This is a genomic window from Pseudomonas crudilactis (assembly GCF_013433315.1).
GTDB lineage: Bacteria > Pseudomonadota > Gammaproteobacteria > Pseudomonadales > Pseudomonadaceae > Aquipseudomonas > Aquipseudomonas crudilactis.
The window spans coordinates 114,831-172,501 of sequence record NZ_WXVV01000011.1; the positions used below are offsets into that span (position 1 = coordinate 114,831).

Below are 57,671 nucleotides of genomic sequence, written 5' to 3' on the forward strand. Positions count from 1 at the left end.
TGACAGGCGCGAATTTCGAGGCTGTTTTTCAATTCCCGGCGATTAAATGCGCTCCTTTATAGGCCGTGCTCTGTCAGCCCCTTGACAGCATCGGCTATGATAGCGGCTTTGTTTTGTCTGGCCCCCTCTGCGGCCGCGCACATGTAAGTCAAGGATCCTATGAGCAAGCCCACTGTCGACCCTACCTCGAATGCCAAGTCCGGCCCTGCCGTGCCGGTCAATTTCCTGCGGCCGATCATCCAGGCAGACCTGGACTCGGGCAAGCACACCCAGATCGTCACCCGTTTCCCGCCTGAGCCCAACGGCTACCTGCACATCGGCCACGCCAAGTCGATCTGCGTGAACTTCGGCCTGGCCCAGGAGTTCGGCGGCGTCACGCACCTGCGTTTCGACGACACCAACCCGGCCAAGGAAGACCAGGAATACATCGACGCGATCGAGAGCGACGTCAAATGGCTGGGCTTCGAGTGGTCCGGCGAAGTGCGCTACGCCTCGCAGTATTTCGACCAGTTGCACGACTGGGCCGTCGAGCTGATCAAGGCCGGCAAGGCCTACGTCGACGACCTGACCCCAGAGCAGGCCAAGGAATACCGTGGCAGCCTGACCGAGCCGGGCAAGAACAGCCCGTTCCGTGACCGTTCGGTAGAAGAGAACCTCGACTGGTTTGCGCGCATGCGTGCCGGTGAATTCCCGGACGGCGCCCGCGTGCTGCGAGCGAAGATCGACATGGCCTCGCCGAACATGAACCTGCGCGACCCGATCATGTATCGCATCCGCCACGCGCATCACCACCAGACCGGTGACAAGTGGTGCATTTACCCGAACTACGATTTCACCCACGGTCAGTCGGACGCCATCGAAGGCATCACCCACTCGATCTGCACCCTCGAATTCGAAAGCCATCGTCCGCTGTACGAGTGGTTCCTCGACGCACTGCCAGTGCCGGCGCACCCGCGTCAGTACGAGTTCAGCCGTCTGAACCTCAACTACACCATCACCAGCAAGCGCAAGCTCAAGCAACTGGTCGATGAAAAGCACGTGCATGGCTGGGACGACCCGCGCATGTCCACGCTGTCGGGCTTTCGCCGCCGTGGCTACACGCCGAAATCGATCCGCAACTTCTGCGAAATGATCGGCACCAACCGTTCCGACGGCGTGGTCGACTTCGGCATGCTCGAATTCAGCATCCGTGACGACCTCGACCACACCGCGCCGCGCGCGATGTGCGTGCTGCGTCCGCTGAGAGTCGTCATCACCAACTACCCGGAAGGTCAGGTCGAAAACCTCGAACTGCCGCGCCACCCGAAAGAAGACATGGGCGTACGCGCACTGCCATTCGCCCGGGAAATCTACATCGACCGTGACGACTTCATGGAAGAGCCGCCAAAGGGCTACAAGCGCCTGGAACCGGCCGGAGAAGTGCGTCTGCGCGGCAGCTACGTGATCCGTGCCGACGAAGCGATCAAGGACGCCGATGGCAACATCGTCGAACTGCGTTGCTCGTACGACCCGGAAACCCTGGGTAAAAACCCTGAAGGCCGCAAGGTCAAAGGCGTGATCCACTGGGTGCCGGCAGCCGCCAGCGTCGAGTGCGAAGTGCGTCTGTACGATCGCCTGTTCCGTTCGGCCAACCCTGAGAAGGCCGAAGACAGCGCGAGTTTCCTCGACAACATCAACCCGGATTCGCTGCAGGTACTCACCGGTTGTCGTGCTGAGCCATCGCTTGGCAATGCACAGCCGGAAGACCGTTTCCAGTTCGAGCGCGAAGGCTACTTCGTTGCTGATATGAAGGACTCGAAACCAGGTCAGCCGGTATTCAACCGTACCGTGACCCTGCGTGATTCGTGGGGCCAGTGATTCAGCGTCAAGGGAAATAACGTGCTAACGATCTACAACACGCTCACCAAGAGCAAAGAAGTCTTCAAGCCGCTCGATGGCAACAAGGTGCGCATGTACGTCTGCGGGATGACCGTGTACGACTACTGCCACCTTGGCCACGGCCGCAGCATGGTCGCGTTCGACCTGGTGACCCGCTGGTTGCGGTTCAGCGGTTACGACCTGACCTACGTGCGCAACATCACCGACATCGACGACAAGATCATCAACCGCGCCAACGAGAACGGTGAATCGTTCGAAGCGTTGACCGAACGCATGATCGCCGCGATGCACGAAGACGAAGCGCGCCTGAACATCAAGAAGCCGGACATGGAACCGCGTGCCACCGATCACATTCCGGGCATGCACGCGATGATCCAGACCTTGATCGACAAGGGTTACGCCTACGCCCCGGGCAACGGCGACGTGTACTACCGCGTCGCCAAGTTCATGGGCTACGGCAAGCTGTCGCGCAAGAAAATCGAAGACCTGCGCATTGGCGCGCGCATCGAAGTCGACGAGTCGAAACAGGACCCGCTGGACTTCGTACTGTGGAAAGCCGCCAAACCGGGCGAGCCGAGCTGGGAATCGCCATGGGGCGCCGGGCGTCCGGGCTGGCACATCGAGTGCTCGGTGATGTCCACCTGCTGCCTCGGCGAGACCTTCGACATTCATGGCGGCGGCAGCGATCTGGAATTCCCGCACCACGAAAACGAAATCGCCCAGAGCGAAGCAGCCACGGGCAAGACCTACGCCAACGCGTGGATGCATTGCGGGATGATTCGCATCAATGGCGAGAAGATGTCCAAGTCCTTGAACAACTTCTTCACCATCCGCGACGTGCTGGAAAAGTACCACCCGGAAGTCGTGCGTTACCTGCTGGTGTCGAGCCACTACCGCAGCGCGATCAACTACTCGGAAGACAACCTCAAGGACGCCAAAGGCGCACTCGAGCGTTTCTACCACGCGTTGAAAGGTTTGCCGACTGTGGCGCCGGCCGGCGGCGAAGCGTTTGTCGAGCGTTTCACCACGGTGATGAACGACGACTTCGGTACGCCGGAAGCCTGCGCGGTGCTGTTCGAGATGGTGCGTGAGATCAACCGTCTGCGTGAGAGCGATCTTGATGCGGCGGCCGGTCTGGCGGCGCGTCTGAAAGAGCTGGCCAGCGTGTTGGGTGTGTTGCAGCTCGAAGCGGATGACTTCTTGCAGGCGGGCGCTGAAGGGCGTGTCGATGCGGCTGAGGTTGATGCGCTGATTGCGGCGCGTCTGGCGGCGCGGGCGGGGAAGGATTGGGCTGAGTCCGATCGTATTCGTGATCAGCTCACGGCGATGGGGGTTGTGCTGGAAGACGGCAAGGGTGGGACTACCTGGCGTCTGGCTGACTGAGAGCCGTACCTGTTACAGACAAAACCCGCCTTGTGCGGGTTTTTGTTTGGCTGCGAGAAAAGCCCCTCACCCTAACCCTCTCCCAGAGGGAGAGGGGACCGAATGGGGGATGCTCAAGTAATACGCCGACCTGAACGTGCTGCACCGAATCCATAATCGACTGGTTCTTTCAGGTCGCTGCATCACGTCAGACACCTCGGTCAGCTCCCTCTTCCTCCGGGAGAGGGCTGGGGTGAGGGGAATGGTTTCAAGGAGATCCACCAACCTCAACGCTCCGTACTAAATCTATAATCGACTGGTGTTTTCAGGTCGCTGCATCACGTCAGACACCTCGGTCAGCGCCCTCTCCCTCCGGGAGAGGGCTGGGGTGAGGGTTGCTTTTGACGTTCGCGTAGGTCTTGATGTCGGCAACGCGTTCAGCCGGATGCTGAGCGGCGACGATTATCGAAGGGAAACACCATGGCCAATCACTACCGCGAACTGCTAACGACCCCCGGTGCCACCGGGCTAGTGCTCGCGAGTTCCATCGCACGCTTGCCGCAAGCAATGATCGGCATCGGCATCATCACCATGCTGGTGCAGCAAACCGGGGTTTACTGGCTGGCCGGTGCCGTCGCCGGGACGTTCACCCTGGCCAATGCGCTGCTTGGCCCGCACATCTCGAGACTGGTCGATCAACATGGCCAGAGTCGCGTACTGCCCATCGTCACCGCGTTCAGCATTGCCATGCTGCTGGCGCTGATCACCGCCGTTTACCTGAGAGCGCCCGCCGCGGTGTTCTTTGTACTGGCAGCATTGGCGGGGACGATGCCGAGCATGCCGTCGATGATCCGTGCGCGATGGACGCAGTTGTTCCGGGGCAAACCGCAGTTACACACGGCGTTCTCGCTGGACACGGTCCTCACCGAAATGGCCTACATCGTCGGCCCGCCATTGGCGATCGGTTTGAGCGTGAGTTTTTTTGCCGAGGCCGGGCCGCTGGTCGCGGTCGGGCTGCTGGCCGTCGGGGTCACGGCGTTTCTGCTACAACGCCAGACTGAGCCGAAGGTTGTCGCTGGCCACGCCAGCGATGGCGGCTCAACCCTGCTGATTCCCGGCGTGCGCACCATTGTTCTGGCGTTGTTGGCGATGGGTGTCATTGGTGGAGCAATCGATGTGGCTGTTGTGGCTTTCGCCAATGCACAAGACTGGCCAGCGTCGGCGACTTTCATCCTTGCTGCCTATGCGTTCGGTTCACTGGTGGCGGGCCTGACGTTCGGTGCGATGAGGGTTTCGCTGGCGATCGAAAAACAGTTCCTGATCGGGATATTGGTCACGGCGTTCACCGGTGTGTTGCCGATTTTTGCTACGGACGTTTATGTCCTGTCAGCGACGCTGTTTATCGCCGGGATTTCGTTTGCGCCAACGATGGTCGTGGTGATGAAGCTGGGGACGATCATCATCCCGCCATCGAGGATTACTGAAGGGCTGACGTGGATGACCACGGGTATCAGCATTGGCGTTGCGCTGGGCGGCATGCTCGCGGGGTTGGTCATTGATGGCTGGGGTGCACGGGCCGGGTTCGGCGTGGCGATTGGGGCAGGGTTGATGATGGTGGTGGTTGTGCTGGTCGGGTTGCGCACGCTCGGTGCAGCGTCAGCTGCACATGTTGAGCCAGCCTTTTCGCCCTCACCCTAGCCCTCTCCCGCAGGAGAGGGGACTGATTGGGGGATGCTCACGAGATACGCCGACCTGATCGATTTGCGCCGAATCCATAATCGCCACGATGTTTCAGGTCGATGTCCAGCGCCAGACACCTCGGTCGGCTCCCTCTACCTCTGGGAGAGGGCTGGGGTGAGGGGCGTGGGATTCACTCAACCTTCAATCTGCCGCAACCGCTTGTAGAGAGTATTGCGGCTCACCCCAAGCCTGCGTGCCAGATGAGAAATATTCCCCCCAGCCGCTTTCAACTCCCGGTTCAACGCCTCCACATCATTCAGATCAACCCCCAACGGCGCCGCGCTCTCCACCGGCTCCATCTCCAGATCAACAAAAAAATCATCCGGCAAATGCTCCAGCCTCACCGGCTGTTCCTCAGCCATCGCCAAAGCTACCTGCATCACACTACTCACCTGACGCAAATTCCCCGGCCACGGATGACGGCTGAACAGTTCCAGCACCTCTTGGCTCAACCCCGCCCACTGCGTCGGCTCACGATGCTGTTCCCACAGCCGTTTAAACAACGCCTCTTTATCACTGCGCTCTCGCAGTGGCGGCAACTCCAGCGTCAGTCCACCAATGCGGTAATACAAATCCTCACGAAACCGCCCCAATTGCACTTGTTCGCGTAAAGATCGGTTAGTCGCCGAAATAATCCGCAGATCTACCGGGAACAACTCGCTACTGCCGACCGGTTGCACGCAACGCTCCTGCAACACCCGCAGCAACCGCGCCTGCGTCGGCAACGGCATGTCGCCGATTTCATCGAGGAACAACGTGCCTTTGTCCGCCTTGCGAATCAGGCCGATGCTGCCTTTCTGGTTGGCGCCGGTGAACGCGCCTTTCTCGTAGCCGAACAGTTCTGATTCGACCAGTTCGGCGGGGATCGCCGCGCAGTTGACGGCGATAAACGCCTGTTTGCTGCGAGAGCTGGCCTGATGCAGGGCTTTGACGAACACCTCTTTGCCGACGCCGGTTTCGCCATGGATCAGCAACGGAATGTCTTTCTCCAGCAAACGCTCTGCCTGCCGCACGGCTTTCTCCACGCGACTGTCGCCGAAGTGCAGAGTGTTAAGGCTGATGGCAGTGGGCGCGGCGGTTTTCGGTTCAGCAGCAAAAACGCGCGGCTGAATCGACGCCTGCTTCGGCCGCTTCAACAAACACTGAAAACGGTTACGCCCGGAGGTCTGCAAGGCAAACGGCAACCCGTCCGGCTGGTTGATCAACTCCAGCAGCGAGACCTTGAACAGACTTTCAACGCTCACCCGCGACAAGCGCACACCGAGCAGATTGTCGGCCCGACGGTTGGCAGACAACACCTGACCGCTCTCATCGAAGATCAATAGCCCGGCCCACTGACTGTCGAGGTTGTTCAACCCGGTGTTGAAAGTCAGTTGAAAATGCTGGCCATGGAACAGGTTGAGGATCAGCCGGTTCTCCACGGTCTGGCTCATCATCTTGACCATGCCCAAGGTGTGCGAGGGCGGCAGGTAGCTGTCGCTGGACACATCAAGCACGGCAATGACCTTGCGCTCGGCATCGAAAATCGGCGCGGCAGAACCGGTCATGAAACGGTTGGCCTTGAGAAAATGTTCGTCGTGTTCGATATGCACCGCTTGCTCGCAGGCCAGCGCCGTGCCGATCGCATTGGTGCCGCTGCAGCGCTCCATCCAACTCGCCCCGGCCTGAAACCCCCGCGCCAGATTCGGCTCGATAAAGCGTTGTGTGCCCCACGAGGTCAGCACCTGGCCCTGATTGTCGGCGAGCATGATCAGGCAGTTGGAGTTGCTGAGGATGTTTTCGTAATAGGGCAGGACTTCCTGATGCGTGGTCTGCACCAGCGAGTGATGACTGTCGAGCAACTGCGCGATGCCGGCGGCAGGCAACTGATCGAAGGCGGGCGTGCTTTGGTGGTCAAGACCGAACGCGCGGCAACGTTGCCAGGAGGTCTGGACGATCGCGTCGTGGGACAGCGGCGGGGCAGGTGCGGCCATGGCAGTCAGCCTCTGATGCAGCGATTTTTATTGTTGTTATGAACCCAAATCCTGAATACAACACAGATCAACTGTGGGAGCGAGCTTGCTCGCGAAAGCCTCGTATCAGTCACCGAATCGGTTGAATGACACACCGCATTCGCGAGCAAGCTCGCTCCCACAGGATCTCCGGTGTTCACCGAAATGAGTTCATAGAGTGTTGTTCACTATTGTTCATTGTCAATCGCCCAACTGTTCAAATGTGTTCAGCAATGAACGCCCATTCCCCGCGCTTTCAGCGATTTTCACGACAAATCAACCACTTGCCATTTCTGGCACGAAACTCGCTCCCGTGCACAGGTCGCTTGACTCCAATAATAAAAAGGCCGAGCCATGTCACTCACCCTGGAGCACGTCAGCCGTACCGTCGAGGGCCAGACCTGGATCGACGATGCGTGCCTGAAATTCGAACCCGGTTCGTTCAACGTTTTGCTTGGTCGCACGCTGTCCGGCAAAACCAGCCTCATGCGTTTGATGGCCGGGCTGGACAAGCCCGACAGCGGCCGCATTCTGATGAACGGCGTCGACGTCACCCAACGCCCGGTGCGCCTGCGCAACGTGTCGATGGTCTATCAGCAGTTCATCAATTACCCAACCATGACCGTGTTCGAGAACATCGCCTCGCCGCTGCGCCAGGCCGGTGTGTCCAAAGAGATCATTCACAGCAAAGTGCAGGAAACCGCGAAGATGCTGCGCATCGAGAAGTTTCTGCAGCGCTATCCGCTGGAACTGTCCGGCGGTCAGCAGCAGCGCACGGCCATGGCTCGCGCACTGGTCAAGGACGCCGAGCTGATCCTCTTCGATGAGCCGCTGGTCAACCTCGACTACAAACTGCGCGAAGAGCTGCGTCAGGAAATGCGCGAGCTGTTCAAGGCGCGTCACACCATTGCGATCTACGCCACCACCGAACCCAACGAAGCGCTGGCACTCGGCGGCACCACGACGATTCTTCATGAAGGCCGGGTGATTCAGAGCGGCCCGTCGACTTCGGTGTATCACCAGCCGCAAACCGTGCTCGCTGCTGAGCTGTTCTCCGAACCACCGATCAACCTGATGCCCGGGCGCATTGCCGGTAACGAAGTGAGTTTTGCCAACTTCGTGCACTTCCCGTTAAACGTCGATCTGCGTCCGGTGGGCGAGGGTGAGTTCCGTTTTGGCGTGCGGCCCAGCCATATCTCGCTGGTGCCGAGCAACGATGACGATCTGGAATTAGCGGTCACCGTCGAAGTCGCCGAGATCAGCGGTTCGGAAACCTTCCTGCACGTGCGCAACGAGCATTTCCTGCTAGTGCTGCACCTGCCTGGCGTTCACGAATACGACGTCGATGCGCCGATCCGCATCTACATCCCGACCCACAAACTGTTCGTTTTCGATGCGCAGGGCCGTCTGGTGCAAGCACCGGGCCGGCGTGTCGCGAGGGTTGCCTGATGGCCGAAATCCGTTTGCAGCACCTCGCCCACAGCTACAGCAAAACCCCGAGCGGCGCGGAGGATTATGCAATCCGCGAAATGGATCACGTCTGGGAGCAGGGCGGTGCTTACGCCTTGCTCGGGCCGTCGGGTTGTGGCAAGTCGACTTTGCTCAACATCATTTCCGGCCTGCTCAGCCCCTCGCAGGGCCATGTGTTGTTCGACGGCAAAGCGGTCAACGACCTCACGCCGGAGAAGCGCAACATTGCCCAGGTTTTCCAGTTTCCGGTGGTCTACGACACCATGACCGTGTTCGATAACTTGGCTTTCCCCTTGCGCAATCAGGGCATGGCCGAGGCGAAAGTGCACAGCAAGGTGCAGGAAATTGCCGAAGTGCTCGACCTGCAAAACCTGCTGAGCAAAAAGGCACGCAACCTCACCGCCGACGAAAAACAGAAAGTCTCGATGGGCCGTGGTCTGGTCCGCGACGACGTTTCCGCAATCCTGTTCGACGAGCCGCTGACGGTGATCGACCCGCACCTGAAGTGGAAACTGCGGCGCAAGCTCAAGCAGATCCACGAGCAGTTCAACATCACCATGGTCTACGTCACCCACGATCAACTGGAGGCTTCGACCTTCGCCGACAAGATTGCGGTGATGTACGGCGGTCAGATTGTGCAGTTCGGCACGCCACGGGAATTGTTCGAACGGCCGAGCCACACCTTTGTCGGCTATTTCATCGGCAGCCCGGGGATGAACCTGATCGAGGTACAGCCGCAACCCGGCGGCGTCGGTTTCGCCTCGACGCACTTGCCGTTGTCCGACGCCATGCAGCGACATATCCAACACGGTCAGTGGAAAAATCTGAAGGTCGGCATCCGTCCGGAGTTTATTCATGTCTGGGACGAGCCGTTTGATGACGCGATGCAGGCCAGGGTCGTACACGTCGAAGACCTCGGCACCTACAAGATCATGACCCTCGACCTCGACGGCGCGCCGTTGAAAGTGCGTTTGGCCGAAGATAAACCGGTTCCCCAAGGCACGGCGTACATCAGTTTCCCGGCGCAGTGGCTGATGGTCTATGCCGATGAGTTTCTGCTCGAAGCCGACGACGAGGTGCAGCCATGAACAAGGTGCAGAACAACAAGGCCTGGTGGCTGGTGTTGCCAGTGTTCCTGCTGGTGGCGTTCAGTGCGGTGATCCCGATGATGACCGTGGTTAACTATTCGGTGCAGGACATCTTCGACCAGTCCAGCCGCTACTTCGTCGGTGCTGACTGGTACAAGCAAGTGCTGCTCGACCCGCGTCTGCACGACTCGTTGCTGCGCCAGTTCATCTATTCGGCCTGTGTGTTGCTGATCGAGATTCCGCTGGGCATCGCCGTCGCCTTGACCATGCCGACCAAGGGTCGCTGGTCATCGGTAGTGCTGATCATTCTGGCGATTCCGTTGCTGATTCCGTGGAACGTGGTCGGCACCATCTGGCAGATCTTCGGCCGCGCCGACATTGGTTTGCTCGGTTCCAGCCTTAACGCCATGGGCATCAGCTACAACTACGCGGCCAACACCATGGACGCCTGGGTGACGGTGCTGGTGATGGACGTCTGGCACTGGACTTCACTGGTGGCGCTGCTGTGCTTCTCCGGTTTGCGCGCGATTCCCGACGTGTATTACCAGGCCGCGCGCATTGACCGCGCCTCGGCCTGGGCGGTGTTCCGGCACATTCAGTTGCCCAAGTTGAAGAGCGTGCTGCTGATCGCGGTGATGCTGCGCTTCATGGACAGTTTCATGATCTACACCGAGCCATTCGTGCTCACCGGCGGCGGGCCGGGTAACGCCACGACCTTCTTGAGTCAGACGTTGACCCAGATGGCTGTAGGGCAATTCGACCTCGGTCCGGCAGCGGCGTTTTCGCTGGTGTACTTCCTGATCATCCTGTTGGTGTCCTGGCTGTTTTACACCGCCATGACGCACTCCGACGCCAACCGCTGAGGCCCGGCCATGAGCAAGAGAAAGATTATTCCGTTGCTGGTGTACATCCTGTTCCTGCTGGTGCCGATCTATTGGCTGCTGAACATGTCGTTCAAGAGCAACACCGAAATCCTTGGCGGTCTGACACTTTTCCCACAGGACTTCACGCTGGCGAACTACAAAGTGATCTTCACCGACCCGAGCTGGTACACCGGTTATCTGAACTCGCTGTATTACGTGAGTTTGAACACGGTGATCTCGCTGAGCGTGGCATTGCCGGCGGCCTATGCGTTTTCCCGCTATCGTTTTCTCGGCGACAAGCACTTGTTCTTCTGGCTGCTGACCAACCGCATGGCACCGCCGGCGGTGTTTCTGCTGCCGTTCTTTCAGCTGTATTCGTCGATCGGTCTGTTCGATACGCACATCGCCGTGGCCTTGGCGCATTGCCTGTTTAACGTGCCGCTGGCGGTGTGGATTCTCGAAGGTTTCATGTCCGGGGTGCCGAAGGAAATCGACGAAACCGCCTACATCGATGGCTACAGTTTCCCCAAGTTCTTCGTGAAGATTTTCATCCCGCTGATTGGCTCGGGCATCGGTGTCACGGCGTTTTTCTGCTTTATGTTTTCCTGGGTCGAACTGCTGCTCGCACGTACGTTGACCTCGGTAAACGCCAAGCCAATTGCGGCGGTGATGACGCGTACGGTTTCAGCATCGGGTATCGATTGGGGCGTGCTGGCGGCGGCGGGGGTGTTGACCATTCTGCCGGGCATGCTGGTGATCTGGTTTGTTCGCAACCACGTGGCCAAGGGCTTTGCCCTCGGTCGGGTCTGAGGAGCTGATGATGGAATGGATGAGCTGGACCACGCCTACCGCAGCATTCTTCATCGTCATCGGCCTGATTCTGGTCGGCATGACCACTTGGGAACTGCGTTCGCCGAGCATCCTGCGGCGAGGTTTTCTGCCGATTGCCACCACCCGTGGCGATCGCTTGTTTATCGGTCTTCTCGGCAGCGCCTACCTGCATTTGCTGGTGATCGGCGCCACCGACTGGAGCATCTGGGTGGCGTCCGCGTTGTCCCTGGTGTGGCTGTTGGCTGTGATGCGTTGGGGCTAGTCGAGTCAATCGGCAACCATGCTCCGAAATCCTAAACAGGAGGTCTCTATGTTCGACAAAAACAATAAGCTGCGACATAGCATTTCATTGGCAGCCATGCTGGCACTCAGCGGTTTGAGCGCCGCCGCGTGGGCGGATGCCTACGAAGACGCGGCGAAAAAATGGATCGGCAGTGAATTCAAACCGTCGACCCTGACGGCCGAGCAGCAACTCGAAGAATTGAAGTGGTTCATCAAGGCCGCCGAGCCGTTTCGCGGCATGGACATCAAGGTCGTTTCCGAGACCCTGACCACCCACGAATACGAGTCGAAAGTGCTCGCCAAGGCCTTCAGCGAAATCACCGGGATCAAGCTCACCCACGACCTGCTGCAGGAAGGCGACGTGGTGGAAAAAATGCAGACGGTGATGCAGTCCGACAAGAACATCTATGACGGCTGGGTCAACGACTCGGACCTGATCGGTACGCACTTTCGCTACGGCAAGACCGAATCGATCACTGACCTGATGGCCAACGAAGGCAAGAACTTCACCTCGCCGACCCTCGACATCAAGGACTTCATCGGCATCTCGTTCACCACCGCGCCGGACGGCAAGATCTATCAACTGCCCGACCAGCAATTCGCCAACCTGTACTGGTTCCGTGCTGACTGGTTTGAACGCGCCGATCTGAAAGCCAAGTTCAAGGAAAAGTACGGCTACGAATTGGGCGTGCCGGTGAACTGGTCGGCCTATGAAGACATCGCCAAATTCTTCAGCGAAGACGTCAAGGAAATCGACGGCAAACGCGTTTACGGGCACATGGACTACGGCAAGAAAGACCCGTCGCTGGGCTGGCGTTTCACCGATGCCTGGTTCTCCATGGCCGGTGGCGGCGACAAAGGTTTGCCCAACGGTTTGCCGGTGGACGAGTGGGGGATTCGTGTCGAGGATTGCCATCCAGTCGGTTCCAGCGTGACTCGCGGCGGCGACACCAATGGCCCAGCGGCGGTGTTCGCCACCACCAAGTATGTCGACTGGCTGAAGAAGTACGCGCCACCGGAAGCGGCGGGCATGACCTTCTCCGAGTCCGGTCCGGTGCCGTCGCAGGGCAACATTGCTCAGCAGATCTTCTGGTACACCGCGTTCACCGCCGACATGACCAAACCGGGCCTGCCGGTGGTCAACGCCGACGGCACGCCGAAATGGCGCATGGCGCCGTCGCCGCGTGGGCCGTATTGGGAGGAGGGCATGAAGCTCGGGTATCAGGACGTGGGTTCGTGGACGTTCATGAAATCCACGCCTGAAAAACAGAAGCTGGCGGCGTGGTTGTATGCGCAGTTCGTGACCTCGAAAACCGTGTCGCTGAAGAAAACCATCGTCGGCCTGACGCCGATTCGCGAGTCGGACATCAACTCGCAGGCGATGACTGATCTGGCGCCGAAACTCGGTGGCCTGGTCGAGTTCTACCGCAGCCCGGCCCGCGTGCAATGGACCCCGACCGGGACCAACGTGCCGGACTATCCGCGGCTGGCGCAACTGTGGTGGAGCCACATCGCCGAAGCGGCCAGCGGCGAGAAGACCCCGCAACAGGCGCTCGATGGTTTGGCCAAGGATCAGGACGCGATCATGACGCGCCTCGAACGCTCCAAGGCCCAAGCTGTTTGTGCGCCGAAGATGAATCCGGAGCGCGACGCGCAATACTGGTTCGATCAACCGGGCGCACCGAAGCCGAAACTGGCCAACGAGAAGCCGAAGGGCGAGACCGTAAGCTACAACGAACTGCTGAAATCCTGGGCGGATGCCCGCAAGTAAAAGTTGAACTGTGACAGGCGAACGGCACCGGAAGGTGCCGTTTTTGTTGGTGCCTGATTTACCGCTTTCGCGAGCAAGCTCGCTCCCACAGGTTCTGGCGGTGTCCACATATTTTGTGAATGACTACGGTCCCTGTGGGAGCGAGCTTGCTCGCGAAGGCTGAGTATCAGACAGTGCAGATTTTGCAGGACCCACCGCCATCGCGAACAGGCGAAGGCCTACAGGTTTCAGTGGTGTCCACAAACCTGAGTACCCCGCAAATCACTGTGGGAGCTTGCCTGCAAGCGAAGGGGCCGTTGGTGTCGCCGCAGGAAACCCAAGCCGGAACACGGTCATCGCCCCCGGCAAGCTCTTAACCTCCGCCACACCCTGATGTAGGCTCATGATCGAGCGCACGATCGCCAGGCCCAATCCAGTGCTGCCCTGCGAGCGTGAGCGGCTGCTGTCGACGCGGTAGAAGCGGTCAAACAGATACGGCAAATGTTGCGCTTCAATTCCGGCGCCGGGGTTGCTGACCAGCAGCGACGCCTGCGCTGCACTCTGCTCGATCAGCAACGTTACGGTTTTCCCGGCAGGGCAGTGGCGCAGCGCATTTGACAACAGATTGGAAATCGCCCGTTGAATCATCAGCCGATCCCCCAGAACCGATGCGCTGCCGAGCACATTCAAATGAATTTGCTTGTCCTGCGCCGACAGCGAAAACATCTCCGCCACCTTCGCCACTTCAACCTCCAGCGCCACCGCTTCAAACGGCGCCAGCGCCGATGGATGACTGACCTGTGCCAGAAACAGCATGTCCGAGACAATCCGCGCCACGCGCTCCAGTTCCTCGGTACACGACACCAGCACGTCCTTGTATTCCTCTGTCGTGCGCTCGCGGGACAAGGTCACCTGCGCCTTGCCCATCAGGTTGTTGATCGGCGTGCGCAGCTCATGCGCCAAGTCGTCGGAGAATTGCGACAACTGCTGCACCCCGGCATCGAGTCGATGCAGCATGAAGTTGATGCCTTGCGCCAGTTCGCTCAGTTCCTGAGGCATGTTCACCACCGACAATCGATGTTCCAGGTCCTGGGTCGAGACCATCGCCGCCACCTTGCGAAACTCACGCAGCGGCGCCAAACCACGCTGCACCGCGCCCCAAGCGGTCAGGCCGATAAACACCAGCAACAACGGCAAGGCAATCAGCGTCGAGCGCAGATACGCGCTGAGGAGGGCCTGATCGTGGGCGTTGTCCATCGACAGCAGCACCGGCACGCGATTGCCGTCCTTGAGACGAATCAGCTTCGAAGCGGTGAGGAACTTTGCGCTTTCAGCATCCAGGCTGTCGGAGTAAGTCAATTGATCTGTGGTCGCCCGCACCGCTTTCAATTCAACCCGTGGATCAGTCAAACCGCTACCGGATTTGAGCAGCGGCGAGCGCAAATTCAAACGGTCATAAATCGTCAAAGTGAGGTTGTCATGGCCCATGACCTGATCGAGCAAAATGTGCGGCTTGCCGCTGATCTCATTGGCATCGACGTACAGCGACAAGCTGTGTTCGACCTGCGCCATCTTCTTCTCGAGACTGTCGCGCGACAGCGCATTGAGCTCATGGGTCAACGCGAAATAGGCAAGGATCGCCAGAAACACCACCAGCAGCGCACCGAGAATACTCACCGTCAAACCGAGGCGCATCGACAGGCTGGCCGGCTTCATTCCCGCGCCTCCAGCACATAGCCGACACCGCGCAGGGTGTGGATCAGTTTGCTGTCGAACGGGTCGTCGATCTTCGCCCGCAAGCGGCGGATCGACACTTCGACCACGTTGGTGTCGCAGTCGAAATTCATGTCCCACACCAACGAGATGATTTGTGTGCGCGTCAGCACTTCGCCGGACTGGCGCATCAGCAGATGCAGCAGAGCGAATTCCTTGGTGGTCAGGTCGATCCGCTGTTGCCCGCGAAACGCGCGATGGCGGCCCGGATCGAGCTCCAGATCGGCCACTTTCAAAACTTGCGGCACCGGGATGTTTTCGCTGCGACGCATCAACGTACGCACCCGCGCCAGCAGTTCGGGAAACTCGAACGGCTTGACCAGATAATCGTCGGCGCCCAGATCTAGGCCACGAATCTTGTCGGCCAGGCGCCCGCGCGCGGTGAGCATCATCACCCGTGTGGCGTGGGTGCGACGCAGTTGTTCCAGCACGCCCCAACCGTCGAGTTCCGGCAGGTTCACGTCGAGAATAATCAGGTCATAGGCTTGCTGTTGCGCCAGATGCAGGCCATCGGCACCGGTGGCGGCGTGGTCAACGACATAACCACTTTCGGTCAAACCCTGATGCAAGTATTCGGCAGCTTTAAGCTCGTCCTCGACGACAAGGATTCGCATGATCTATCACCACTTTTAATTAATGGGTATCTAATTTAAAACGCCCTCACCCTCACCCTCACCCTCACCCTCACCCTAACCCTCTCCCAGAGGGAGAGGGGACTGAATGCGGGATATCTCAGAACTACGCCGACGTGAAAAAAATTTACTGAATCCATAATCGACTAGATGTAACAGGTCGATATATAACGCCAGACATGTCGGTCGGCTCCCTCTCCCCCCGGGAGAGGGCTGGGGTGAGGGGAAGTCCGGACGATAAAGGTTGTAGTGGCTATAGGGTCAACCGCCAAGCGCTTTAAAACGGTGCTCTGCGACAGTCGGTCGCATCACAAGCAACAAAATCCCCATGAGTTTGATTCCAGCAAGTGCAATTCAGCAGATAACTACCGTATTTTTGTTTCGATGTATTTCGATAAAACCATTTGCACTTCGCATCCTAGAACAAAACAACTTCCCCAAACCGTGGATAACGGATTTGTAATGTTCCAGTCACCTTGTCGATAAGTTCAAAACCCTACCGTGGCGGCATCCGAGATACTTGAATAAAGGAAGTCTTCCATTGCCCGGTTTAATAGAACTGACGGCGCGATCACGCCTGAAAAAAACCGCCAGCGGCATCCTGTTGCTGGCCTGTACCAGCCTTGCAAACGCAGCGCCCCTGACGCTGGATCAAGCCCTGCAAAGTGCCTTCGCCGGCAACCCGGAGCTGGCCGCTGCGCAGTGGGAAATCGGCATCGCCCAAGGTGATCGTCAGCAGGCTGGCCTGATCCCTAATCCCGAGATTTCCTGGGAAGCCGAAGACACTCGCCGCAATTCGCGCACAACCACGGTGATGCTCAGTCAGCCGATCGAACTGGGCGGCAAACGCGGCGCACGCATCGACGTCGCCAGCCGCGCGCAGGACGCTGCCGGCATCGAACTGGAGCGCAAGCGCAATGCCTTGCGTGCCGATGTGATTCAGGCATTCAACAGCGCGCAAACCGCGCAGCAACGTTTGCAGTTGTCGCGGCAGTCGCTGCAACTGGCCGAGCACGGTGTGCGCGTGGCGCAGGGGCGCATCGAGGCGGGTAAATCGTCGCCAGTCGAAGGCACGCGAGCGCAAGTGCAACTCTCGGAAGTGCGCCTTGAGCTGAGCCGGGCAGAGCGTGATCAGGCCACCGCGTACCAACAATTGGCGCAAGTCATGGGCGCGCCGTTGCCGACATCGACCAAGGTGCAGGCACCCACGCAAAGCATGCCGGCCGTTCCGCCACCGACAAGATTGCTCGAGCGTCTGAACGAGACCGCCGAACTGCGTCTGGCCACGTTGCAGATCGATCAGCGCGAAGCGTCATTGGGCCTGGAAAAGTCCCAGCGCATCCCCGATCTCACCGTGAGCATCGGCAGCCAGTACAGCGAAACCGAGCGCGAGCGGGTCAACGTGGTCGGGCTGTCGATGCCGATTCCGCTGTTCAATCGCAATCAAGGCAACGTGCTCGCCGCAGCGCGCCGAACCGATCAGGCGCGGGATCTGCGCAACGCCACCGAGCTGCGACTGCGCACGGAAATCCAGACCAACCTTGAGCAATGGCAGACCGCCAACGGCGAAGTCACAGCGTTCAACCAGACCATCCTGCCCGCTGCGCAAAGTGCGGTCGACAGTGCAACGCGCGGTTTCGAAATGGGCAAGTTCGGCTTCCTCGATGTGCTCGATGCGCAACGCACCTTGATCAGCGCTCGTAGCCAGTACATCCAGGCCGTCAGCGAAGCCACCGACGCCCGCGTACGCATCGAACGGATCTTCGGCGACCTCAGCGTCAGCCGTTGAATTTCACTTTTCAGACAACTGCGCGATGGCTCGGCGCAGAGGAGTTTCCATGGATAAAAAATTGATGGTGGTCGCGGTGGCGACATTGGCACTGGGCATTGGTATCGGCTCGCAGTGGGCGGGTAACGCAAGCATCGACGCCCATGCCGATGAGGCCGCTGAACACGCCGATCACGCGCAAGAAGGTGCAGCGGCTGAGCATGCCGAAGAGGGGCACATCGAGTTAAGCGCCGAGCAGATCACCGCTGCCGGCATTCAACTCACCGAAGCAAAGCCGCAAAACATCAGCCTCGGCCTGCCGTTCCCCGGCGAAGTGCGCTTCGACGAAGACCGCACCGCTCACGTGGTGCCGCGCGTCCCGGGTGTGGTCGAGTCGGTGGCAGTCAACCTCGGGCAGACAGTGAAGAAGGGCCAGTTGCTGGCGGTGATCGCCAGTCAGCAAATCTCTGATCAGCGCAGCGAGCAAGCCGCCGCGCAACGTCGTTTGGCCTTGGCGCGCACCACTTATGAACGGGAGAAAAAACTCTGGCAGGACAAGATCTCCGCCGAGCAGGATTTCCTCCAGGCGCGTCAGGCTTTGCAAGAGGCGGAAATCGCCGTGAGCAATGCCCGGCAGAAAATTAGCGTGCTCAGCGGCAGCGTGGTTGCTACCGGCGGCAATCGCTATGAATTGCGCGCGCCGTTCGATGGTGTGGTGGTGGAAAAACACCTGACGCCGGGCGAGGTGGTCGATGAAACCACGGCGGCGTTCACCCTCTCGGATTTGTCGCGAGTGTGGGTGACGTTCGGTGTGTCGCCGAAGGACTTGAACAAGGTGCAAGTGGGTAAAACGGTCACTGTCAGCGCGCCCGAACTGAACGCTGAAGTGGTCGGCAGCGTGGCTTATGTCGGCAGCTTGCTCGGCGAACAAACCCGCACTGCGACCGTTCGCGTCACCCTGGAAAACCCGCAAGGCTCATGGCGCCCCGGTCTGTTTGTCACCGCGTTGGTGGCGACCGACAGCCGTGAAGCGAAAGTCGCCGTGCCGGAAACCGCGATCCAGACCGTCGAGGACAAACCCACGGTGTTCGTGCGCACCGACGACGGTTTCGAAGCGCGCCCGGTTGAGCTGGGCAGTCGCGCAGCCGGTCACGTGGAAATCATCCAGGGCCTGGAACCGGGCGTGCAAGTCGCCAGCGCCGGCAGCTTCGTCCTCAAATCGGAACTGGGCAAAGCCTCAGCCGAACACAGCCACTGATCCGGAAGACTCCCATGTTCGAACGCCTGATCCAGTTTGCCATCGAGCAGCGCATCATCGTCCTGCTCGCCGTTCTGCTCATGGCCGGCCTCGGCATCGCCAGTTATCAAAAACTGCCGATCGACGCCGTGCCCGACATCACCAACGTCCAGGTGCAGATCAACACCGGCGCCGCCGGATTCTCGCCGCTGGAGACCGAGCAGCGCATCACCTTCCCTATTGAAACCGCGATGGCCGGGCTGCCGGCACTCGAACAGACCCGTTCGCTGTCGCGCTCGGGCCTCTCGCAAGTCACGGTGATCTTCAAGGACGGCACCGATCTGTTCTTCGCCCGCCAATTGGTCAACGAGCGTTTGCAGATCGCCAAGGAGCAATTGCCCGAAGGCGCGGAGGCGGTCATGGGGCCGATTTCCACCGGCCTCGGCGAGATTTTTCTGTGGACGGTCGAGGCGAAGGAGGGCGCGCTCAAGGACGACGGCACCGCGTACACGCCGACCGATCTGCGGGTGATTCAGGACTGGATCATCAAGCCGCAATTGCGCAACGTGCCGGGTGTCGCCGAGATCAACACCATCGGCGGTTTCGCCAAGGAATATCAGATCGCGCCGGACCCGAAACGCCTGGCCGCGTACAAGCTGACCCTCACCGATCTGGTCACCGCGCTTGAGCGTAACAACGCCAACGTCGGCGCCGGTTACATCGAGCGCAGCGGCGAGCAATTGCTGATCCGCGCACCGGGGCAGGTGGCGAGCACCGAGGACATCGCCAACATCGTCATGGCCAATGTCGACGGCACGCCGATCCGCGTGAAGAACGTCGCGACAGTGGAAATCGGCCGCGAATTGCGCAGCGGTGCGGCCACAGAAAACGGTCGCGAAGTGGTGCTCGGCACCGTGTTTATGCTGATCGGCGAGAACAGCCGCACGGTCTCCCAAGCAGTGGCCAGCAAGCTGGAGCAGATCAACAAGTCCTTACCGCAAGGCGTGATCGCGGTGCCGGTGTACGACCGTACGCATCTGGTCGACAAAGCCATTGCCACGGTGAAAAAGAACCTCATCGAAGGCGCGATTCTGGTGATCGCGATTCTGTTTCTGTTCCTCGGCAACATCCGCGCGGCACTGATTACCGCGATGGTGATTCCGCTGTCGATGCTGTTCACGTTCACCGGGATGTTCAGCAATAAAGTCAGCGCCAACCTGATGAGCCTCGGCGCGCTGGATTTCGGCATCATCGTTGACGGCGCGGTGGTCATCGTTGAAAACACCCTGCGTCGACTCGCCCATGCGCAGCAGCATCACGGGCGATTGTTGACCCGCGCCGAGCGTTTCAAGGAAGTGTTCGCGGCAGCGAAAGAGGCGCGGCGACCGTTGATTTTCGGGCAGTTGATCATCATGGTGGTGTACCTGCCGATCTTCGCGTTGAGCGGCGTCGAAGGGAAAATGTTCCACCCGATGGCGTTCACCGTGGTGATTGCGTTGCTTGGCGCGATGCTGTTGTCGGTGACCTTTGTACCGGCGGCCATTGCTTTGTTCGTGACCGGCAAGGTCAAGGAAGAAGAGGGCGCAGTGATGCGCGGCGCACGTCACGTTTATGCGCCGGCGCTGGCATGGGTGATGTCCAATCGCGCGGTGGCCGTGAGCGCGGCGTTGGGTGTGATCGTGCTTAGCGGCGTGCTCACCAGTCGTATGGGCAGCGAGTTTGTGCCCAGCCTCAGCGAAGGTGATTTTGCCCTGCAAGCGCTGCGTGTGCCGGGCACCAGCCTGACGCAATCGGTGGATATGCAGCAGCGACTGGAGACGTTGATTCTGGCGAAGGTGCCGGAAGTCGAGCGCGTGTTTGCCCGCACCGGTACCGCCGAAATCGCTTCCGATCCGATGCCGCCGAATATCTCCGACAGCTACGTGATGCTCAAGCCGAAAGAGCAGTGGCCGGATCCGGGCAAGTCCCGCGAAACCCTGATGGCCGAACTGCAAGCCGCCGCCGCGACGTTGCCGGGCAGCAACTATGAACTGTCGCAGCCGATTCAATTGCGTTTCAACGAACTGATTTCCGGCGTGCGCAGCGATGTCGCGGTGAAGGTATTCGGCGATGACATGGACGTGCTCAATGCCACCGCTGCGAAAATTGCCGCAGCGATGCAGAAGGTCAACGGCGCATCCGAGGTGAAAGTCGAACAGACCACCGGGTTGCCGGTGCTGACCATCAACATCGATCGCGATAAAGCCGCGCGTTACGGGCTCAACGTCGGGGATGTGCAGGACACCATTGCCGTTGCAGTCGGCGGGCGTAAGGCCGGGACGTTGTATGAGGGTGATCGGCGTTTCGATATGGTCGTGCGCCTGTCCGATGCCATGCGCAAGGACATCGACGGCTTGTCGGCGCTGCTGATTCCGGTGCCTGCGGTGAATGGCGCGGCCAATCAGATCGGTTTCATCGCGCTGCAAGACGTCGCCAGCCTCGATTTGGTGCTCGGGCCGAATCAGGTCAGCCGCGAGAACGGCAAGCGTCTGGTGATCGTCAGCGCCAACGTGCGCGGGCGTGATATCGGTTCATTTGTCAGCGAGGCCGGTGAGGTGATCGAGCGAGATGTGCAGGTCCCGGCCGGTTACTGGACCAGTTGGGGCGGGCAGTTCGAGCAACTGCAATCGGCCGCCAAGCGCTTGCAGATCGTGGTGCCGGTGGCGCTGCTGCTGGTGTTCGGGTTGTTGTTCATGATGTTCAACAATCTCAAGGACGGCTTGCTGGTGTTTACCGGGATTCCGTTTGCCTTGACCGGTGGGGTCATGGCGTTGTGGTTGCGCGATATTCCGTTGTCGATTTCGGCGGGTGTCGGGTTTATCGCGTTGTCCGGGGTGGCGGTGTTGAACGGGCTGGTGATGATTGCGTTTATTCGTAATTTGCGCGAGGAGGGGCGGTCGCTGTCGGACGCGATCCACGAGGGTGCGTTGACGCGTTTGCGGCCGGTGTTGATGACAGCGCTGGTGGCGTCGCTGGGGTTTATTCCGATGGCGCTGGCGACCGGCACAGGTGCGGAGGTGCAGCGGCCACTGGCGACCGTGGTGATCGGCGGGATTCTGTCTTCGACGATCCTGACGCTGCTGATCTTGCCGGCGCTCTATCAACTCGCCCATCGCCGGGATGAGGACGCTGTTCCAATTCAATAGTTAATCCCCCTGTGGGAGCGAGCTTGCTCGCGAAGGCGTTGTGTCATTCGACTAATCAGTCGACTGATACGGCCTCTTCGCGAGCAAGCTCGCTCCCACAGTAGTTTTGCGGCCATCCAGACGATTGGGCAGGCACATAACGGATATGTAATTTCCCCGCCACCGTCACGAAAGGTGCGCCTTGTTACTTTGATCCCGTCAGTTACTTAAACGAGGAATCAAAGATGAAACTTACCCGACTCAGTGCTTTCGCCGCCGCTCTGGCGATCTCTTCCGTGGCCCTGGCCGAAGGCGGCGGTGACCGCACATTCGAGCGGATGATGACCAGCAACGACCGCTCCATGGAGTTGTTCGTCGCCAAGGAAAAAGCCGCCGGCAACCCGGTTGTCGTCACTGACAAGAAAGACGAGAAGACCCGCGAACTGTAAGTCTTCTGCACCTGAACAAGCCCGTTATCGCGCATCGATGCCGGGCTTTTTTTACGCCCGGATGTGAAGGAAAGCGATATGAAAGTACTCAAGTTGATTGCATTCACTGCAGTCATGGCGATGTCTGTGAATGTGCTGGCCGAAGGCGGTGGTGACCGTACTTTTGAGCGCGCGCTGAGCGCCAATGCAAAAGCCATGGAACAGTACGCCGCCAACCAGGGCAAAGCGCCGCCGGTGATGAAGGATTACGAATACGGAATGAAGCTGGACGTGGTCAAAGTGGTGAGCGTGGTGAAGCCGCAGCCTGCGTGCAAAGTGGTGCCCACCGCGATGACTTATGAGGACTCCAAGGGACAGCTCAACACCATCAAGTACAACGTGATGGGCGTGTGTCGAAACGGCGGGAGCTGAATCCTTCACGGCGAAACGCGGTCCCGTGTAGGAGCTGCCGAAGGCTGCGATCTTTTGACTTTGATTTTTAAAGATCAAGATCAAAAGATCGCAGCCTTCGGCAGCTCCTACAGGGTCGAATCGCAATATCACGCTGCGTATTTCAATTCGTGATGTTTAAAGGTTGTGTGGGAAGTGCGGAACCTTCCCACAATGTTTTCAGGTTGTCCGTCGGACGTCCGCTCTCTAGCCTGTGTGGGTCGCTGCCAATTCAGCGATCGGGATTGGAACCCCGTGGCTTTACAGAAAGCGAAAGCACTTTTCATGACGTATGCTTGCACACCTTTGATGGTATGCAGTTCGTTATGGCAGCTGTGCGCGGGAGACTTCGAGTCTGTCGGGTTTTCTGTTCCCCGGGTTCCAACCTGCGTACAGCTGCCACCCTTTCGATTGGAACCGAATGGGCCAGCTCCACTATCAGAACAGAAGATGAACCTTATGAAAAAGCCAACCCCGAATCCCCCCGAAACAGACGCTATCCCTGACGCCACCTCAACATCCCCCTACGTCTCCATTGAGACTAGAAAACTCCACGAAGCCGCCGACCGCGCCCTCGATTTCTACCTCAAACCCTCAGCCGCCATCATGTCTGCGCCGTACGTTCCCAACCAGATGTTCCTGGTCAATCCCAAAGCCGACACCGAATCACTACTGGCCAATGCCAGCGAATCGCTGTCGTCGGCCACGGTGATGCTCGGTGACTTCGCGGCGATGCTGGAAGGCACCCACCGCAAGACGCTGTTGGGGATTGCGCAGGTCGTCATGCTTGGCGAGCTGGCGGTGAACAAAGCGCTGGATAACGTGGAGGTCACGACGTAGGCGAAGGTCCTTTGGCGGGGGGCTTTTTCTCGCAATAGGTAAACAAAACGACCGTGTATCTGAAAGCTATACGTGTGTATGCATTGGCTACACGGTCGGTATAGAATCGACTCCGAAGCCGCTCTCATGGCTTCGAACCTCAAACTTTAGATCTCACGTTCAGAGCATGGCCCAAACCTCTCCGGGCCACTCAAGGAGTCAGAAAATGAAAAATAAACAAAAGCTGATGTGCTAACGCCATAAGGAGGCTCCAGTTCCAACATCACCTACTCAGATGGGAAACAGAACAATGTCCACAACTGAAAGCGTTGAGAAATCCAAACCCGTTCCAATCAACATGAGAGCGGACGAAAAGAAACGTAATCTGATCGATTTGGCAGCCGCCATGTCTGGTCGTGATCGCACAAGTTTTATCCTGGAAGCTGCCTGCCAAAAAGCTGAAGAGGTGATTCTGGATAAACGACTGTTCCTTCTCGACGACAGCGCATTTGACGCATTCGAACAGGCTATTGAAGCCAATCCGGCTCGAGGTAACGAATGCCTGCACCAACTGCTCGCACGTCCAAAACGTTGGAGTTGACCGCCCCCGAGAAGCTCAACGACCGACACGAACTCGATGCCTTCGATTCTGGTGAGGTGACCATTGACCAATACCTGCTGAGGAAGGCGCGAAAAGCCCAATCCACCAAGCAGGCTGTTGTGTACGTCAGTTGCCTCAAAGGCACGTCGAATGTGATGGCCTATTACACGCTTTCCAGCGGATCAGTCGCCCGTGCCAGCGTCATGCCGAAAAGCAGTCAACGCAATTCGCCCAGTGTCCATCCGGTCACTCTATTGGGGCGTATGGGCGTAACACGGGAAGCTCAGGGCCAAGGTTTCGCTGTCGATTTACTGCAAGATGCGATTGAAAGAGCCCTCAACGCGTCTCAGTCGATCGGATCCAGTGCAATAATTGTTCATCCCTTGAATGATCGGCTGTCGAGCTTTTATATCAAGTACGCGGGATTCATTCCGTGCCCCGACATTTCGCCTATAACCCTGATGCTGCCTTTACGCTAAAGCTTGGCTTAATCAGCTACCCGCTAGGTTGTCTCGATAGCGGGTTGATTATGTCGCGACCGCAGAGCAAAAAAAAGCGCCCCGAAGGACGCCAAAAGATTCACCTCTTACCAAAGGAGCAAGGAGCTTCTAAAGGTGAATTTGCATCAACCGCGCAATCAAAGAATCGCCAGCGGATACTCGACAATCACCCGCACTTCATCCAGATCCGACTCGAACGCCGTGGCGCGGGTGGTGGCTTGGCGCAAACGCAGCGACAGGTCTTTCATCGAGCCGCTTTGCACCACGTATTTGACTTCGATATCGCGCTCCCAACGTTTCTGATCGGTCAGCGGATTACCCTCGGCATCGCGGCGCATGTACACCGCGTTGGCATTGGAATAATCGGCGTCGGTGCCGCGTGCGTAACGGGTCATGAATGACAGACCGGGCACGCCATAGGTCGTCATGTCGAGGTCATAACGCACCATCCACGAACGCTCTTTCGGCGAGTTGAAGTCGCTGTACTGGATGGAGTTGTCGAGGAAAATCGAGTCGGACTGGCGCAGGTAATCGAAGTCGTCATTGCCGTTGTTGCGCTGGTGGGAGAGGGCGACGGAGTGGGCGCCGAGTTTTACGCCAACGCGGCCGCTCCAGATGTTGTTGTCGAACTCGCCGAGCAGTTGTTTGCCTTCATCGACGGCCTTGTAATAGTTCAGCCCACCGAACAGTGAGAGGTCATCGGACAGCGGATACGTCCAGGCTGTACCGGCGTAATACTGATTCCACGCATCCTTGAGACGGCTGGAATACAAGCTGAAACTGAGGTTTTTGTTCAGCACGTAATCGCCGCCGCCATACGCGATCCACGGCGAATTGACCGGGCCTGCGTAGAAGGTCGCGAAGTTCTCGCGCATGTCGCTGGACACCGGTTGGCTCATTGCATGCAACCGGCCACCCTGCACCGACAGACCTTCGATGCTGGTGTTGGTCGCCGTCACGCCGCGAAAACTTTCCGGCAGCAAGCGCGAATCACCGGCCGCGACCATCGGGTTGGCCGGGAACACATCACCGACCCTGACCACCGTATCGAACGCCCGGATTTTCGCAGCGCCACCGACCTTGGTGTATTCGTCCCGCGCCTCGCCGTCACTGTTGACCGGCAACACATCAAACGAACTGCGCCCACCGTTGCGCCCGTCACCGGTATCGAGTTTCAGCCCGATCATCGCAAACGCATCGACACCGACGCCGACGGTGCCCTGGGTGAAACCGGATTCGAACTTGCTGATCACGGCATGCGCCCAGGCTTCGGAATAACCGTTGCCGGTGGGGCTGGACTGGCCATTGCGATGATCACGATTGAAGTAGAAATTGCGGTTTAGCACCGTCAGGCTGCTGCCTTCGACAAAGCCTTCGGGCTTGTCTTCTGCAAACACCACGGACGGCCCTGAGCCGACCACCACCGCTAAAGCGGCCATCGATATTTTTCTAGGGTTAACCATCAAACACTCCTTGGGTTCGGCAGAACGGGAACGTGCTTCGGCGTGGGTTTTGTTGTGCGACAGGCAAGGGCCCGCCGGCATTGGTCGCCGGGTCACATCGTTGCAAGCTGCGGATAACGCCAAGGTGATGAGGGAATTACAATTTCGTCATGTGCGTGAAGCGCCAGGGGCCGCGCACCTTTGTAGGAGTGAGCCTGCTCGCGATGGCGCAGTGGCAGCCACGGAAGATGCTGATTGTGTCGACGCTTTCGCGGTCAGTCTCGCTTTCAGGGGGATTTTTTCGAGAACGCAATGAAGCTGCCTGTCGATCGATTTGGATTGCCTGGGGCGCCCGCATCCATAAACAAGAAACCCGATCGGCTCAACACACCCAGCGCAGTAGAGTCCCCGCCGTCCAGATTAAACGACTCGCCTGGTACTTTATTCAAACGGTCGATTCTGGCCATGACGTCTGACCACTCTGGCATGGTGAATCCGGAAGAATCATCTTTGCGACGGGAGTCGCCGATTCCAATCACCAGTCGTGTGCGGTCTTTGACTTCGCTTTCTTTGTTCAGAAGGCTGATTGCCGAGCGATTGTTGGGTTGATCGGCGTGCCCAAGCTCACCTGGAAGATTGGCCTTTGCATTGAATTTGAATCTGGCCTCTTGAAGACGCATCTCGGTAAATTGCGCTTCACCGTTTTTGGCAAGCAAGGGGGCCGTCTGAATGAGCGAGCCATTGCTCATTTTCAAATCGACATACGTGTCAGCGTAGGCAGCAGGAAGGGGCAGTGATGGTCGGTATTGCCCATCGACGAAGCTGGTACCAATCGAAGCCCATTTAGGTGCTTGCCTGGAAGCTCGCTGCTGGAGATTGTAAAAACCGCCATTGAGGTAGGCGCTCCACCTGGCGTCCGCTTTGTTGATCGCCGCATTCAAATGGCTAGCTGATCCCGATTTCAGGCGCACAGGCTGGTCGCCACCCGCTATTTTGCCTTCGTAACTCGAATCGATCGAAAGATACATAAGTGTCCTCTTGCCGATGAATCTGCGAGATTGGTCAAATCCCCTCGCTTGGAAATAATCGGCGTCTCCCTCAAGAGAGACAGCGATAATGCCGGGAACCATTGTGACGATGTCTCGCTTCTCATTGACAACACTGTGGCGGAGTAACCGCCATAGATCTTGCGCTCTTTCTGAATTCAGTCCGTCAGGGTCAATATTCATGACCGGATTGCCGTCGACAAAGCGAAAGTAATTCAACCCGGCGGCGTCTGCGGCGGGATCAGGATTTAACCACCGCTGCAGCCACGCCACGTAATACCTGAACCCATAGTAATAAAGCCCCGTCGCATCCCGCTCCTTGCCCGAATAGCGGAGGATTTTGTAACTCGCCTCGATCTCTTCGCGCCCGGCAAACCACGCGGTGGTGCCAAACGGGTGATAGCGCTCATGACTGATTACCAGGCCCTCCCTGTCGAGTTCCAGCGCGCAGGAACCCAAATGGTCGCTGAGGCTGTAACGCAGTTGATCGTTGTTGATGTCGTTGGGCGGTTCGGATTCCCAGTGCAACACCTGCACGCTGCTGCGCCCGGCCTGAACGCTGATGATCTGCAACGTTTCGCCCGTGCCGCTGTGGGTGCGGATTTGCAGGTTAGGCAGATAACGGGTTTCGGCGATCAGCGTCCGGACATTGGTTTGCGTTTGCCGGGTTTTGCGCAGGCGCATGCCGTCGGCGCCGTAGTCGTAGCGCTCGCTGTCGTCAGCCGCGCCGTCACGCTCAACCGCTCTGACTTCGCGCAACTGGTTGCGCAGATCCCAGTGCAAAGATTGGCCGGGTTGCAGGGCGAGCAGATTGCCGTTGGCATCGAAGCCTTTGCGAAAATCTTCCTCGTCCGGCTCCACGTCATTCAACACGGGTAGACAGCGGTTGCTTTGGGCGTCGGCGAGCAGGCGATGGCCGTGTTTTTGCGCGCCTTCGTGAGTCAGTTCCAGGAGATTGCCAGCGCGATCATAGCGATAGGTCTGGGTGTACCGGGTGACTGCGGCCGGATCGTTGAATGCCGAAAACGACGGGCCCTGATTGGCGCCACCAGCCTCCCATCCCGTTGCTTTGACCAACTGATAGAGGCTGTCATACCCATAGCGGTTGATCGGCTCGATGCGCTGGTTGGCGAAATAACGGATCGGCAGCGCGGCGTCTTCGATGCTGATGACATTGCCGACCGGGTCATAGGCATAGTGCAAGTCTTGCAGGCGTTCGTCGTTGCGTCTGGCTTGCAGTCGGGTCAGGCGACTATCCTCGGGCGCATAGTGCAGTGCGGTGATGACGCCGTTGCCGGCGGTTTCCTGTTCGGTCTGGCCGTGGGCGTTGTACTGGATGGCGTGGACCAGAGTTTTCGGCTGGGGTTGTTTATCCAGTTGCAGGCGTACTTCGTGCAACTGTCCGGCGAGGTTCTGTGCGAAGAACTGGCGGTGACCTTTGGCGTCAGTCTGTTCAATGGTTTCGCCCAGGGCATTGAACACCGAGCGGCTCATAGCCCCGGCGCCGGTTTCGAGCAATACGTCGCGGTCGGGCAGCGGTTCGGGCCAGTCGGGGGATTCGAGGGAGTGCAGAAAATGTCGAGTCTGCTGCATGACGCCACCGCTCAACCCGAACTGTTCGAACAACTGCGTGCCGGCCGGATCATCATGGCGAATCAGTTGCCCGCACTGGTTGCGCGTGGCAAATGCCGGCTCGCTGCTGCCATAACCATAACGTTCCGTGCACAACGGCTCGCCATCCACCGCCTGCTCGAAGAGCGCAAGCGGTCGTATCAGTTTGTCGTATTCCATCCGCCGCTCACTGCCTCGGCCATCCCGGTTCAGTACCGATTGATGCGCCTCACCCAACAGGCTGACACGCCATCCGGCATCGACGCTGCTGGTGCTCAACACCTGACCGGACAGCGAATAAAGCGTGGTGAGGTTGGCAGGCGTCAGCTGGCGTGGATCACGCTGTGCGCGCAACCGTCCGGCAGCGTCATGCAACTGACGGGTGATTCGAGCCTCGGTCTCGACAGCCTCGCGCCAGTACGCAACCTGCCGCACCGGCAGGCCACGGCCGTCGATGGCGGACAAGCGCGGGGTGTCAGTCGTCATGTTTGCGGGCTCTTCCACCAGTTGCTTCGTCGTTGTTCTGGCGGTGGCTCAAACAGGTCGTTTTCGTCGAACGCTACATTGCACCAGATCCAGTACCACACCTGGCGTCGCAACGGTTTGAGTTGCGGCGGATCGCCTTGCAGCATTTTTCTGGCCAGCACCGTTTCGCTCGGACGGCCCGCCGCGTCGTAGAACTGTTGATCGAAAATGGCATGCTGACGCATCGACCGATCATTGATGTAACGCGGCTGATCGGCAAAGTAGGGACGATAAATCCGTACTGTTTTGCCCTTGTTGTTGTATTCCACCGGTTCGCTGACGCGCCAGCGTCGCGGTACTTCGGACTCCTCCGGGGTGCCATCGGAGTTGAGGATCAGCTCACCGTTTGCATCGACCCGCCAGGATTTGCCCGGCTCGACTTCCTGTTTGGTTTGCAGTGTGCGGCCGAAGCCGTCCCAGCAGACGATGCTGATCCGTACTTGCATCGCTTCGTCGCCGGGATAGCGGTCGGCCAGCAGGGCCGCTGAAAACACCGGCTCACGCTGTGCCGCGTCGATCTGCTGTTTGAGCAGGGCCTCGTCAGGGGTAAGGTTTTCCAGCCCGGCCAGGTGCTGCCGCGCTCGGTCGCAGAGGTGCCCGTCGGGCAGCACAAACCCTTCGCCCCTGGCCCACGCCAGCCATGCCGGGGCGGGGGGCGAGGTGCGGGAAATCCGTCCCATCCAGCTGAACGGGTCGCTGAAACCGACGCTGGCAAAGTTGCCGATGGCTTTTTTCGGATCGGCAATGGCGATGGCCGGGTCGCGATCCGGTGGCGGGACATAGGTGTCCAACCTGTCAAACCCCACGGGTTGCCCTAGCTCGGTGCCTTGGAAACTGATCACCAGCGGCTCGCCGAAGGCGTTACACCGTGCCTCGTGGACATTACGATTGGCATCCTCGACGGCCGCCGGCAGGAAGGTCCGGTAATCGACCCCAAGGATGCGTGTGGTGCAACCGTCGGGCAACGTCACGGCGGTGGTCAGGCAAGCGTAGGCGTCGTAGGTGATCTGTGTCTCGCCGTGACTGCGGGTTTCCCGGTACTTGCAGACGTTATAAAACCCGTCGAGCTGGTAGATGGGGAACCCTCGGTGTACCGACCACAGGTAGTTCTTCGCGTCGCCCGCGTCCTTAATCACTTGCCCGGCCGCCTCGGGCAAAAACAGCGCCATGATGTGGTAGCCCACCTCAGGCGATTCGAGTTTGTCTTTAAGGTTGAACGGCATGTTGCCATGCTCATCCTTGAGTTTGTCATAAGCGCTCAGGGCGACTTCATCCAGTTCCGCTATTTCGACATGAGCGGGCAGGCCTTCGAAGCTCGCCTGACCCGGAGCAAGTGGGGTTTCGCCGTCCTTGGGGTTCATGTAGTGCTGCAAGGACAGCCCTGTCAGCACCGATTGTGCTGCCCACTCGCCGTCGTCCTTGCTCTGTTCAAGGAAATGCGCGTAATTGATCGTGGCCGGGGTCAGTGCCTGCTTCGGCAGAACCAGGGCGTTGCTGCGAATCTGGAAGGGCAGGTTCAAACGCCACGCCTCGCGATCCGGCAAATGCAGCGGCAGGGTTTTGGTTTGCGTCAGGTACCAGTTTTGTTGTGCGTCGTCATGGGCGTCCCTCCACCAGGTCTTCTGATGATCGTCACTGAAGGGCGGCGTATCCTCGACGGTTTTGCGCCGAGCGTAGTGCACAGTGAACTCGTGGAGACACATGCCGAATTCGTCCCACTCAAGTTTGATCTGATGCTGGCAAGACGGGTCGTCATCAATCGAGGGCTCGTACTGGTAGCTGATCGACTCGAGGTCCATCGGTTGCAGCACCGCGTAGGGCTGGTGTACCCCTTTGGGACGCAGCACCCGCACCAGTGCGCGATTTTCCTGTACGACGTAGGGCACGGCGGTTTTCGGGTCGTCGTCGGCCGCAAAGACTTCCGAACGCAGCACCCGGCCGCTCAGGGCGCGGGCTATTTCATGGGCCGTGCCTTCGTCCGGGTCGGTGAAGGGTTGCGTTGCCCGATCGTTGAAGTGGTAGTGGTGCAGCAGCGTGGTCTGCAAGTCCACGGCCAAGGTATCGCGATCGTAATAGCCGTCCCTCGCAGGATCGATCGTGTCACCGGTGTGGAACCAGGTCTTGCTCAGGATCGGGGCGGTGAAACCGGTGGATGCACGCTCCGCCGCGCTGGCTTCGGTATCGGTCTGTTGCAGCAAACGAAAGCCGCGAAACTCGCGCTCACGTCGGTCGTAATGGCCACCGCGGTAGGTAAAACACTGTGTCAGTCGATTACCGGTGATGTCGTCGAACTGTGTTTGCCGACTGACCAGGTGCATGGCAAACGGTAGTCGGGACACCGGATTGTCTATGCCGATCGCGTGTTGCTCGCGTTTTTCATCCAGCCATTCCTGTGCCGAACTGCGATAGGTCACGCCGGTGCTGGCGCCCATGTTGTTGCAGGTGCGGCTGGCCAGATAGGGCTTGGCTTTGACAAAGTCATAGCGCCAGTGGCGTGGCGTCATGTGCGGCACCGTCAGGACGATGCTGGAACAACCCAGCCCTTGCAGGTCGGCGGTGCTGACCTGGCAGAGTCGGTCGTACTGCACGCCTTCGGGCCAGGGCAGATTGGTCGACGTCTGCTCGTAATCCTGGCCGCAACGGTTCATGAATATGCGCAGGCGTTCAGTTTCGAGGAAGATCAGATCGGCGGCCCCCGAGCCGTCAAGATCGGCCAGCAATACCTGGGCGGCGTTGAATTCGTGGGCGGCAAACGGCAGGGCACTCAGCACAAAGCCCTTGCCGAAACGCCCGCGTCCCAGGTTGGGCCAGCATTTGACTTCGTTGTGGCGGATGCGCACCAGATGTTGCTGGCCGCTGCCGAGCACATCGGCGAATGCCACCAGTTCGAGCGGGGTGTTGCTCAGCGTCGGCAGTTCATCGTCATCACCCTCGACGGTTTTTTTCTCATGAGGTACGTCGATACCATCGGCGAACCCTTGCGCGCGACGGTTGGCATACAAGCGCACGCTGCGGGTGCCGATCAGTGCCATGTCGCTCAGGCCATCGCCCATCAGGTCGGTGATTTGCGCCATGGGATGCAGAAATTCATTGGGGAAGGCATCGAAGGGCACAAAATCAGACCAGTTGCGTTCTGGATCGAGGGTGAAGAAACCGCACACCCCCGGCATGGCGAGTACCCAGTCGAGCTTGCCATCGCCGGTCAGGTCGGTGAGCGACTGGTGAAAGGGTTTGCTGCTATCGGCCACTGGAATGTGCTCCAGGCGTTTCCAGTCGCTGTAGCACACGTTGTCGCCACCGCTTTCGCAGCGCAGCGGCTCGCGGTAATACCAGGCTTGATCGTAACGGCACAGCACCCCCGGCATGCCTTCGCCGTACAGGTCGGCCAATTGATAGCGCTGACCGTCGTTGAGTCCGGGCATGTCGGGGAATTGCGCCCAGCCCTGATCCTTCGAATCAAGGTCGAAGGCGTTATAGCTGAACTCCGTTGGCGGCCGGCTTTCCACCTGGCCCAGCGCGTCGTAGGCCTGAATATGGGCCGCGGTCAGGTGTTGGTAGCCCAATGGACTTGACCGGTGTTCCAGCAGCAGGCGCTGAACCAGAACCGGTTTATTGCCCAGTTCCTTGGGGAAGTCATGAAACATCAACACCTGCTTGCACAGGTGGCGGGTACCCAGCTCGAAACCGTAGCTGTAGATCCAGTACGTGTCGCTGCGACCCGGCCAGAGTTGTTGTTCATCGAAGGTAGGCACCTGTTCAAGATCGGTGCTGCGTTCGCCGTAATCGAACACCAGGTGAAAATGCCACTGTTGTGCTTTCCAGCTGTCGGCCTTCCACGCGTAAAGATGTGGGTGGGCCTTGGCGTTGCCATAACACACGCGTTTTATGTAGCGCTGGGCCCGGTAGTCGCGCAATTGCGGTGGTGCGGGTGAATCCGTGTCGGCCTTGTATTCGTAAACAATGTGCTCGCCGCGGGTGTTGAGGCTTTCCTCGATCAACCAGACGCCGACACGTTGCGGGTCGGCCGGATCGACCCGGCGCGAGCTTTCGCTTGTGCCATACACATGCAGGCTGCCGTCGGCGCCGTGGATCAGCCAGAATCCCGCGGCATCCGTCGCAGTGGACCAATGCTCGATCAAGGCGAACGCGCCCTCGACCCGTGGCCAGTGGCGCACCACCGTGTAGGTTTTTCCCAGCGGCTCGCCGTTGTAGGTGCTCGCGATGCGGGAAATCAAGGTGCCGTCGCTTTCACTGCGTTCGGGCATCCACACATCACCGCCAGGCCCCATGACTGGATCCGTGCCATCGTAGGCCGGGACACCTTTGGAGGTCTGCAGGGTGATGGCATCGACCATCATTTGCCAGCCGATCCCGAACGGGCTGTTGCCCACGTCGCTTTTGTAATTCAAGCCCAGCGATGGGGCAAAGCCGCGACCGGGCGAAATCGGCAGCGGTAACTCCAGCGACGCTGCACCGTTGGTGCCGACGGCTCCCCAGCCCTTGCCGATGCTTTGGATGGCGCCGCCCATTTTCGGGAGCGCGGGGGTGTTGATTTGCATCGTCGACTGTTGCTGCTGTTGTTCGTTCATAGCGAACCGCCCTCGCGTCTGGCCGTGTAGCAAACGTGCACGATGATGTCGGTGAGGGATTTGATCTGGGCCGGCCGATCCGCGAGGTTGGTGAGGGCCAGACTCCACCTTGAAATGGCCCCGGTGCATTCGAACGGCAGATAGCGCTCATCCTGAAAGTTAAGCTGGAACATGCCGTTGTCATCGGTGCCGTGGGAGAGGGCGATCTGTTGGCTGACGCGCAGGTTTTCCTTGGCGGTGCCGGCGGTGGCGGCCATTTCGACCTTGCTGTAATTCTGCGTCAGCACGGCGCAGATATCTTTATAGGGCCCGATGCTGATCGGCAGGGTCACACTGATGGTCTTGATCCGCCGCAGGTAATGATTCTGATCCTTGTAATCATCGTCGAACATTGGTTGCGTCAGTTCGAACTCACAGGTTCCGGTAGCCGTCAGGCTGAGCTTGATGGCGTCCCAGTCTTTATTGACGGTTGAGGCTGGATCCTTGGCCTTCAGGCCCTTGAGCGACACGGTTTTGCGGATTTCCAGGTCGCGCCTGTTGTTTTTCAGGTAATCGGCATGCATCCGTTGCAGGCTCATTTTCAGCTCTTCGCCGGCACCGAGACCGCGGTAGCTGGCGTTCCATGCACCGGGACGGATAAAGGTTTGAGTGAAATCACCCATTTCGTACTGCCAGCAGGCCTCGGCTGCCTGACATAGCGATTGGGCGGTTGTGAAGGCCGTGTTGTAGAAACCGGCAAACTTGCTGTTGAGCCAGTCGTAGGTCTGGGACCGGCTGAAGCGGTTGCCACTGAGCAGGAAATCGTGAGTCGCCCGGGCCTGGTTCAGCGCGGTTTGTGCCTGGCGCAATTGCAGTTCGGTGGCCTTGTGTTGTTCTTCGTAAAGGGCGAGTTGCGCCTTGATCTGTTCGGCTTCGAGTAGAGCCTGTTCGCAGGCCTGGGTCCATTCCTGGGTGCGGCGGTCATATCGGGATTTCAATTCGGTGAGGTTCATCAAGTTGCGACTGACCGTTGCATCAGCCAATAAGCGCGAAGCAGTTGCACTAAAAGGTCCTGACCAATCTGCTCCCCCAGTACTGAATCCGAAAACGTTGGGGGCCAATTTGGCCAGAGCTCCAGCACCTGAAATGGTGTGTGCATTCTCTTCAGATGTTGTAGCGCGATTAAGTAGCTCACCGGGGATAAGTTCATCGGCGCTTAGCCCATCCTTTAACAACTGCTGGTAATAGGAGACCCGTCCCGCAATGGTTTTCTGACTGGCTTGCAGAGCGAGCTCGTTTTTTTCATCTGTTTTGCAAGCCTGAATCTGTATATCGACCGCCACTTTCGCCAGATTCCACGCCTGCTGTTGTTGCAACTCAAGGTATTGCGCCGACTCCTTTCGTTCGATCAACGACAACAAGGTCGAACCGAACTGGATCACACTGTCCACTGCGTTTTGTGCCAGGGCGAACATGAACGTAAAGCGGTAATGCGGAATCTGCGGACTCAACAGGCCCCTCAGCGCCGCGCCCGACATCCCCTGGCCCCAGGCGGCGAGCAAGGCGCGCGGATCCAGCGGCGCGGCGAACAATGGCAGGTTCAACGGATTGCCCGCCATGTCGAGGTTATGGCGCAGGTTGTACAGCCGGCTATCGGCCCGATCCCAGCACCGGATCAAGTTTGGATTGAAAGGGCGGCGCAAATACGGGTTGTCGTCACCGGACAGCGATGAGTCGTTTTCCCAGGGGCGCAGACACAGCAACGGTGCGGCTTCGGAGTCCGGCGTTTTGCCGATGCGCAACGGTGGCTGTGCCTGAAGCTGGCGTTGAGCACTGATCAATTGTTTTTCGAATTCGCGCAGGTCGTCATTCTTCGCCGTACTCAATTTGCCCAGTGCGGTGGAGATCCAGTCGTCGAACTGGCGAACGTCCGGGCGCGGTCCCAGCAAGTCGAGAATGCGCACATAACGCAACTTGGCTTCGGCCAGACCGTCCGGGGTCAGTTCCCGATAGGCCTGGTCTGCCTGATTGCTTTCGATATCGATATAGAGCGCGTACAACGCCTTGCGAAAGTGCACCGGATAACTCAGGGCAATCTGGTGTGGATCGTCCGGGTACAGAATGGCCTGGCTTGGATCGTGAGGGGTGGGCCATACCTCGTGCTCAAGTGGCACGGACTGCCAGTAACCGGGATGACCGGTTTCGTCGCTCTGGCGTGATGGATCGAAGACAAACGCCAGCCAGTGTCTGGCCTCGTCGTACTGCTGTTCTTCATTCAAGCGATGCGCCACCAGCCATGGCAGGTACAGGAACAGTTCGAGGAAATACAGGTAGTAGGCCCCGGAGAAATCCATGGGCTGCGCGCCGAGTCCATCGGGAATGGGCGGTTCTATCTGGTCCTTCTGGGTGCCCCAGCTCAACAGGGAGGGCATGCCGTTTTCGGCAAGTCTGATCAACTCTCTGGCAAAAACCGTATTCATGCGGATAGGCGCTCGGGATTCAGTATCCCCATCGGTCTGCTGGATACTGGAGAGGGAAAAGTCAATGAATTGAGCTGTGCCCAACGACTGCGTGTCGGAATCGTTATTGATGGCTGGTGAAACTTGTTGTGTAAAAACTGACGGCTCTCCCCACTTGAGTTTCAGTGCTTTGATAGCGCCACCTTTATAAGTCCATCCGTTGGCGTTCGAGTGATAAACCAGTACACCATAAATAAGGGGGATGGTGAGCGCGTCAACGTTCTCTGGCCATTTGTTGACTTTCCAGCCTTCCGGTCGAAGTGTCGACTGGTCGATTGAAAAACCGATGGAAAAACTGGCGTCCTTCGCCAGTTCATTAAAAATGGAGGATGAGTACAACTTTACGACTTGAGAAAGTCCATTTGGCAAATCCTCGGTCAGGACGTCCTTTGGATACATGACTACTTGTTGGTAACCGATGCGGCCTTGATAGTAATCATGGCCGCTAAACATCTGCAATGCTTCGTTGGGAAACGCTCTGTAGAGTGCAAACGGATATAGCCTCATAGATAAGAAACTTAGAACCCAAGGAGTAATCCGTTTGCCCTCTAGCGATGCCGATTCCCCCATGGCAGTGCGAGCTACTGAGAATCTGTATTTGTCGTCGGGGTCGGTAATCAAACCCTCTCTAGGGGTATTGGGGGCTGTTACGACAATTGCAAATGATCCCGACTCTACATCCAGCACATTCGTACCGTCTGCTTTTATAGTGGAGCCCGCAAGCAGTGGCAGATAAGGCAGACCGATATCCTTCTCAAAGTAAACCAGCAACAGGCTTATAATCGGAGTATTCCCCGCGACGAAGACAATCGTAGTGCGCAGAATTGCCGGAAACTCGTTTTCCTGTTTGACGATAAGTTTTATATTGGCATTTTTTCGATCGTAGATCAGTTCCTGATCTTTTCTGCTGTCCTTGATGTTCGCTTGTAAATTATCGAAGTTCCAGAGGGGCGCTGCAGGATACGTGCTCGGGACAGCAATACTTCCGAATAAAGGAGTTCCGGTAGGCAACCAATACTGCAAGTGATCAGCGTTAGTTTTGGCGAACAACCGACCAATCGCTTGAACTCTTTCCGTGCCTTCGCCGTTATCGGCAGGTTTCAAGATCTCTGGGCCATTTTCTGGCGCGGGGACATACCCTGACAGCGGGAACAGTTTCGTGACTTTGAAGTTTTTGTCGATACGCCGGGTTTCCAGAAAGTCGTATGCGTCTCTACTTCCGGTATCGTCGACTTCGTCAGCGACAAAGCCGGAGTACAAGGCAATGAACATCGACTCTGGAGATGTCGAATGGTCATACACCGCAATGGTCTGAGTCTCCCGTTGAATCGCTTCCAGTGGTTTTGCAACCAGCACAGACGTCCGGCAATAATTTTCGATATAGACCCGGGGCGTGCTCCAGCTGTCATCGTATTTCTTGTAGCTGGCGTATAACCGGAACCGTGGATACAGATTGACGATATCAGCTCTTGTTTCGTCCTTGATTGCATCCATGTCCTGAAGCTCGACCTCGGCCCAGATCACGAACAAACGGTTATTGAACCAGCAGGGGCGAATGGTGTGCTCCAGGGCTTTTTCCGAAATTGGCACATTGGCTTTTTGCCAGTCGGTCCAGGCGTTAGGCAGAGGCTTGTCATATTTGGCAGGCGTAGTGGCCAGTGTCGCTTCGGGGTTCTTCACCGGCCGTTGGCTCATATCCAGCGAGCGCCAGTAGTAAGCGTTTTCCGCCGGGGACTTACCGATGAAGTAATAGACGCTGTTGGCGAAATCGTCACCGTCGATGTAGCCGTTGCAGACCTTCAAATTGGCGACTTCTTCAAAGCGTCCCAGGTACGCCAGTACCGCCGCCTGTACGGTGTCGGGCTGAATCTGCGCCTGGTTGAGGTCGTTTTCGAACTGCTCGAAACTGGCGGTCTTGGTCAACCGTAGCGTCGGGTCCAGATAGATGTCCGGAAAGTAGTGCAGTTGCTGGATCGCGGCCCAGATCGGGTAACGGTTCAGGCCGCCGTGCCAGGTTTTGATCTGTTCAGACGTCAGGCTGTCATTGCCGTAACCGGGTTCGATGTTCAGCATTATGCTGTTGGTATGTTGCTGCACACTGGCAATGGCGCAGGCTACGGGGCTGGTCGGCACATTCTGGCTGACCAGCACGTCCAGCAACCAATATTCATAGAGGTCATTGGCCGTCTTGATTTGCGCGGCGAGTCCCAGCTCGATCAGGTAGGGATCGTTGGGTACGGCTTCGTGCAGATAGAGTGCGAGCATCGCGTCACGCAATGACTCATTCAGGGGTGCGTCAAAGGCAGTCGTCATGATCATTCCTCAACCATTGGCAAGTGTGGCTTCAGAGCCAGTGCTGGCGGCCGTGACCGCATCACCGACGGTTTTCCAGGCCTCCAGCGGGCTCTGGTCATGCAACCCGGTGGCTCGCAGCAGTGCAGCGGCGGAGAGCCCGCTGGCACGGCAGGTCGCCTGACAACGACGTACCCAATCCACCTCTGCCATCGAGCGGGCACGTTTTTCGGTAAGGGTCTCGGTCAGCGCGCTCACTTCTTTTTCGGACCACTCCAGCAGCCGGGCCAGCGCGCTGTTGGCCGATTCGCCGACGGCCTTGCGCAGGGCTTTGTTCTTCAGTTTGTCCGCAGGTGGGTTGGCAAGGCTGAAGTAGCTCAGCAGGCTGTCTTCCGATTGGCTTTGGTTGTGGAACCAATGACTGAAGCGTTCGAACAGATATAGGTCGCTCAGCGAGGGCTCGCTGCCGCCGCTGTACAGATCACCGTCGAGCATGTGCGGATTGACCACGAACAGACGCAATGCACTGTTGCTCAAGCGCAGTTGCACGGCGATCTCGGCATGGCGCGCTACGCGCTGGAAGTGTTCGATCAGCCGGGAGGTGACTTCATCTTCGAGGGCCTCGAGCAACACGCTGTAAACCGAAGAGTGCGCCCAGTGGATCACCGCGACGCAGCGCTCCGTCGGCAGCTTGGCGGTTTCCTGGAACAACCCTTCAAGCAACTGTGTTTGCCGGTCGTGCGCGGCGAGCAAGAGTTCGACGATTTTTTCTGCGCAGAGCTCTTTGACCGGTTGTGTCAGCTTGAGGTCTTTGACCAGGTCAGCAACGCCTGCCTGCAGCCAGGTGATGGGCTCGTCCATCAGCGTCAGTGGTTGATCGAGCCCGGGTAACAGGCCGTCTTTATCGAGCAGATCGTGGTTGACCAATAAGAAGGGCCAGTCGATTTCCAACGGATCGGGGATGCTATTGTCATAGCGGGGCAAGCCCAGTGCGGCAATCTGTTGCGCCGTAACACGGCTTCGCTGGGTGTCGGTCTGCAATCGGGCGAGGTGTTCGAGCAGGTCGTCGGGCAGGGGAGCGGACGCAGCCCTTCTGGCTTTCAGGTCATCCTCGCCCTGGTCTGCCGCCAGCGGTACATCGGGCCCAAGACGTTGCTGCAATTGCGCGACGGTCTGCTGGCTGTCCTTGAGCCAGTCGACGGCCCAGTCCAGTTGCATCAGCACATCGAGGATGTCCGCATCTGGCGTTGCTGGCGTTGCTGTCTGCGGACTCAACCGGCCATTCGCCAGCGCCGTTTTGTAGGCGCCGCCACCGAGCAATCCCGCCAATGTCAGCAAGTCGGCGACGGAGTAGCCGAAAAGCCGGGCAATTCGCGCCTGACGGTAAAGCGAAGAAACGGTGGGCAGGTCACGTTTCAAGGATTTCAGATAACAGTTGGTCTGTTTGGCAATCAACAGCAATGAATCTTCGGTCGGTTGTACACCGAGGCCGGCGCACAGTTGCAGCAGGGTTTTCTGCGTAGCGGCATCGGTGGCGGCCAGGTCAATGGGCGTTTGATCGAGAATCAGCGGTGTGTCGAACAGTTGCACCCGATTGAACACCTGATCGAACAACGGCACCTCGTCCTTGCCGCTGGCGTAGGGCGAGAGGTCGTGCATCAGCGCCGCGAACTCTTCGGGCTCGATGCCGTAACGCTGGTTCAGGTAGCGATAGACCCCCAGAGCGCGCAGGGTGTTTTCATTGAGTTCCATGCCCAGGTTGGTTTCGCCCTCGGCGCGGATGGCGCTGATGATCAATGTGTCCAGTTTGGCAAAGGGAATGCCGCTCCAGCGCTGCAGACGGATCATGCGTTGCAGACGGTCGAGACGCTCAAGTGAGGTCTTGGTCATACGCCAGCGCTTGTTATCGCCCAGCGTGTCTCGCTCCAGCCCCATGGCATTGTCGAACTGGTCACGAATGATCGATTCGGGAGTGGGTGCCAGTTCGCTGTCGTAAAGATCCGCCCCGGTGCCAGTGCCGTTGATGTAGCAGGCGCCATAGTGGTTCGCGTGGGGAAAGGCCAATACCTTACCGGTAATGCCCGGGATCGTTACGCCGGTGTGTTGCGCATTGCTGCTCGGGCAGTTGGCTGACAAACGCACCGCATATTGGCGTCGGCACAGCAGTCTTTCCACTTGCTCGGCGTGCAGGCCGGTGTGCGCCATGAAGTCGGTGAGCAGGGTCAACTGCCACAGCGGCGAGCTTTGCGTGACTTCGACCCCATAGGCTTTTTTGAAGAATTCCCGCTCCGGGTCACTCAGGTTGTATTCCTCATCAAGGGTGAGGGTGAAGCGTTGGCGGGCCAGGTTCACCGGTTCAGCAACGGTGCCGGTGGCAGTCAGCAGATCGAATCTGGCCGTGTATCCATCCTCAGCGGGTTGGGGTAACGCCGGATCGACCGTGAGGTAGGTGGTCAGTGTGTTGACTGAGGGCGCGTGCAGGCAGTTGAGTAACCAGCCTTTTTCTGAAGTAAAAGTTATGGATCTGAACCCGACAATACCGTTCTCGGTTTGATCCGCTTTGCGAAAGGTGACGTTTGTCACGTTTGTTTCTCCGTCTCCCGACGCAAGGGTGGGGACATCCGCCGCCGGGGTAACCGTGCCGATGTCTTCTTGGGCCAAGGGGAGCAGATAACAGGTCCCCAAGGGTGCATGAGGGCGCAAATGAGTTGTGCCGGCGCTCTTCCATCCCCTGAGCAGGTCATGGCGTGTCAGATAGAAATTGCTGAACACCGAGGCTTCGATCAGCAATGCCTGCTGCTGTGGGCTCAACCCGGACAATAGCCGTTGCGCCTGCTGCACCGGCACGGTCACTCGGCCATATTGGTTGGTTGCTTGCTGCTGGATCGGCAAGACCCGACTGGCCCGGTAATTCAACTCCCCCAGTCGCGGCTTTTTTTCGGCCAGCGCCAATTGGCATTGATGGTGATAGAAGTTGTAGGGCAGTTCGAAGGGGTAACGCCGCTCGGCCAGCACCTGATGAGTGGACTTGGTTTCGTCGGCCTCATTGCCATCCAGGTAAGTGCGCAGGTTGCGGCCCAGCACTTCATTGACGATTTCCAGCATCGGCCTTGGGGTAAAGGTGTTTTCGTGGGTGATCAACAGGTCTTTCAGGTCGGGGCGGCGTCTGTCCAGCAAGATGCGTTTGGGGTCATTGCTGGTTCCCTCCAGCTGCTCGTTAAACACCTTCTGTGCAATCAGAAAAGCCACCGGCCCATCTAGAGCGGCCATGGCGCCGACCTTGCAGAACTCGTCCCAGTTCTCATTGAACAGATTGGAAAATGTCGGCCCCAGCGGCGCCAGCGCACGAATTCCCGTGCGCTGGGCAAGTTGCTGGAATGTTCCGGACGAAGTCTTGTGCTCACGATACAAGCGCGCAATCAGCACCGCGTACGCCATGGCATTGTCATAAGCCAGCCCGGCATTGGCGTCAGAGAGTGTGGCGAGTTGGCGAATGAACGCCGGCCTGGACAAACGAACGATATCGAAAACCGAGGTGAAGCCCATTTTCTGCATGGCCTTCGCAAAATCGACTCGTCCCTTTTTCAACAAACCTTCAGTTTTGACGAGCGCATTCATCAGCGAGTTGTTGTCATCGGCCATGACGGTGGTTCTCCTACCAGAAGGGTGGCATTGGGGGGATGCAATGCCCGGCAGGATCACGCTAACGGTAAATCGAGGCGCCGTAACCTGTCAGACCTGACAGGTGAGGACCATTTCCTTATACCTAATAAATTTAAAAAAACACTTTTTTATTCATTATTCTGCAAATCAATCGATCCCTTTAAAGCCCTTTAGTGCCAGCCCTAAGGGCAATGCGCAAAGACATTGTCGACCGTTCATCTGTACTGTCAGTTCTTACAGGTGGTTTTTTTCAGGTCATCCGTGAAAGTGGTGCGACATAAACACTTCACCGGGTGCAGGAGATCAAACCATGGCTAATGATGATGGAGTTGTCGGAGACGATAGTGAAGGTGATGGTGAACGTGACAATGTCTTGTGGATCGCGCCCATCATCACCAAGCCCTTAGCGGGAACAACTGTTTCTCAGGGTTTCGACATTGATGCAATCGTCACCGTGCCCCCGGGCAGCAAATGGAATATCGACATTTATATCAACAGCACCAAATTGAAGAGGTACTCAGGAACGCCTACAGCCGCTACGCTAATCTTCCAGACGGTAGAGCCTGGTTTGATTCCGCCCGGCGCACGCTTCTATTTCAAAGTTGAATATAAAAAGTTCCTTGGCTGGAGTGACTGGGCGTGGTCAGGGGACCTGACAATGGCCGGTTCGTCTAAGCCTCCACCGCCGTCCGTTTCCAACCCGGCGATAGTATGGATCCCTCGACCAACACTCAGCGGAAGAGGGGTGGCTGGTGCCTCGGTCCAACTGTTTGAGGGCGGTGTTGGCACTATAATTTTTGCGACCACGCAAGTCCTCAGCGATGGAACATGGTCGGTTCAACTGAAAGAACCTTTGTGGATGGCCAATCCTTTCAATATGACGGCCCGGCAAACGTTGAACGGTGAAACATCCGACTGGGCAGTCAACGTGCAATTTATCGTGCTGTTCAAGCCGGTCATATCCACCGTATCTGTTGATGCTGGCGGCAAACCTACGATCAGTGGGTACGGGGGGCTTCGCAATGCCAGGATTGAAATCTGGCTTTCAGGGGGGGCCGGAGGAGCCCAGTTGGTCGGGACTGTTAGGCAGGATGGCTCGTGGTCGATGACCGCTACCTCAGCGTGGGCACCCAATTCGTACCTAATCACTGCCCGACAGGTCGCAGGGGGGCACGAGTCGGATTGGGCAGTCGGTAAAACGTTCGAGGTAAAACCACTCGTACCAGCGATTACCGAACCTGCGCCAAAAACCAGTCATCTGGCCAATGTCCTGGTGAAAGGAACCCGCATGGCGGGGTCGACAGTTGTGGTGCAAGACACTGGCAGCAGGCCAATCGTGGGCACTTTGAGCTACAGCGGGAACACATGGTCCTTCGCTTACCCCTGGTTGCCCGGCGCAAAACACGTCAAAGCGGTGCAGACAGTAAATGGACAGACGTCCGCTGCTACTGGTGTGCTCGAGTTCACCATCAAACCACCCAAACCGGTGATTCAATCGCCCCCTGTTCCAGCGGCTGCGAAAGAGCTGCTGACCATCACCGGCGTAGTGTCCGGTGCGCATCTGGAAATGTTCACTGAGGCGGGTGTCCGGATTGACGGGAGTTTCAAAACCGAAGGGGCAACCAGCACGTTCACACATCCAGGCAGCTGGTTGTTGGGCACCACCAGGGTCAAAGTCACACAGACGGTGAACAATGTCCGCTCCGATGACAGCGCGCTTGTGGCTGTATCAGTGAAACCACCGGCGCCGCGGATTACGCTCCCCAAGGAGAACGAACGCTATAACACACTTGCGGTACAGGGCACCTGTGAGGCCGGAGCGACGGTCAATGTCTGGAGTGGTGGTACTCACCTCGGACCAACTGAGGTAGTGGGTACGAACTGGACGAACCGCTTCGATTGGCAACCGGGTCCCAAGGATGTTCACGCAATCCAGACGGTCAGAGAGATGCAATCTGATCCCAGTGTGGTTATCAACTTCATAGTAAAACCGCCGTCGCCGACGATCGTTCAGCCACCCGATCCGACTGCAGCAAACCAGGTGCTGACCATTACGGATGTCTGGGCCAATGCCAGCCTTTTGCAAATGTATTCGGAGGCAGGTGCAACGATTGCCGGTGATTTCAGCGCCACTGGAACCACCCGGACGTTCACTGCGAAAGCGGATTGGGCACCGGGTGTCACCAAGGTTCAGGCCAGGCAGGTTGTAAACAATGTGGGGTCCGATCTCAGCGAGCTGGTGACGCTTGCAGTGAAACCTCAGGCTCCGCAAATTTCGCTCCCCAAGGAGGGCGAAAGCTATGTCGCCCTGCAAGTACAAGGCACCTGTGAGCCTGGCGCGACGGTGACGGTCTGGAGTGGCGGTACTGATCTTGGCCCTGTGCAGGTGACCGGCACGAGCTGGACCAATGACTTCACCTGGCAACCGGGTCCCAAAGTTCTTCAGGCCAGACAGGCAGTAGCCGGGCAGGATTCTCCTGATACCGGGGTGATCAACTTCAAAATCAAGCCATCGCAGCCGACGATCAGCCCACCCCCTGACCCGGCGGCAGCGGACGAGGCTTTGATCATTACCGGCGTTTGGGAGGGGGCCGTCAACCTGGCCATGTTTACCGAGGCCAACCTTCCGGTGGCTGGCGACTTCAGCGCCGACGGAACAACGCGCACCTTTACACCCTTGGATGATTGGGCGCCGGGCATCAACACGGTCAAGGTTGTGCAGACCGTCAACACGGTGAACTCCGATCCAAGTGATGAATGTACGTTCTCCGTGGAGGTGGGGGAAAAACCTGAAGCCCCGCAATTTCTACTACCGATGCCGGGCGCCAGAACCTCGACACGGCCGACCGTCAGGGTCAGAGGTCTGGCCGGTGCACAGCAGACCGTGCGGCTTGAGGAGGGGGCTACGTTGCATGAGCACAACGCGGACGTCGACGGCATTCTGGAGTTTACGGTCGAGACGCCGTTGACTCCCGGAACGAACGTCCTCCAGGTCAGACAAAAGGCTGGTGGACCCGTGTCCGAATGGAGTGGACCTCATCGCTTCACGGTGAAAGAGCTGCCGCAAAAACCCATCATTGAAGCGCCGGCAGAGGGCAGTAATGCATCGCGCACCCCCACGATCAGAGGCACAGGTGAAACCCGAGGGGAGATAATGCTGCGTCATGCCGATTCCGAGAAGCTGATTGACACCATTACCGGTGTAAAGCCCTGGCGCTGGACTGCCAGGGAGCCTTGGCCCATCGGCGAATACTCCGTTGAGGTACAGCAGACAGATGAGGGGGACAGTTCTGGATGGTCAGACGCCCGCACCTTCAAGGTGGTCGAGTCCCTGTACGGAATCGGCGACTCTACCCCGGTACTCGCCAATCCGGTGGTCGGCTCCGGGCAAAGTGTGAAGTTGCGGGTTCAGGTCTTGTCCGGTAACAGTGGCGAGGCGGCCGAAGGGGTAGCCGTGCAATGGCGCCTCAAAGGCCAGAAGGACATCCTGGATACCACTGTGACCGACAGCGATGGTTGGGCTTATTACGCCTACACACCTGAAACTGTGGGCAAAAGTGAAGTTGTGGCGGATATCACCAACGATAACGACGGCGTTGTCATGACCCAGCTCTACGAGGTTAACGCCCGAATGCACGATGACTGGGCGCAGCAAGCCCAGCTAACTCTGGGCGGTCAGAACGTTGAGTTGGACTTGCACGATCTCGTGCTGGCGGCGGGAAAAACCCTCTTACTGACTCTCACATTCAAAGACGGTAATCACTTGTGGGGTACTTACGTCACCTTGCAAGACATGTGGGGCACTGCGGAGGGGCTGACCGTAGTCCCGCCACTGGGAACGCCGCAGAAAGTGGAAGCACACGAGCTGTCTTGGTTCATTTCTTCGGCGGAGGGTCAAAGCGGTATTTTCGGTTTACGGCTGACCAGTCCGGTGCTGTCCGACTGGCAATTACCGGGGCGGGTGATAACGGAAGATTTTGTTCATACCCTGGATGTCGAGCTCGATACATTCCCGCAGGTTTTCGGAGGTGAAGCGGTCTATCCCTGCCTGGGTGCGAGGCATACCCTAACTGTGCGACCCAAACCCGATAGCCCAATAATTGGCCTGCCCGTATTGCCGGAGTTTACCCCGGAAGCAGTAGACCTCGGGGTCACCCTGCGTCCGCTGGTCCAAATCATGAAGGAGAGCGGAGTGAGCTGGTCGCTGGATTGCTTCACCAGCAGCAAAAGTGGCAATTTCGCAATGCGCTTGGCATTGCTGGGGTGGTTCCTCAAGTCTGGCGAAATGCCAATGTCTCTTGGGCACAACAAGGTCGAGATCACTGAAAGGGACGGCCCCAGTCAGATTGATGGGCGTTGGAGATATGGCATTCGTGTGACGTCCGCATTCTCGGGACAGCCTGCGGGGGATGTTGCGGTGACTGTCAGTGTTTCCGGTTCGGAAGATGTGCAGCGCAATACTCAGTCAGATGGTTGGATCTATGTCTACTATGACGATGGCCAGGTTGTAGGTTTCACCATTCATAATGGCTATGACGGAACGACTGTCACTGGCTGACAGCAAGGCAAACTGCAGGAGCGAACCTGCTCGCGATAGCGCAATGTCAGATGTTGGATGTGCCGACGCCTTCGCGAGCAGGCTCGCTCCCACATTAATCCGGGTGTAACTCAGGTTGCTGAGCAGCGCCGAAACCTGTGGGAGCGGGCTTCCCAAACACCGGTGATGTCGAATCCCGCAAAAACAAAAACGGCACCCGAAGGTGCCGTTTTCATGTATAGCCAGCCAAGCAATCAGCCCGCCAGACCCGCCTGCTGAACCAGAGTCAGCAATGGCTGCGGGTACACACCCAGGAAGAACGCGACCAAGGCGATGGCCAGCAGCATCACGCCGCCTGCCTTCTGCTCCCAGTGCAGTTGGGCGTCGTGGCGACGCAGGTTTGGCTCGATCAGGTACAGGGTGACCATCACGCGCAGGTAGTAGAAGACGCCGATGGCGCTGCCCAGCACCAGCGAACCGACCAGCCACCATTGATGCGATTCAACACCGGTAGCGATGATGTAGAACTTGCCGATGAAGCCAGCGGTCAGTGGGATACCGGCCAGCGACAGCATCATCACGGTCAGCACGGCGGTCAGGTACGGACGGCGCCAGAACAGGCCGCGGTATTCGTACAGGGCGTCCGCGTCACGGCCGTTGTACGGCGAGGACATCAGGGTGATCACGCCGAACGCGCCGAGACTGGTGATCACATAAGTCACCAGGTACACGCCGATGGCTTCCACCGCCAGACCCTTGCTCGCTACCAGCGCGATCAGCAGGTAGCCGAAGTGCGCGATGGACGAGTAACCGAGCAGACGCTTGAGGTTGCTCTGGGTCAGGGCCAGCAGGTTACCGAACAGGATCGAGGCGATCGCGATGACGGTCAGCACGTCGCTCAGCACGCCACTGCTGGCAGCAGGGGAGATCTGGAACAGACGCACCATCACCGCAAACACCGCAACCTTCGAGGCGGTCGCGAGGAACGCCGCCACCGGTGCCGGAGCACCTTCGTAAACGTCCGGCGTCCACAGGTGGAACGGTACCAGCGACAGCTTGAACGCCAGACCGATCAGCATCATGCCCAGGCCCAGTTGTGCCAGCGAGCTAGGCAGGCCAGTCGCGGCCAGCGCCTGACCGATACCGACGAAGCTCAGCGAACCCGAGTCGGCGTACAGCAGCGCCATACCAAACAACAGGAACGCGGAACCGGCGGCCGACAGCACCATGTATTTGATGCCGGCTTCCAGCGAACGCTTGTTGAAGAAGGCGTAAGCCACCAGACCGTAAACCGGTACCGAGAGCAGTTCCAGACCGATGAACAAACCGGCCAGGTGCTGCGCGCTGACCAGAACCAGACCACCGGCGGCGGCCATCAGGATCAGCAGGTACAGTTCTTCACGGTTGCCCGGGTAGCCCGAACCGCCATCACCCAAGTAGGCGTGGGCGAGGGTGACGCAGGCGAGGGTGGCGACCAGGATCAGCGCCATGTACAGGCAAGCGAAGGTGTCGATCTGCAGCAATGGGGTCACGGCCAGAGGCGCGACTTTCAGGGCTGGGAGGATCGACAGCAGGGCCAGGTTCAGACCGGCGACCGAGATCAGGAAGGTCTGCGAGTGGTTGCGGCGCCAGGCGATTGCCAGCATCACCACGATAATGGTGAGGCTGGTGATCAACAGTGGCGCAAGCGCAATAAAGTGTTGAATCGTGAATTCCATAGCGCTCTTACCGGGCCGAAGCGAGTTGAGTGAAGGCGGTGCCGAGCCACTGCTGCACGCCATGCATCGTGGCGGCAGACGTGTCGAGGAACGGTTGCGGGTAGACGCCGAGGTAAACCAGCAGCACCGCAAGGCCCAGCACCATGATCAGTTCGCGAGCGTCCATGCCGTGCAGGATCGAATCCGATTTCGACGGACCGAAGTAGGCACGGTGGATCATGATCAGCGAGTAGACCGAACCGAACACCAGACCGGAGGTGGCAATCGCAGTGATCCACGGCCAGCTGGCGAAGGAGCCGATCAGGATCAGGAACTCACCAACAAAGTTACCGGTACCCGGCAGACCCAAGGACGCGGCTGCAAAGAACAGGCTGATCGCCGGCAGGTATGCGATACGCGACCACAGACCGCCCATCTCACGCATGTCACGAGTGTGCAGACGCTCGTACAACTGACCGCTGAGGATAAACAGTGCCGCCGCCGACACACCGTGCGCCAGCATCTGGATCACTGCACCTTGCAGGGCCAGTTGGCTGCCGGAGTAGATGCCGATCAACACGAAACCCATGTGGGAAACGGACGAGAAGGCGATCAGACGCTTGATGTCGGTTTGTGCGAAAGCGAGGAACGCACCGTAGAAGATCCCGATCAGACCGAGGGTCATGGCGATCGGCGCGAACTCGGCCGAAGCATTCGGGAACAGCGGCAGGGCGAAACGCAGCAGACCGTAAGCAGCGGTTTTCAGCAAGATACCGGCGAGGTCGACGGAACCGGCAGTCGGCGCCTGGGCGTGGGCATCAGGCAACCACGAGTGGAACGGTACGACCGGCAGCTTGACCGCGAAGGCGATGAAGAAGCCGAGCATCAGGATGTACTCGGTGGTCATCGACATCTTGGTTTTCAACAGGTCGGCGTAGTTGAAAGTAATCACGCCAGTGTTGTTGAAGTTGACCAGCACCAGACCGAGGATCGCCACCAGCATGATCAGGCCGGACGCCTGAGTGAAGATGAAGAACTTGGTCGCTGCGTAGATCCGGGTTTTCTTGCCGTCCGAAGAACTGTGACCCCAGAGCGCGATGAGGAAGTACATCGGCACCAGCATCATTTCCCAGAAGAAGAAGAACATGAACAGGTCGAGGGCGAGGAACACGCCGACGACGCCGCCGAGGATCCACATCAGGTTCAGGTGGAAGAAGCCAACGTGACGTTGAATCTCTTTCCACGAGCAGAGTACCGAGAGGATGCCCAGCAGACCGGTCAGCAGGATCATCAACAGCGACAGGCCGTCGAGGGCCAGGTGCACGTTGATGCCGAAGCGCTGGATCCAGACATGCTTGAACTCAAGCGCCCAGGTCGGATCGGCGCCAGGCGCCGGCGCAAATGAATAGTCACCGTGGGCCCACAGCCAGAGGCCGAGGGCGAGTTCCAGGGTCATGGTCAACAGCGCAATCCAGCGCGGGAGGGTAGCGCCGAAGCGCTCACCCATCCAGCACAGCAGGCCGCCGATGAAGGGGATCAGGATTAGCCAAGGCAGAATCATGACGGGCTCGTTTCCTTTCGCAAATTCGCAAGGTTCATATCAGACCGCTACCAGCACGATGGCGCCGATTACCAGCACGGCACCAGCAGCCATCGAAGCAGCGTACCAACGCAGTTGACCGGTCTCGGTGCGGCTCAGGGCAGTGTGACCACCCTTGGCCATACGCGGGATCAGACCGATGGTCTGGTCGAGCGGGTCTTTGCGCAGTACGTGGCTGATCGCCAGGTAAGGCTTGACGAACAGTTTGTCGTAGATCCAGTCGAAGCCCCAGGCAGCGAACCACCAGGCCGAAAGGAAACGGCCGATGCCGCTGTTGGCGATCGCCGTGACGAAGCGACGCTTGCCGAGGAACAGCAGCGCTGCCAGCAGGATACCGGCCAGGGCGATGGCGCCCGAAGCGATTTCCAGACTGTGCTTGGCTTCGCCACCGGCATGGCCAACGCTTTCTGGCAGCACGCCGTGCAGCGGTGGCACGATCATGGCGCCGACGAAAGTCGACAGTACGATCAGCACCGACAGTGGCAGCCAGTGCGAGATGCCGTGACCGGCGTGGGCTTCGGTCTTGGCTTCACCGTGGAACGTGATGAAGATCAGGCGGAAGGTGTACAGCGACGTCATGAACGCGCCGACCAGACCTGCGTAAAGCAGACCGTGGTTGCCGCTGGCGAACGCTTCCCAGAGGATTTCGTCCTTGGAGTAGAAGCCGGCGGTGACCAGTGGCAGGGCAGCCAGTGCGGCACCACCAACGATGAAGCTGGCGTAGGCCAGTGGCAGTTTTTTCCACAGACCGCCCATCTTGAAGATGTTCTGCTCGTGGTGGCAGGCAACGATCACCGCACCGGAAGCAAGGAACAGCAGGGCCTTGAAGAAGGCGTGGGTCATCAGGTGGAAGATCGCGCCATCCCAGGCGCCAACGCCCAGCGCCAGGAACATGTAGCCGATCTGGCTCATGGTCGAGTAGGCGAGGATACGTTTGATGTCGGTTTGAACCAGTGCGGCGAAACCTGCCAGTACCAGAGTCACACCACCGACGATACCGACCAGGTGGAGGATTTCCGGCGCCAGGGTGAACAGACCGTGGGTACGAGCGATCAGGTAAACACCGGCGGTCACCATGGTGGCGGCGTGGATCAGTGCCGAAACCGGAGTGGGGCCGGCCATCGCGTCCGCCAGCCAGGTTTGCAGCGGCAGTTGCGCCGATTTACCGACCGCACCACCCAGCAGCATCAGGGTTGCCAGGGTGATCCAGAAGTCGCCGACCTGGAATTTCTGCGGTGCCAGCACCAGCAGTTCCTGGATGTTCAACGTGCCCACTTGCTGGAACAGGATGAACAGGCCGATGGCCATGAACACGTCGCCGATCCGGGTCACGATGAACGCCTTGAGTGCGGCGTTACCGTTGTTGCGGTTGCTGTAGTAGAAACCGATCAACAGGTACGAGCACAGGCCCACGCCTTCCCAGCCGAAGTACAGGAACAACAGGTTATCGCCGAGCACCAGGAACAGCATGCTGGCGATAAACAGGTTGGTGTACGAGAAGAAGCGCGAGTAACCCGCTTCACCGCGCATGTACCAAGAGGCGAACAGGTGGATCAGGAAGCCGACGCCAACGACCACGCCAAGCATGGTGATCGACAGGCCGTCGACGTAGAGGGCGAAGTCAGGCTTGAAGCCTTCGACCGCCATCCACTTCCACAGCACCAGCGTGTAGTGACCGCCTTCGGGTGGTGCGACGTTGAATTGCCAGATGACGTAGGCGGCGACAATCGCCGACAAGCCAATGGAACCCACGCCGATCAGCGCCGAGAGGTTTTCCGACCAGCGTCCACGGGAGAACGACAGCAGCAGGAAACCGATCAGAGGGAATACGAAAGTCAGAAAGATCAGGTTCATCCGCGCATCTCACTGGCAGCGTCGATATCGAGCGTGTGGAAGCGGCGATACAGTTGCAGCAGGATCGCCAGACCAATACTGGCCTCGGCGGCTGCAAGGCTGATCACCAGAATGAACATGATCTGTCCATCCGGCTGGCCCCAACGGGCGCCTGCAACAATGAACGCCAGTGCAGAGGCGTTCATCATTACTTCCAGACTCATCAACACGAACAAAATGTTGCGGCGGACCATCAGGCCGACCAGACCAAGGCAGAACAGGATGCCGGCAACGGCCAATCCATGTTCGAGAGGGATAGCAGGCATGTCTTACTCCTTCGCCTCGTTACGGCCCAAATGGAACGCCGTGACGGCTGCAGCAAGCAGCAGCATCGAGGCGAGTTCGACCACCAGCAGGTACGGGCCGAACAGGCTGATGCCCACGGCTTTCGCGTCTACGGTGGTGTGGCCGATGGCCTGACCGCTCTGGTGAGCGAACAGCACATACAGCAGTTCGGCCAGCAGCAGCGCGGCGAGAATCACCGGCCCTGCCCAGATGCCGGGCTTGAGCCAGACGCGTTCTTGCTGAACCGAGGCCGGGCCCAGGTTCAGCATCATCACCACGAACACGAACAGCACCATGATGGCGCCGGCGTAGGCGATCACTTCCAGCACGCCGGCGAACGGCGCGCCGAGTGCGAAGAAGGTCATGGCCACGGCGATCAACGAGATGATCAGGTAGAGCAGGGCGTGCACAGGGTTGGTGTTGGTGACTACGCGAAGCGTGGACACAACAGCGATACCCGATGCGAAATAGAAAGCGAATTCCATCGTTCTTCCTTAAGGCAGCAAGCTCTTCACGTTGATCGGTTCGGCTTCGTTCTGCGCGGAGCCTTTCGGCTTGCCAGCGATTGCCATACCTGCAACACGATAGAAGTTGTAATCAGGGTTTTTGCCGGGGCCGGAGATCAACAGATCTTCTTTCTCGTACACCAGGTCCTGACGTTTGAACTCGGCCATCTCGAAATCCGGTGTCAACTGGATTGCGGTGGTCGGACAGGCTTCCTCGCAGAGACCGCAGAAAATGCAGCGCGAGAAGTTGATACGGAAGAAGTCCGGGTACCAGCGACCGTCTTCGGTTTCCGCTTTCTGCAGCGAGATGCAACCCACCGGGCAAGCCACGGCGCACAGGTTGCAGGCAACGCAACGCTCTTCGCCATCGGGGTCACGGGTCAGGACGATGCGACCACGGTAGCGTGGTGGCAGGTAGACCGCTTCTTCCGGGTATTGCAGGGTGTCGCGCTTGCGAAAGCCATGGCCGAAGACCATGACCAGGCTGCGCAACTGGGTACCAGTACCCTTAACGATGTCGCCAATATATTTGAACATGGGTCAAATCCTCACTGAACCGCGACTGCAGGCGTGTTCCACAACACGACTGCAGCGGTCACCAGCAAATTGATCAGGGTCAGTGGCAGGCAGAATTTCCAGCTGAAATCCATCACCTGGTCATAACGCGGACGCGGAATGGAAGCGCGCAGCAGGATGAACAGCATGATGAAGAACGCGGTCTTCAGTGCGAACCAGACGAACGCCAGTTGCGGCAGGATGCCGAACGGACCGTGCCAGCCACCGAAGAACAGGGTGACCAGCAGCGCCGAGATCAGGATGATGCCGATGTATTCACCGACGAAGAACATGCCCCATTTCATACCGGCGTATTCAATGTGGTAACCGTCGGCCAGTTCCTGTTCCGCTTCCGGCTGGTCGAACGGGTGACGGTGAGTCACGGCGACGCCAGCGATGAAGAAAGTACAGAAGCCGAAGAACTGCGGAATGATGAACCACAGGTTCTGCGCCTGGTACTCGACGATGTCGCGCATGTTGAACGAGCCGACCTGGACCACGATGCCCATCAGGGCCAGGCCCATGAACACTTCGTAGGACACGGTCTGCGCCGACGCACGCAAGCTGCCGAGCAGGGCGAACTTGTTGTTACTCGACCAGCCGGCGAACAACACCGCGTAGACCGACAGACCGGCCATGGCGAAGAAGAACAGCAAGCCGATGTTCAGATCCGCGACGCCCCAGGTCGGGGTGATCGGGATGATCGCAAACGCGATCAGCAGGGCGGACATGGCCACCACCGGTGCCAAAGTGAAGATCACCTTGTCGGCAAACGGCGGGGTCCAGTCTTCCTTGAAGAACATCTTCAGCATGTCGGCGGCGATCTGGAACATACCAAACGGGCCAACGCGGTTCGGACCGTAACGGTCCTGCCACCAGCCCAGCAGGCGACGTTCGACAAAGCTGAGCAACGCGCCTGCCACCACAACGGCCAGCAGAATCACGATGGCTTTGACGACCGAGAGGATCACATCGATCACTTCAGGGGTGAACCAGGTCATTGCGCTGCCTCCTGCAGACCGTCGACGGATACGCCGGCGAATGCCGGTGGAATGCCGGCGATGCCCGCAGGCAATGCCACCAGACCGGCGCCCAGTTCTTCATTGATGCGCAGCGGCAGACGCAGGGTCTGACCGGCCACGTTCAGGCTCAGCAGGGCACCGTCGTTGACGCCCAAACGATCCGCTTCCGACTTGGCCAGAGCCACGTATGGAGCCGGAATGCGCTCTTGAACCGGTGCGGCTTTCGAAGAGTTCTCTTCGCTGCCGAACAGGTGGAAGAACGGCACGGCTTGCCAGGTGCCCGGCGCCGGGTTGAATGCGCGCGGCGCTGCAGCGAACCAGTTGAGCGAATCACCGGTGCTTTCGATCAGGCGGGTGCCCGGGTCGCCAGCGCGGATGTGACCACCGACTTCGTCTTGGAACTTGTTCCACGCTTGTGGCGAGTTCCAGCCCGGCGACCATGCAAATGGCACCTGCTGACGCGGTTCGGCAGAGCCCGAGTAACCTTCCATGGAGAAGGCGAACGCGGTGTCTTTGTCTTGCGGGGTGCGTGGTTCGTGAACGCTGATGTCGGCGCGCATCGCGGTGCGACCGGAATAACGCAGCGGCTCACGCGCCAGTTTCAGACCCTTGATGCGGAACGCCGCCGACGGTGCAGCGTCGACGATACGCGCCAGTTGCTCGGTGCTTGAAGCAACGGCAGCGGTGACGTGGTCGAGTTGCGTCCAGTCGATCGGCTGGTTCAGCAGGGTCGCGCGCAGGGCGTGCAGCCAGCGCCAGCCTTCGTGAACCAGGATGCTCGCATCCATGTATTGCGGGTCGAAAACCTGGAAGAAGCGCTGGGCGCGACCTTCCTGGCTGACCAGCGTACCGTCGCCTTCAGCGAAGCTTGCGGCTGGCAGCACCAGGTGCGCGCGGTCGCTGGTAGCCGTCTTCTGATGGTCAGCAACGATCACCACTTGCGCAGCGTTCAGTGCCGCATCGACTTTTTCTTTGGCGGTGCGGGTGTACAGATCGTTTTCCAGCACGACGATCGCGTCAGCCTTACCGTCAATGACGGCTTGCAGCGCAGCATCCACCGATTCGCCACCGAGCATGGCCAGGCCGAGGCTATTGGCTTCCGGCACGATCAGGCTGATCGAACCGTTCTTCTCGCGCAGCTTCAGGGCTTTGGCGATGTTCGCAGCGGCTTCGATCAGGGCTTTGGAGCCCAGCGAAGTACCGGCGATGATCAGCGGACGTTTTGCAGCGAGCAGGGCGTCGGCAATGCGCTTGGCCAGTTGCAGTGCTTCGGCGTCCAGACCTTCAACGGCCGGGGCGCTGGCATCCAGCGCGTGAGCAACGGCGAAACCGATGCGTGCCAGATCGTCCGGAGCGGCGTGTACGCATTCTTCGGCGATGTCGTCGAGCTTGGTTTCCGCCAGGCTGGCGATGAACAGCGGGTTCAGCGCGTGCTGACCGATGTTCTTCACCGCAGCGTCGAGCCAAGGCTGAACGCGCATGGCTTCGGCCATGTCTTCAGCTTTGCCTTTGACCGATTGACGCAGCGACAGCGCCACACGGGCGGCGGTCTGGGTCAGGTCTTCACCGAGCACGAAAATGGCGTCGTGGTCTTCGATGTCGCGCATGTTCGGCACAGGCAGCGGGCTGTTTTTCAGCACTTGCAGGACCAGACGGATGCGCTCCAGTTCGGAGGCTTCGATGCCCGAGTAGAAGTGCTCGGCGCCAACCAGTTCGCGCAACGCATAGTTGCTTTCGAGGCTGGCGCGCGGCGAACCGATACCGACGATGTTGCGACCGCGCAGCAAGTCAGCGGCTTTATCCAGCGCAGCGTCGAGGCCCAGCTTGGTGCCGTCGGCCAGCAGCGGCTGACGTGGACGGTCGGTGCGGTTGACATAGCCATAACCGAAACGGCCACGGTCGCACAGGAAGTACTGGTTCACCGAACCGTTGAAACGGTTTTCGATGCGACGCAGTTCGCCGTAACGCTCGCCCGGAGAGATGTTGCAACCGCTCGAGCAGCCATGGCAGATGCTCGGCGCGAACTGCATGTCCCACTTACGGTTGTAGCGTTCGGAGTGAGTCTTGTCGGTGAACACACCGGTCGGGCAGACCTCGGTGAGGTTGCCGGAGAACTCGCTTTCGAGGGTGCCGTCTTCAACGCGACCGAAGTACACGTTGTCGTGGGCGCCGAATACACCGAGGTCGGTGCCGCCAGCGTAATCCTTGTAGAAACGCACGCAGCGGTAGCAAGCGATGCAGCGGTTCATTTCGTGGGAAATGAACGGGCCCAGTTGCTGGTTCTGGTGGGTGCGTTTGGTGAAGCGATAACGGCGCTCGTTGTGGCCGGTCATCACCGTCATGTCTTGCAGGTGGCAGTGACCGCCTTCTTCGCACACAGGGCAGTCGTGCGGGTGGTTGGTCATCAGCCATTCGACAACACTGGCGCGGAACGCCTTGGATTCTTCATCTTCGATGGAGATCCAGGTGTTGTCGGTGGCCGGGGTCATGCAGGACATGACGATGCGACCACGGGTGTCGTTCTCGTCGGTGTACTGCTTGACCGCGCACTGGCGGCAGGCCCCGACGCTACCAAGCGCGGGGTGCCAGCAGAAATATGGAATGTCGAGGCCCAGCGACAGACATGCCTGTAACAGGTTGTCTGCCCCGTCGACTTCGAGCGCTTTGCCGTCTACGTGGATAGTGGCCATGGTTCAAAGGTCTTCGTTGGCCCGGTGTCAGCGGGCGTGGCTAATGGAATCTTGTTATCCGTCCGAATCCAGTCAGCCCCGAAAGGCGTCATCGGACGAAAGGCGAAGGGCACGGACCCTTCGCCTTTTTAAGCGTTTACGCGCCGATTACGATCGGCCTTGCCAGAGGCGGGACGGCGGCGCTGACTGGCGCGATACCGGCTTCGAACTCTGGACGGAAGTATTTGATGGCACTGCCCAACGGTTCCACGGCACCCGGTGCGTGAGCACAGAAGGTCTTGCCCGGGCCGAGGAAGTTGACCAGACCCAGCAGGGTCTCGATGTCGCCTGGCTGACCGCGGCCTTGTTCGATGGCCATCAAGAGCTTGACGCTCCATGGCAAACCATCGCGGCACGGGGTGCAGAAACCGCACGACTCGCGAGCGAAGAACTGCTCCATGTTGCGCAGCAAGGAGACCATGTTGACGCTGTCGTCCACCGCCATGGCCAGGCCGGTACCCATACGGGTGCCCACTTTGGCGATGCCGCCGGCGTACATTTGCGCGTCAAGGTGTTCAGGCAGGAGGAAACCGGTACCGGCGCCACCTGGCTGC

35 protein-coding genes (1 of these 35 only partly in view) are annotated in these 57,671 nt (G+C 58.7%); 18 read left to right on the top strand and 17 right to left on the bottom strand.

Annotated elements, in window-relative coordinates; genetic code table 11:
- The first annotated feature begins 159 nt into the window (after positions 1-159).
- The 3 genes from GTU76_RS14135 to GTU76_RS14145 all read left to right on the top strand — a co-directional run bounded on the left by GTU76_RS14135 (position 160) and on the right by GTU76_RS14145 (position 4,938).
- On the top strand, positions 160-1,857 hold the full coding sequence (locus GTU76_RS14135; protein ID WP_180698866.1) for a glutamine--tRNA ligase/YqeY domain fusion protein: 1,698 nt from the start codon (positions 160-162) through the stop codon (positions 1,855-1,857).
- Between the two features lie 21 nt (positions 1,858-1,878).
- On the top strand, positions 1,879-3,261 hold the full coding sequence (gene cysS, locus GTU76_RS14140) for a cysteine--tRNA ligase (RefSeq protein WP_016986558.1): 1,383 nt from the start codon (positions 1,879-1,881) through the stop codon (positions 3,259-3,261).
- 459 nt (positions 3,262-3,720) lie between these two features.
- Positions 3,721-4,938 carry an MFS transporter gene (locus tag GTU76_RS14145; protein ID WP_180698867.1) on the top strand — a complete coding sequence of 406 codons (1,218 nt, stop codon included), beginning with the start codon at positions 3,721-3,723 and terminating at the stop codon, positions 4,936-4,938.
- Between the two features lie 176 nt (positions 4,939-5,114).
- Here GTU76_RS14145 and GTU76_RS14150 read toward each other — a convergent pair whose 3' ends face one another.
- Positions 5,115-6,953, bottom strand: coding sequence for a sigma-54-dependent Fis family transcriptional regulator (locus tag GTU76_RS14150; protein WP_016986560.1), 1,839 nt, complete (start codon positions 6,951-6,953; stop codon positions 5,115-5,117).
- A gap of 372 nt (positions 6,954-7,325) precedes the next feature.
- Here GTU76_RS14150 and GTU76_RS14155 point away from each other — a divergent pair, with 372 nt between their 5' ends.
- Genes GTU76_RS14155 through GTU76_RS14180 form a run of 6 tightly spaced genes read left to right on the top strand, consistent with a single transcriptional unit; the run spans position 7,326 to position 13,276 of the window.
- Positions 7,326-8,420 carry an ABC transporter ATP-binding protein gene (locus tag GTU76_RS14155; protein ID WP_007912480.1) on the top strand — a complete coding sequence of 365 codons (1,095 nt, stop codon included), beginning with the start codon at positions 7,326-7,328 and terminating at the stop codon, positions 8,418-8,420.
- Positions 8,420-9,529 carry an ABC transporter ATP-binding protein gene (locus GTU76_RS14160; RefSeq protein ID WP_016986561.1) on the top strand — a complete coding sequence of 370 codons (1,110 nt, stop codon included), beginning with the start codon at positions 8,420-8,422 and terminating at the stop codon, positions 9,527-9,529. Before GTU76_RS14155 ends, GTU76_RS14160 begins: the two co-directional genes overlap by 1 nt.
- The gene (locus GTU76_RS14165) at positions 9,526-10,392 is read left to right on the top strand and encodes a carbohydrate ABC transporter permease (RefSeq protein ID WP_007912484.1); all 867 of its coding nucleotides are present in this window, start codon (positions 9,526-9,528) and stop codon (positions 10,390-10,392) included. Before GTU76_RS14160 ends, GTU76_RS14165 begins: the two co-directional genes overlap by 4 nt.
- A gap of 9 nt (positions 10,393-10,401) precedes the next feature.
- Complete coding sequence (locus GTU76_RS14170; RefSeq protein ID WP_016986562.1) at positions 10,402-11,202, top strand: carbohydrate ABC transporter permease; 801 nt, start codon at positions 10,402-10,404, stop codon at positions 11,200-11,202.
- Positions 11,203-11,212: 10 nt separating this feature from the next.
- Positions 11,213-11,485 (top strand): DUF2160 domain-containing protein, encoded by a 273-nt coding sequence (locus GTU76_RS14175; protein ID WP_007912485.1) that lies wholly within the window; start codon positions 11,213-11,215, stop codon positions 11,483-11,485.
- 48 nt (positions 11,486-11,533) lie between these two features.
- The gene (locus GTU76_RS14180; protein WP_016986564.1) at positions 11,534-13,276 is read left to right on the top strand and encodes an ABC transporter substrate-binding protein; all 1,743 of its coding nucleotides are present in this window, start codon (positions 11,534-11,536) and stop codon (positions 13,274-13,276) included.
- A gap of 261 nt (positions 13,277-13,537) precedes the next feature.
- Here GTU76_RS14180 and GTU76_RS14185 read toward each other — a convergent pair whose 3' ends face one another.
- Together GTU76_RS14185 and GTU76_RS14190 are read right to left on the bottom strand one after the other, a co-directional pair.
- Positions 13,538-14,971, bottom strand: coding sequence for a heavy metal sensor histidine kinase (locus GTU76_RS14185; protein ID WP_016986565.1), 1,434 nt, complete (start codon positions 14,969-14,971; stop codon positions 13,538-13,540).
- A complete protein-coding gene (locus GTU76_RS14190; protein WP_016986566.1) occupies positions 14,968-15,642 on the bottom strand; it encodes a heavy metal response regulator transcription factor in 675 nt (224 codons plus the stop codon). Before GTU76_RS14190 ends, GTU76_RS14185 begins: the two co-directional genes overlap by 4 nt.
- A gap of 559 nt (positions 15,643-16,201) precedes the next feature.
- On the opposite strand from GTU76_RS14190, the gene GTU76_RS14195 reads away from it, so the two are divergent.
- The 8 genes from GTU76_RS14195 (at position 16,202) to GTU76_RS14230 (ending at position 24,606) form a co-directional block, all read left to right on the top strand.
- Complete coding sequence (locus tag GTU76_RS14195; RefSeq protein ID WP_180698868.1) at positions 16,202-17,449, top strand: TolC family protein; 1,248 nt, start codon at positions 16,202-16,204, stop codon at positions 17,447-17,449.
- Between the two features lie 49 nt (positions 17,450-17,498).
- Positions 17,499-18,686, top strand: coding sequence for an efflux RND transporter periplasmic adaptor subunit (locus tag GTU76_RS14200; protein WP_180698869.1), 1,188 nt, complete (start codon positions 17,499-17,501; stop codon positions 18,684-18,686).
- A 14-nt stretch (positions 18,687-18,700) separates the two neighbouring features.
- On the top strand, positions 18,701-21,850 hold the full coding sequence (locus GTU76_RS14205) for a CusA/CzcA family heavy metal efflux RND transporter (protein ID WP_180698870.1): 3,150 nt from the start codon (positions 18,701-18,703) through the stop codon (positions 21,848-21,850).
- Between the two features lie 224 nt (positions 21,851-22,074).
- On the top strand, positions 22,075-22,278 hold the full coding sequence (locus GTU76_RS14210; protein WP_180698871.1) for a co-regulatory protein PtrA N-terminal domain-containing protein: 204 nt from the start codon (positions 22,075-22,077) through the stop codon (positions 22,276-22,278).
- 78 nt (positions 22,279-22,356) lie between these two features.
- Positions 22,357-22,689, top strand: a complete 333-nt coding sequence (locus tag GTU76_RS14215; protein WP_016987580.1) for a DUF2790 domain-containing protein — start codon at positions 22,357-22,359, stop codon at positions 22,687-22,689.
- A gap of 477 nt (positions 22,690-23,166) precedes the next feature.
- Entirely contained in the window at positions 23,167-23,547 is a 381-nt protein-coding gene (locus tag GTU76_RS14220) for a DUF6124 family protein (protein WP_180698872.1), read from the top strand.
- Between the two features lie 289 nt (positions 23,548-23,836).
- Positions 23,837-24,127 carry a type II toxin-antitoxin system TacA family antitoxin gene (locus GTU76_RS14225; protein WP_041073246.1) on the top strand — a complete coding sequence of 97 codons (291 nt, stop codon included), beginning with the start codon at positions 23,837-23,839 and terminating at the stop codon, positions 24,125-24,127.
- Positions 24,085-24,606 (top strand): hypothetical protein, encoded by a 522-nt coding sequence (locus GTU76_RS14230; protein ID WP_180698873.1) that lies wholly within the window; start codon positions 24,085-24,087, stop codon positions 24,604-24,606. Before GTU76_RS14225 ends, GTU76_RS14230 begins: the two co-directional genes overlap by 43 nt.
- A 158-nt stretch (positions 24,607-24,764) precedes the next feature.
- Here GTU76_RS14230 and GTU76_RS14235 read toward each other — a convergent pair whose 3' ends face one another.
- From GTU76_RS14235 to GTU76_RS14255, 5 genes are all read right to left on the bottom strand, one after another.
- The gene (locus tag GTU76_RS14235) at positions 24,765-26,090 is read right to left on the bottom strand and encodes an OprD family porin (protein WP_180698874.1); all 1,326 of its coding nucleotides are present in this window, start codon (positions 26,088-26,090) and stop codon (positions 24,765-24,767) included.
- 266 nt (positions 26,091-26,356) lie between these two features.
- Entirely contained in the window at positions 26,357-29,212 is a 2,856-nt protein-coding gene (locus GTU76_RS14240) for an RHS repeat-associated core domain-containing protein (protein ID WP_246376040.1), read from the bottom strand.
- Positions 29,209-33,840 (bottom strand): SpvB/TcaC N-terminal domain-containing protein, encoded by a 4,632-nt coding sequence (locus GTU76_RS14245; protein ID WP_180698875.1) that lies wholly within the window; start codon positions 33,838-33,840, stop codon positions 29,209-29,211. Before GTU76_RS14245 ends, GTU76_RS14240 begins: the two co-directional genes overlap by 4 nt.
- Entirely contained in the window at positions 33,837-38,651 is a 4,815-nt protein-coding gene (locus GTU76_RS14250) for a Tc toxin subunit A-related protein (RefSeq protein ID WP_180698876.1), read from the bottom strand. Before GTU76_RS14250 ends, GTU76_RS14245 begins: the two co-directional genes overlap by 4 nt.
- A gap of 9 nt (positions 38,652-38,660) precedes the next feature.
- Positions 38,661-42,272, bottom strand: a complete 3,612-nt coding sequence (locus tag GTU76_RS14255) for a Tc toxin subunit A (protein WP_180698877.1) — start codon at positions 42,270-42,272, stop codon at positions 38,661-38,663.
- A gap of 331 nt (positions 42,273-42,603) precedes the next feature.
- On the opposite strand from GTU76_RS14255, the gene GTU76_RS14260 reads away from it, so the two are divergent.
- Positions 42,604-46,851 carry a hypothetical protein gene (locus tag GTU76_RS14260; RefSeq protein WP_180698878.1) on the top strand — a complete coding sequence of 1,416 codons (4,248 nt, stop codon included), beginning with the start codon at positions 42,604-42,606 and terminating at the stop codon, positions 46,849-46,851.
- Between the two features lie 233 nt (positions 46,852-47,084).
- Here GTU76_RS14260 and nuoN read toward each other — a convergent pair whose 3' ends face one another.
- From nuoN to nuoF, 9 genes are all read right to left on the bottom strand, one after another.
- Complete coding sequence (gene nuoN, locus GTU76_RS14265; protein ID WP_007920173.1) at positions 47,085-48,548, bottom strand: NADH-quinone oxidoreductase subunit NuoN; 1,464 nt, start codon at positions 48,546-48,548, stop codon at positions 47,085-47,087.
- 7 nt (positions 48,549-48,555) lie between these two features.
- The gene (gene nuoM, locus GTU76_RS14270; protein ID WP_016986254.1) at positions 48,556-50,088 is read right to left on the bottom strand and encodes an NADH-quinone oxidoreductase subunit M; all 1,533 of its coding nucleotides are present in this window, start codon (positions 50,086-50,088) and stop codon (positions 48,556-48,558) included.
- Between the two features lie 39 nt (positions 50,089-50,127).
- Positions 50,128-51,981 carry an NADH-quinone oxidoreductase subunit L gene (gene nuoL / locus GTU76_RS14275; protein WP_007920175.1) on the bottom strand — a complete coding sequence of 618 codons (1,854 nt, stop codon included), beginning with the start codon at positions 51,979-51,981 and terminating at the stop codon, positions 50,128-50,130.
- Complete coding sequence (nuoK, locus tag GTU76_RS14280; protein WP_003223790.1) at positions 51,978-52,286, bottom strand: NADH-quinone oxidoreductase subunit NuoK; 309 nt, start codon at positions 52,284-52,286, stop codon at positions 51,978-51,980. The genes nuoL and nuoK overlap by 4 nt, the downstream gene beginning before the upstream one ends.
- 3 nt (positions 52,287-52,289) lie before the next feature.
- The gene (gene nuoJ / locus GTU76_RS14285; RefSeq protein ID WP_007920176.1) at positions 52,290-52,790 is read right to left on the bottom strand and encodes an NADH-quinone oxidoreductase subunit J; all 501 of its coding nucleotides are present in this window, start codon (positions 52,788-52,790) and stop codon (positions 52,290-52,292) included.
- A 9-nt stretch (positions 52,791-52,799) separates the two neighbouring features.
- A complete protein-coding gene (gene nuoI / locus GTU76_RS14290; RefSeq protein ID WP_007920177.1) occupies positions 52,800-53,348 on the bottom strand; it encodes an NADH-quinone oxidoreductase subunit NuoI in 549 nt (182 codons plus the stop codon).
- Between the two features lie 11 nt (positions 53,349-53,359).
- Positions 53,360-54,367: an NADH-quinone oxidoreductase subunit NuoH gene (gene nuoH, locus GTU76_RS14295; protein WP_007920179.1), complete on the bottom strand. Its 1,008-nt coding sequence runs from the start codon at positions 54,365-54,367 to the stop codon at positions 53,360-53,362.
- The gene (nuoG, locus tag GTU76_RS14300) at positions 54,364-57,078 is read right to left on the bottom strand and encodes an NADH-quinone oxidoreductase subunit NuoG (RefSeq protein ID WP_180698879.1); all 2,715 of its coding nucleotides are present in this window, start codon (positions 57,076-57,078) and stop codon (positions 54,364-54,366) included. The genes nuoH and nuoG overlap by 4 nt, the downstream gene beginning before the upstream one ends.
- A 136-nt stretch (positions 57,079-57,214) precedes the next feature.
- Positions 57,215-57,671 carry the 3' portion of an NADH-quinone oxidoreductase subunit NuoF gene (gene nuoF, locus GTU76_RS14305; protein WP_007920184.1) on the bottom strand. The gene runs 899 nt beyond the window's last position, so only the last 457 of its 1,356 coding nucleotides appear in the window; its start codon lies beyond the right edge, outside the window — the gene reads right to left on this strand; the stop codon is at positions 57,215-57,217.

Coding starts and splice junctions, on each gene's coding strand:
- GTU76_RS14135 (WP_180698866.1), top strand. CDS start 160: ATGAGCAAGCCCACTGTCGACCCTACCTCGAATGCCAAGTCCGGCCCT.
- GTU76_RS14145 (WP_180698867.1), top strand. CDS start 3,721: ATGGCCAATCACTACCGCGAACTGCTAACGACCCCCGGTGCCACCGGG.
- GTU76_RS14150 (WP_016986560.1), bottom strand. CDS start 6,953: ATGGCCGCACCTGCCCCGCCGCTGTCCCACGACGCGATCGTCCAGACC.
- GTU76_RS14155 (WP_007912480.1), top strand. CDS start 7,326: ATGTCACTCACCCTGGAGCACGTCAGCCGTACCGTCGAGGGCCAGACC.
- GTU76_RS14160 (WP_016986561.1), top strand. CDS start 8,420: ATGGCCGAAATCCGTTTGCAGCACCTCGCCCACAGCTACAGCAAAACC.
- GTU76_RS14165 (WP_007912484.1), top strand. CDS start 9,526: ATGAACAAGGTGCAGAACAACAAGGCCTGGTGGCTGGTGTTGCCAGTG.
- GTU76_RS14170 (WP_016986562.1), top strand. CDS start 10,402: ATGAGCAAGAGAAAGATTATTCCGTTGCTGGTGTACATCCTGTTCCTG.
- GTU76_RS14175 (WP_007912485.1), top strand. CDS start 11,213: ATGGAATGGATGAGCTGGACCACGCCTACCGCAGCATTCTTCATCGTC.
- GTU76_RS14180 (WP_016986564.1), top strand. CDS start 11,534: ATGTTCGACAAAAACAATAAGCTGCGACATAGCATTTCATTGGCAGCC.
- GTU76_RS14185 (WP_016986565.1), bottom strand. CDS start 14,971: ATGAAGCCGGCCAGCCTGTCGATGCGCCTCGGTTTGACGGTGAGTATT.
- GTU76_RS14190 (WP_016986566.1), bottom strand. CDS start 15,642: ATGCGAATCCTTGTCGTCGAGGACGAGCTTAAAGCTGCCGAATACTTG.
- GTU76_RS14200 (WP_180698869.1), top strand. CDS start 17,499: ATGGATAAAAAATTGATGGTGGTCGCGGTGGCGACATTGGCACTGGGC.
- GTU76_RS14205 (WP_180698870.1), top strand. CDS start 18,701: ATGTTCGAACGCCTGATCCAGTTTGCCATCGAGCAGCGCATCATCGTC.
- GTU76_RS14210 (WP_180698871.1), top strand. CDS start 22,075: ATGAAACTTACCCGACTCAGTGCTTTCGCCGCCGCTCTGGCGATCTCT.
- GTU76_RS14215 (WP_016987580.1), top strand. CDS start 22,357: ATGAAAGTACTCAAGTTGATTGCATTCACTGCAGTCATGGCGATGTCT.
- GTU76_RS14220 (WP_180698872.1), top strand. CDS start 23,167: ATGAAAAAGCCAACCCCGAATCCCCCCGAAACAGACGCTATCCCTGAC.
- GTU76_RS14225 (WP_041073246.1), top strand. CDS start 23,837: ATGTCCACAACTGAAAGCGTTGAGAAATCCAAACCCGTTCCAATCAAC.
- GTU76_RS14230 (WP_180698873.1), top strand. CDS start 24,085: ATGCCTGCACCAACTGCTCGCACGTCCAAAACGTTGGAGTTGACCGCC.
- GTU76_RS14235 (WP_180698874.1), bottom strand. CDS start 26,090: ATGGTTAACCCTAGAAAAATATCGATGGCCGCTTTAGCGGTGGTGGTC.
- GTU76_RS14240 (WP_246376040.1), bottom strand. CDS start 29,212: ATGACGACTGACACCCCGCGCTTGTCCGCCATCGACGGCCGTGGCCTG.
- GTU76_RS14245 (WP_180698875.1), bottom strand. CDS start 33,840: ATGAACGAACAACAGCAGCAACAGTCGACGATGCAAATCAACACCCCC.
- GTU76_RS14250 (WP_180698876.1), bottom strand. CDS start 38,651: ATGACGACTGCCTTTGACGCACCCCTGAATGAGTCATTGCGTGACGCG.
- GTU76_RS14255 (WP_180698877.1), bottom strand. CDS start 42,272: ATGGCCGATGACAACAACTCGCTGATGAATGCGCTCGTCAAAACTGAA.
- GTU76_RS14260 (WP_180698878.1), top strand. CDS start 42,604: ATGGCTAATGATGATGGAGTTGTCGGAGACGATAGTGAAGGTGATGGT.
- nuoN (WP_007920173.1), bottom strand. CDS start 48,548: ATGGAATTCACGATTCAACACTTTATTGCGCTTGCGCCACTGTTGATC.
- nuoM (WP_016986254.1), bottom strand. CDS start 50,088: ATGATTCTGCCTTGGCTAATCCTGATCCCCTTCATCGGCGGCCTGCTG.
- nuoL (WP_007920175.1), bottom strand. CDS start 51,981: ATGAACCTGATCTTTCTGACTTTCGTATTCCCTCTGATCGGTTTCCTG.
- nuoK (WP_003223790.1), bottom strand. CDS start 52,286: ATGCCTGCTATCCCTCTCGAACATGGATTGGCCGTTGCCGGCATCCTG.
- nuoJ (WP_007920176.1), bottom strand. CDS start 52,790: ATGGAATTCGCTTTCTATTTCGCATCGGGTATCGCTGTTGTGTCCACG.
- nuoI (WP_007920177.1), bottom strand. CDS start 53,348: ATGTTCAAATATATTGGCGACATCGTTAAGGGTACTGGTACCCAGTTG.
- nuoH (WP_007920179.1), bottom strand. CDS start 54,367: ATGACCTGGTTCACCCCTGAAGTGATCGATGTGATCCTCTCGGTCGTC.
- nuoG (WP_180698879.1), bottom strand. CDS start 57,078: ATGGCCACTATCCACGTAGACGGCAAAGCGCTCGAAGTCGACGGGGCA.